Annotated in this window: 49 protein-coding genes (1 of these 49 only partly in view); 20 read left to right on the top strand and 29 right to left on the bottom strand. The window is 57.7% G+C overall.

All coding sequences use genetic code 11. The features are described from left to right. The 3 genes from ABVF61_RS16660 to ABVF61_RS16650 form a co-directional block, all read right to left on the bottom strand. On the bottom strand, positions 1–390 hold the 5' portion of the coding sequence (locus tag ABVF61_RS16660) for a ChbG/HpnK family deacetylase (protein WP_353994658.1). Its footprint begins 408 nt before the window's first position; only the first 390 of its 798 coding nucleotides appear in the window; it begins with the start codon at positions 388–390; its stop codon lies off the left edge, out of view. A gap of 106 nt (positions 391–496) precedes the next feature. After that, positions 497–1,987, bottom strand: coding sequence for an ArnT family glycosyltransferase (locus ABVF61_RS16655; RefSeq protein WP_353994657.1), 1,491 nt, complete (start codon positions 1,985–1,987; stop codon positions 497–499). 19 nt (positions 1,988–2,006) lie between these two features. Then, complete coding sequence (locus ABVF61_RS16650) at positions 2,007–3,167, bottom strand: glycosyltransferase (RefSeq protein WP_502950004.1); 1,161 nt, start codon at positions 3,165–3,167, stop codon at positions 2,007–2,009. Between the two features lie 385 nt (positions 3,168–3,552). Between ABVF61_RS16650 and hisS the strand changes: the two genes are divergently transcribed. Genes hisS through hisG form a run of 3 tightly spaced genes read left to right on the top strand, consistent with a single transcriptional unit; the run spans position 3,553 to position 7,152 of the window. Beyond that, positions 3,553–5,019, top strand: a complete 1,467-nt coding sequence (gene hisS, locus ABVF61_RS16645) for a histidine--tRNA ligase (protein ID WP_353994655.1) — start codon at positions 3,553–3,555, stop codon at positions 5,017–5,019. 3 nt (positions 5,020–5,022) lie between these two features. Beyond that, positions 5,023–6,180 carry an ATP phosphoribosyltransferase regulatory subunit gene (locus ABVF61_RS16640; protein WP_353994654.1) on the top strand — a complete coding sequence of 386 codons (1,158 nt, stop codon included), beginning with the start codon at positions 5,023–5,025 and terminating at the stop codon, positions 6,178–6,180. A 3-nt stretch (positions 6,181–6,183) separates the two neighbouring features. Continuing rightward, positions 6,184–7,152, top strand: coding sequence for an ATP phosphoribosyltransferase (gene hisG, locus ABVF61_RS16635; protein WP_353994653.1), 969 nt, complete (start codon positions 6,184–6,186; stop codon positions 7,150–7,152). Positions 7,153–7,179: 27 nt separating this feature from the next. On the opposite strand, the gene ABVF61_RS16630 is transcribed toward hisG, so the two are convergent. Next, positions 7,180–7,704 (bottom strand): flavodoxin domain-containing protein, encoded by a 525-nt coding sequence (locus ABVF61_RS16630; protein WP_353994652.1) that lies wholly within the window; start codon positions 7,702–7,704, stop codon positions 7,180–7,182. 379 nt (positions 7,705–8,083) lie between these two features. On the opposite strand from ABVF61_RS16630, the gene ABVF61_RS16625 reads away from it, so the two are divergent. After that, positions 8,084–10,105, top strand: coding sequence for a hypothetical protein (locus ABVF61_RS16625; RefSeq protein ID WP_353994651.1), 2,022 nt, complete (start codon positions 8,084–8,086; stop codon positions 10,103–10,105). 64 nt (positions 10,106–10,169) lie between these two features. Here the strand turns inward: ABVF61_RS16625 and ABVF61_RS16620 are convergent, their stop codons facing one another. The 3 genes from ABVF61_RS16620 to ABVF61_RS16610 form a co-directional block, all read right to left on the bottom strand. Next, positions 10,170–10,535: a VOC family protein gene (locus tag ABVF61_RS16620; protein WP_353994650.1), complete on the bottom strand. Its 366-nt coding sequence runs from the start codon at positions 10,533–10,535 to the stop codon at positions 10,170–10,172. A 217-nt stretch (positions 10,536–10,752) separates the two neighbouring features. After that, on the bottom strand, positions 10,753–11,433 hold the full coding sequence (locus tag ABVF61_RS16615; RefSeq protein ID WP_353994649.1) for a DNA-3-methyladenine glycosylase I: 681 nt from the start codon (positions 11,431–11,433) through the stop codon (positions 10,753–10,755). A gap of 146 nt (positions 11,434–11,579) precedes the next feature. After that, positions 11,580–12,332: a protein phosphatase CheZ gene (locus ABVF61_RS16610; protein WP_353994648.1), complete on the bottom strand. Its 753-nt coding sequence runs from the start codon at positions 12,330–12,332 to the stop codon at positions 11,580–11,582. Positions 12,333–12,613: 281 nt separating this feature from the next. Here ABVF61_RS16610 and ABVF61_RS16605 point away from each other — a divergent pair, with 281 nt between their 5' ends. From ABVF61_RS16605 to clcA, 3 genes are all read left to right on the top strand, one after another. Continuing rightward, entirely contained in the window at positions 12,614–13,342 is a 729-nt protein-coding gene (locus ABVF61_RS16605) for a DUF2927 domain-containing protein (protein WP_353994647.1), read from the top strand. Between the two features lie 248 nt (positions 13,343–13,590). Further along, positions 13,591–14,331 carry a L,D-transpeptidase gene (locus ABVF61_RS16600; protein ID WP_502949974.1) on the top strand — a complete coding sequence of 247 codons (741 nt, stop codon included), beginning with the start codon at positions 13,591–13,593 and terminating at the stop codon, positions 14,329–14,331. Between the two features lie 161 nt (positions 14,332–14,492). Then, positions 14,493–15,848, top strand: a complete 1,356-nt coding sequence (clcA, locus tag ABVF61_RS16595) for a H(+)/Cl(-) exchange transporter ClcA (RefSeq protein WP_353994646.1) — start codon at positions 14,493–14,495, stop codon at positions 15,846–15,848. 31 nt (positions 15,849–15,879) lie between these two features. Here the strand turns inward: clcA and glcF are convergent, their stop codons facing one another. The 4 genes from glcF to ABVF61_RS16575 all read right to left on the bottom strand — a co-directional run bounded on the left by glcF (position 15,880) and on the right by ABVF61_RS16575 (position 20,740). Continuing rightward, positions 15,880–17,214 carry a glycolate oxidase subunit GlcF gene (gene glcF / locus ABVF61_RS16590; protein ID WP_353994645.1) on the bottom strand — a complete coding sequence of 445 codons (1,335 nt, stop codon included), beginning with the start codon at positions 17,212–17,214 and terminating at the stop codon, positions 15,880–15,882. A gap of 255 nt (positions 17,215–17,469) precedes the next feature. Further along, positions 17,470–17,829 (bottom strand): DUF4870 family protein, encoded by a 360-nt coding sequence (locus ABVF61_RS16585; RefSeq protein ID WP_353994644.1) that lies wholly within the window; start codon positions 17,827–17,829, stop codon positions 17,470–17,472. A gap of 226 nt (positions 17,830–18,055) precedes the next feature. Then, a complete protein-coding gene (gene glcE, locus ABVF61_RS16580; RefSeq protein ID WP_353994643.1) occupies positions 18,056–19,246 on the bottom strand; it encodes a glycolate oxidase subunit GlcE in 1,191 nt (396 codons plus the stop codon). A 12-nt stretch (positions 19,247–19,258) separates the two neighbouring features. After that, positions 19,259–20,740, bottom strand: a complete 1,482-nt coding sequence (locus ABVF61_RS16575) for an FAD-linked oxidase C-terminal domain-containing protein (RefSeq protein WP_502950003.1) — start codon at positions 20,738–20,740, stop codon at positions 19,259–19,261. A gap of 167 nt (positions 20,741–20,907) precedes the next feature. On the opposite strand from ABVF61_RS16575, the gene ABVF61_RS16570 reads away from it, so the two are divergent. Continuing rightward, positions 20,908–21,852, top strand: a complete 945-nt coding sequence (locus tag ABVF61_RS16570) for a LysR family transcriptional regulator (protein WP_353994641.1) — start codon at positions 20,908–20,910, stop codon at positions 21,850–21,852. A gap of 139 nt (positions 21,853–21,991) precedes the next feature. Next, positions 21,992–22,387 (top strand): c-type cytochrome, encoded by a 396-nt coding sequence (locus ABVF61_RS16565; RefSeq protein ID WP_353994640.1) that lies wholly within the window; start codon positions 21,992–21,994, stop codon positions 22,385–22,387. 50 nt (positions 22,388–22,437) lie between these two features. Here the strand turns inward: ABVF61_RS16565 and ABVF61_RS16560 are convergent, their stop codons facing one another. Beyond that, positions 22,438–23,781, bottom strand: a complete 1,344-nt coding sequence (locus tag ABVF61_RS16560; RefSeq protein WP_353994639.1) for a DUF3422 family protein — start codon at positions 23,779–23,781, stop codon at positions 22,438–22,440. Positions 23,782–23,938: 157 nt separating this feature from the next. On the opposite strand from ABVF61_RS16560, the gene ABVF61_RS16555 reads away from it, so the two are divergent. Continuing rightward, positions 23,939–24,715 carry a FadR/GntR family transcriptional regulator gene (locus tag ABVF61_RS16555; protein ID WP_353994638.1) on the top strand — a complete coding sequence of 259 codons (777 nt, stop codon included), beginning with the start codon at positions 23,939–23,941 and terminating at the stop codon, positions 24,713–24,715. A gap of 19 nt (positions 24,716–24,734) precedes the next feature. Further along, a complete protein-coding gene (locus ABVF61_RS16550; protein ID WP_353994637.1) occupies positions 24,735–25,871 on the top strand; it encodes an alpha-hydroxy acid oxidase in 1,137 nt (378 codons plus the stop codon). A 7-nt stretch (positions 25,872–25,878) separates the two neighbouring features. On the opposite strand, the gene ABVF61_RS16545 is transcribed toward ABVF61_RS16550, so the two are convergent. Further along, complete coding sequence (locus ABVF61_RS16545; protein ID WP_353994636.1) at positions 25,879–26,580, bottom strand: type 1 glutamine amidotransferase; 702 nt, start codon at positions 26,578–26,580, stop codon at positions 25,879–25,881. A 149-nt stretch (positions 26,581–26,729) separates the two neighbouring features. On the opposite strand from ABVF61_RS16545, the gene ABVF61_RS16540 reads away from it, so the two are divergent. After that, positions 26,730–27,647, top strand: a complete 918-nt coding sequence (locus ABVF61_RS16540) for a DMT family transporter (protein ID WP_353994635.1) — start codon at positions 26,730–26,732, stop codon at positions 27,645–27,647. A gap of 12 nt (positions 27,648–27,659) precedes the next feature. Here ABVF61_RS16540 and ABVF61_RS16535 read toward each other — a convergent pair whose 3' ends face one another. Both ABVF61_RS16535 and ABVF61_RS16530 read right to left on the bottom strand, forming a co-directional pair. Next, positions 27,660–28,550, bottom strand: coding sequence for a LysR substrate-binding domain-containing protein (locus ABVF61_RS16535; protein WP_353994634.1), 891 nt, complete (start codon positions 28,548–28,550; stop codon positions 27,660–27,662). A 168-nt stretch (positions 28,551–28,718) separates the two neighbouring features. Next, positions 28,719–29,594 carry a LysR substrate-binding domain-containing protein gene (locus tag ABVF61_RS16530; protein WP_353994633.1) on the bottom strand — a complete coding sequence of 292 codons (876 nt, stop codon included), beginning with the start codon at positions 29,592–29,594 and terminating at the stop codon, positions 28,719–28,721. Between the two features lie 263 nt (positions 29,595–29,857). On the opposite strand from ABVF61_RS16530, the gene ABVF61_RS16525 reads away from it, so the two are divergent. Continuing rightward, the gene (locus ABVF61_RS16525; RefSeq protein ID WP_353994632.1) at positions 29,858–30,178 is read left to right on the top strand and encodes a DUF1127 domain-containing protein; all 321 of its coding nucleotides are present in this window, start codon (positions 29,858–29,860) and stop codon (positions 30,176–30,178) included. Positions 30,179–30,269: 91 nt separating this feature from the next. On the opposite strand, the gene ABVF61_RS16520 is transcribed toward ABVF61_RS16525, so the two are convergent. The 4 genes from ABVF61_RS16520 to ABVF61_RS16505 form a co-directional block, all read right to left on the bottom strand. Next, a complete protein-coding gene (locus ABVF61_RS16520) occupies positions 30,270–31,025 on the bottom strand; it encodes a DUF937 domain-containing protein (protein WP_353994631.1) in 756 nt (251 codons plus the stop codon). Positions 31,026–31,169: 144 nt separating this feature from the next. Next, positions 31,170–32,543 carry a glutamate--cysteine ligase gene (locus ABVF61_RS16515; protein WP_353994630.1) on the bottom strand — a complete coding sequence of 458 codons (1,374 nt, stop codon included), beginning with the start codon at positions 32,541–32,543 and terminating at the stop codon, positions 31,170–31,172. Positions 32,544–32,703: 160 nt separating this feature from the next. After that, positions 32,704–34,470, bottom strand: a complete 1,767-nt coding sequence (locus ABVF61_RS16510; protein ID WP_353994629.1) for an adenylate/guanylate cyclase domain-containing protein — start codon at positions 34,468–34,470, stop codon at positions 32,704–32,706. 4 nt (positions 34,471–34,474) lie between these two features. Then, entirely contained in the window at positions 34,475–35,233 is a 759-nt protein-coding gene (locus tag ABVF61_RS16505) for a 16S rRNA (uracil(1498)-N(3))-methyltransferase (protein ID WP_502950002.1), read from the bottom strand. A gap of 211 nt (positions 35,234–35,444) precedes the next feature. Here ABVF61_RS16505 and ABVF61_RS16500 point away from each other — a divergent pair, with 211 nt between their 5' ends. The 3 genes from ABVF61_RS16500 (at position 35,445) to ABVF61_RS16490 (ending at position 39,535) form a co-directional block, all read left to right on the top strand. Then, positions 35,445–37,145 carry a SulP family inorganic anion transporter gene (locus ABVF61_RS16500; protein WP_353994627.1) on the top strand — a complete coding sequence of 567 codons (1,701 nt, stop codon included), beginning with the start codon at positions 35,445–35,447 and terminating at the stop codon, positions 37,143–37,145. A 50-nt stretch (positions 37,146–37,195) separates the two neighbouring features. After that, complete coding sequence (gene xseA / locus ABVF61_RS16495; RefSeq protein ID WP_353994626.1) at positions 37,196–38,767, top strand: exodeoxyribonuclease VII large subunit; 1,572 nt, start codon at positions 37,196–37,198, stop codon at positions 38,765–38,767. 180 nt (positions 38,768–38,947) lie between these two features. Next, entirely contained in the window at positions 38,948–39,535 is a 588-nt protein-coding gene (locus ABVF61_RS16490) for a DUF805 domain-containing protein (RefSeq protein ID WP_353994625.1), read from the top strand. Between the two features lie 102 nt (positions 39,536–39,637). On the opposite strand, the gene ABVF61_RS16485 is transcribed toward ABVF61_RS16490, so the two are convergent. The 5 genes from ABVF61_RS16485 to ABVF61_RS16465 form a co-directional block, all read right to left on the bottom strand. After that, positions 39,638–41,008 carry a TRAP transporter large permease gene (locus ABVF61_RS16485; RefSeq protein ID WP_353994624.1) on the bottom strand — a complete coding sequence of 457 codons (1,371 nt, stop codon included), beginning with the start codon at positions 41,006–41,008 and terminating at the stop codon, positions 39,638–39,640. Beyond that, entirely contained in the window at positions 41,005–41,649 is a 645-nt protein-coding gene (locus ABVF61_RS16480) for a TRAP transporter small permease subunit (RefSeq protein WP_353994623.1), read from the bottom strand. The genes ABVF61_RS16485 and ABVF61_RS16480 overlap by 4 nt, the downstream gene beginning before the upstream one ends. An 80-nt stretch (positions 41,650–41,729) precedes the next feature. Further along, positions 41,730–42,746, bottom strand: a complete 1,017-nt coding sequence (locus ABVF61_RS16475; protein ID WP_353994622.1) for a C4-dicarboxylate TRAP transporter substrate-binding protein — start codon at positions 42,744–42,746, stop codon at positions 41,730–41,732. Positions 42,747–42,972: 226 nt separating this feature from the next. Next, the gene (locus ABVF61_RS16470) at positions 42,973–44,370 is read right to left on the bottom strand and encodes a sigma-54-dependent transcriptional regulator (RefSeq protein ID WP_353994621.1); all 1,398 of its coding nucleotides are present in this window, start codon (positions 44,368–44,370) and stop codon (positions 42,973–42,975) included. Next, a complete protein-coding gene (locus ABVF61_RS16465; protein WP_353994620.1) occupies positions 44,367–46,169 on the bottom strand; it encodes a sensor histidine kinase in 1,803 nt (600 codons plus the stop codon). The genes ABVF61_RS16470 and ABVF61_RS16465 overlap by 4 nt, the downstream gene beginning before the upstream one ends. 151 nt (positions 46,170–46,320) lie before the next feature. Between ABVF61_RS16465 and ABVF61_RS16460 the strand changes: the two genes are divergently transcribed. The 3 genes from ABVF61_RS16460 to ABVF61_RS16450 all read left to right on the top strand — a co-directional run bounded on the left by ABVF61_RS16460 (position 46,321) and on the right by ABVF61_RS16450 (position 51,615). Continuing rightward, positions 46,321–47,154 carry a universal stress protein gene (locus ABVF61_RS16460; protein ID WP_353994619.1) on the top strand — a complete coding sequence of 278 codons (834 nt, stop codon included), beginning with the start codon at positions 46,321–46,323 and terminating at the stop codon, positions 47,152–47,154. Between the two features lie 118 nt (positions 47,155–47,272). Then, positions 47,273–50,002 (top strand): bifunctional acetate--CoA ligase family protein/GNAT family N-acetyltransferase, encoded by a 2,730-nt coding sequence (locus ABVF61_RS16455; protein ID WP_353994618.1) that lies wholly within the window; start codon positions 47,273–47,275, stop codon positions 50,000–50,002. A gap of 68 nt (positions 50,003–50,070) precedes the next feature. Then, entirely contained in the window at positions 50,071–51,615 is a 1,545-nt protein-coding gene (locus tag ABVF61_RS16450) for an MFS transporter (protein ID WP_353994617.1), read from the top strand. Between the two features lie 12 nt (positions 51,616–51,627). Here the strand turns inward: ABVF61_RS16450 and ABVF61_RS16445 are convergent, their stop codons facing one another. Both ABVF61_RS16445 and ABVF61_RS16440 read right to left on the bottom strand, forming a co-directional pair. Next, positions 51,628–53,292 (bottom strand): thiamine pyrophosphate-binding protein, encoded by a 1,665-nt coding sequence (locus ABVF61_RS16445; protein WP_353994616.1) that lies wholly within the window; start codon positions 53,290–53,292, stop codon positions 51,628–51,630. Positions 53,293–53,552: 260 nt separating this feature from the next. Further along, the gene (locus tag ABVF61_RS16440) at positions 53,553–53,933 is read right to left on the bottom strand and encodes a hypothetical protein (RefSeq protein WP_353994615.1); all 381 of its coding nucleotides are present in this window, start codon (positions 53,931–53,933) and stop codon (positions 53,553–53,555) included. Between the two features lie 125 nt (positions 53,934–54,058). Between ABVF61_RS16440 and ABVF61_RS16435 the strand changes: the two genes are divergently transcribed. Beyond that, entirely contained in the window at positions 54,059–55,597 is a 1,539-nt protein-coding gene (locus tag ABVF61_RS16435) for a bifunctional aminoglycoside phosphotransferase/ATP-binding protein (RefSeq protein ID WP_353994614.1), read from the top strand. Between the two features lie 11 nt (positions 55,598–55,608). Here ABVF61_RS16435 and ABVF61_RS16430 read toward each other — a convergent pair whose 3' ends face one another. The 3 genes from ABVF61_RS16430 to ABVF61_RS16420 all read right to left on the bottom strand — a co-directional run bounded on the left by ABVF61_RS16430 (position 55,609) and on the right by ABVF61_RS16420 (position 57,567). Beyond that, complete coding sequence (locus ABVF61_RS16430) at positions 55,609–55,929, bottom strand: AzlD family protein (RefSeq protein WP_353994613.1); 321 nt, start codon at positions 55,927–55,929, stop codon at positions 55,609–55,611. Continuing rightward, a complete protein-coding gene (locus tag ABVF61_RS16425) occupies positions 55,922–56,623 on the bottom strand; it encodes an AzlC family ABC transporter permease (protein WP_353994612.1) in 702 nt (233 codons plus the stop codon). The genes ABVF61_RS16430 and ABVF61_RS16425 overlap by 8 nt, the downstream gene beginning before the upstream one ends. Positions 56,624–56,739: 116 nt before the next feature. After that, positions 56,740–57,567, bottom strand: coding sequence for a sulfite exporter TauE/SafE family protein (locus tag ABVF61_RS16420; RefSeq protein WP_353994611.1), 828 nt, complete (start codon positions 57,565–57,567; stop codon positions 56,740–56,742). Positions 57,568–57,671 lie beyond the last annotated feature (104 nt).

Here is a 57,671-nt window from a genome sequence, read left to right as displayed (position 1 = left end):
CACGAAATCCGGCGGACGCTGCATCAGCACGCTGTAGCGCGCGAGCTGTGCAAGCGATTCTTCAAACAAAAGCTCATCAGGCAAAAGTCTGAAGAAAGCTCTCCTGTTGATTTGCTCCCGCGTGAGCATGCGCTCACCGTAAATGTCCTGCATGCGCGTGCTGACCGGCGCGACCCTGTCGCCGCTGAACGCCAACGTGATTCCAAAGAGAACCTGCTTGCCGACCGTGTCGGCGACTTCCTGCAAAGGTCTGAACTCGCGCGGCCAGAGCTCGGTCGTCACCAGCGCGCCCACTGCACTCAAACGGCCATGTTCGGCCAGATCGCGCAGAGCGCGGTCAACGCCAAAGGCGAGACCGTAGTCCAGTGCACCGAGTGTAATTCGCTTCATATAATCCGACAGGCAGGCAGGTGAATCAGTCTTCTGCCTTTTCCCTGCGGCATTCGAAGTGGCTTTGCAAGTCTCAAATAGAGCTGTTTGATAGGTAAGCTGACCGTTAGCGGAGCACCAAAGGCTCAAAAACCGGTCCCTTCAGACCGTCAACCTTGTAGACGACCAGCTCTTCCAGAGGCACACCCTTCACCTTGCGCTCCAGCACGGCGAGTTCCTCAACCGTTTCAAATGACTTTTCCAGATCACCCGACTTGTCGCGGCGCTTTTCGGTGATGTAGAGGCCCGGCTGCTGAAAGAGGGTCTCATCCGGATCCGGCATCATGATGTATCGTATGCGTTCGGTCACCTGAATAACGGGCAAGGTATCCTTCATCAGAAAATCGACTTGTCCGTTGAGGCCATAGCTCATGGTCAGGATGTATGCTGCATCTTCCTGTTCAGCCAACTGCTTCACCGAAGCTTTTATCTCTTGCCAACCGCGCAACTGGAAGGTCGGATCCTTGCGCGCAAATTGGCCGGTGAATGTCCAAACGGCATGAGACTGAACCAGGACGGCGACCAAAATTCCAAGGCCAGCACCGGCAACGGCGACTTTCCGCCAGAACTGCTGGTCGGGCCGCAAGGATCCGACAAAGACCGCCGCCATCATGGCAAAGGCGGGGAAGAGCGGCGCGGGCCAGTTGGCCTGAACGCGGGAATGCAGCGAGTGATAGGTCAGATAGAGAAGAAACGGCAGAGTCGTGAGCAATATCAGGGACGCGGCATTTTCTCTCGCGCGGACTGACTTGAAGAGCATTGCGCCTCCCGCGGCGGCCAGTATCGCGATCAAAGGGTTCAACAACCCGACGAGCGCACCCAGAAACTCAAAGATAAATTTGGCCGTGAAACCACCGCTGCCTGCGCGGCCGAATTGCTTGTAGAAACTCGCCCACTCATGCAGGTGGTTCCAGTAGAGAACCGGAGAGAAACAAATGAGCGCGATGATGCCACCCGCCCATAATTGCCAGGTGCCGAACCAGCGGCGGGCTTCCGGCACCCAAACGAGCCAAAAGACAATGCCCGCTCCCAGGAACAGGAGCGAATACTTGGACAAGAGGCCAAGGCCAGCCATCAGTCCGACCAGCAGCCACCAATACGGATTTTTCGAAACGGAGAGTTCGGCAAGCGCCCAAAGGGTCAGGCCCCAGAAGACGACTGAAGGGGCATCCGGAGTGGCAAGAATCCCGCCAACCCCGATCAGGAGGCTGGTGTTGAGGAAAAGAACCGCCCAGCCGGCGATGCGTCGATCGAAGAAGATCGTGGCCGTCCGCCAGAGCGCGAGAGAGCCGACGAGACCGGACGTGACTACCAGCACCCGCAAGGCAAAGACGGTATCGCCGAAGAGCGCCTGTCCCGCGGCAATCCACCAGCCGATCATCGGCGGGTGGTCATAATAGCTCAGCGCCGGAAAAAGACCCCATAGCCTGTAGTACGCCTCGTCCTCAACGATATAGGCGTTGGCGGCTGCAAACAGCTTGATCACCGTCAGAAGCCCGACGATCAGCACCAGCCCTACCGGCCGGAGAAAAAACGGCAGATCTTCTGTTTTTGCCACGCTGTCTACTGCCCGGTTGTCAGGACTTCCGCCATGTGAGCGCAGAGCTCGCGGCATAGTTCCACACAGCCCCCATGACCGCACCAGCCGTGCCGGCCAGCCACCAATAGGCCGGATCTGCATAGATCAGGTTGGCGACGCCGACATTTGCCAGCACGCCCACCGAGCAGACGGCATAGAAGGTCAAGAGGCCGATCAAAGCCCTGAAACCGCGCAAGCGCCGGTCGCGATATGTCAGCTGATTGTTCAGGAAGAAGTTCGAGGTCATCGCAACGAAAGACGCTGCGGTCTGTGCGAGGTTGAATTCCAGTCCCCCGAGAAGGAAAAAACGCAAGGCCAGAAGATGGACGAACAGGCCGCTTGCCCCGACGAGGCCGAACATCAGGAACCGCGTGGAAACGATATCGCCGAAATACTTGGAAAGCAGCAGACCGAAATAGTCCAGCGTCACCAACGTATCCAGTTTGCTCTCCCCGTGTTGGCGTTCGCGGAACGTGAAGGGAAGTTCCTTGATTTTGAGAGTTCCGTTCGCACTGGACACGAGATCGAGCAGGATCTTGAACCCCTGCGGCGACAGCTTGGAAGCCAGTGCCTCAGCCTTGTCCCGGCGCACCATGAAGAAACCGCTCATCGGATCGCTCAAGGTCACGTTCAAAAGTTTCTGGGCCAAACCGTTCGCGATGTTCGAGCCCCAGGCCCGGATCGCCGAAAGCCCTTCACCGACAGTGCCACCAGCGACTTTGCGGCTGGCCACCACAAGGTCTGTTTTATCCGATTTGATGGCCTCAAACATCTTCGGTAGCAGGGTTTCGTCATGCTGCAAGTCGGCATCCATCACGGCGACATAAGGTGCGGAAGACGACAGAATGCCTTCGATGCAAGCCCCTGAAAGCCCGCGCCTGCCGATCCTTCGGATCACGCGGATGCGGGGGTCGGTCCCTGCAATAGAGCGGGCCACTTCAGTGGTTCCATCCGGGGAATTGTCGTCGACGACAATCGCCTCCCAGGCAATACCGGCAAGCGCTTTATCGAGAAGACCTACCAGGATCGGGATATTCTTGGCCTCGTTGAAACTTGGCAAGATGATGCTCAGTTCGGCAGCGCGCGCATCGCGAGGCTGCCGGGCCCCATCCCGGCTCTCGTCTTCAATGCCTTGTGCAATGCTGGCTGCGCTTTCCATATTCCAACCTTTTTCGCCGATTTCGCCCTTGGCGGGCACCAGGCGATATACACCTGCAGAATTGCGCGGACCATAACCTGACATGGGTTAAATACAAGCAAAGACAAACCGCCTGCCTGCTGCCCTTCATCTTTCCACGTCTGTTTTGACCAGATCCTTGTCTTGGTGTGCCCCCTATTGCCTGCAAGTGTGATGCAAACAAGGCAGCGGCAGGTCCATTTCGCGTTCCGGCAAACACGGTCTCCAACCCCGCCCTGTTATGCGCTTTTCTCCAACCTTGCTCTCAACCCCGCTTTCGTCTAGGACAACCGCAACTGTCTGAGTGCCGGTTGCCGCAAAATTGCTGGTGCAATCGGCCAGGAACTCGCCGGGATCTGACGACTTCATGGCCAAAAAACCGAATAAACTGAAGGCCCGCCTGCCGCGGGGCTTTCTTGACCGCTCTGCCGACGACATTCGCGCAACCGACGAGATGATCGGCAGGATCCGCGCTGTCTACGAAAAATACGGGTTTGACCCGGTCGAAACACCGGCCTTTGAATTCACCGATTGCCTCGGAAAATTCCTGCCGGACACCGATCGTCCGAATGCCGGTGTCTTTTCGGTACAGGACGAAGACGACCAGTGGATGAGCCTGCGTTACGACCTGACAGCTCCGCTTGCGCGCCACGTTTCGGAAAACATCAACGAGATCCAGCTGCCTTATCGCACCTACCGTGCCGGGTGGGTGTTCCGGAACGAAAAACCGGGTCCGGGCCGTTTCCGCCAGTTCATGCAGTTCGATGCCGATACAGTTGGCGCTCCGGGCGTCCAGGCAGATGCGGAAATGTGCATGATGTTTGCCGACACTATGGAGGCGCTCGGCATTGCACGCGGTCAGTATGTCATTCGAGTCAACAACCGGAAGGTTCTGGACGGTGTTCTGGAGTCCATCGGGCTCGGCGGAGAAGAAAATGACGAGCGCCGTCTGACGGTACTTCGGGCCATCGACAAGCTCGACAAGTTTGGCATTGAAGGTGTGCGCCTGTTGCTGGGCGAAGGGCGCAAGGACGAGAGCGGTGACTTTACCAAGGGCGCTGGCCTTGATGCATCCGCGATCGAAAAAATCACAGACTTTGTCTCGGGCACCGGTTCTCTTGAAAATGATGGCATCGCTGAATTGAACACGATGGCCGCCATGTTCAAGGCGTGCGGATACGAAGAAGACCGCATCAAGATCGATCCGTCGGTCGTGCGCGGCCTTGAGTATTATACCGGCCCTGTCTACGAAGCCGAATTGCTGTTCGACGTCACCAATGAGAAGGGTGAGGTCGTCCAGTTCGGTTCGGTCGGCGGCGGCGGACGTTATGACGGTCTCGTCAAGCGCTTCACAGGGCGCGACGTTCCGGCAACCGGGTTTTCCATGGGTGTTACGCGGCTGATGACCGCCTTGAAGAACCTCGGGAAGCTGGGGTCTTCGGATGTTGTCGCACCCGTCCTGGTCACGGTGATGGATGGCGATGTCGATGCGCTCGGCCGTTATCAGAAAATGGTTCAGGACCTCAGAAGCGCCGGCATCCGGGCGGAGATGTATCAGGGCAACTGGAAGAAGTTCGGCAACCAGCTGAAATATGCCGACCGGCGCAACTGTCCGATCGCGATCATTCAGGGATCGGACGAACGGGGCGTCGGTGAACTCCAGATCAAGGACCTGATCGAAGGCAAACGGCTTTCGGAAGAAATTACCGACAACATCACGTGGCGCGAAAGCCGTCCGGCGCAGATCACGGTCAAAGAGGCAGACCTTGTTGAAACCGTGCGCGGTCTACTGGACGCTCAGGCGGATGATCGCCGGCGTCAGAGCGAGGGTTGAACCATGGCGGCGGCTCAGAAAAGCGGCTTGGACCCGAAGAAGATCGAAACTGTGCTGGCTCTGTTCAAGGACGCCGGACATGATCTTGTGAACCCGCCGATCCTGCAGCCGGCCGACGTCTTTCTCGATCTGACAGGCGAAGACATCCGCCGCAGACTGTATCTGACCCAGGGAACCGACGGCACAGACCTTTGTCTGCGCCCGGACTTCACTATCCCCGTTGGCCGCCAGCATGTTGCCTCAGGCACGGCGAAACTGCCCGCGGCCTATTGCTACAACGGTCCCGTGTTTCGTCAGAGGCCGGACGGCCTCGGTGAAATCCCACAGCTTGGCGCGGAAAGCCTTGGCAGAACGGATACCGCGGAAGCCGATGCGGATCTGCTTGCTCTTTCAGATCGTGCGCTGGACGCCTTTGGTGCTTCGGGCATGGCCATTCGCATTGGAGATGAGGCGCTGTTTGCGGCCGTCCTTGCGGGGTTGGGTCTTCCGAATGTCTGGCGCCGGCGGTTGCGTGATCTCTTCGGCGAGACGGACAAGCTTGCGTCAGCGATTGATCGCATGGCCGGCGACAATGCCACTGACGACGACAGCCGGGATGTCCGTCTCGGGTTTCTGTCGGCGCTGGAAGGCGCGGATCCGGCAGCGGCCCACGCCGTCGTGGAAGACCTTTTGTCGATCGCTGGCATTTCGGCGGTTGGTGGCCGGACGCCCAGTGAAATCGCCGACCGGTTTCTGGAGCAAGCCGCCCTTGCAAGTGGTGCGCGCGGACACGATCAGGCAGCAAAGACACTTCGCGCGTATCTTGCCCTCAAAACCGATGGCGAAGCGGCCGTGCAAGCGCTCAGGGACTTCAGTGCATCCAACAAACTGGACCTAGACGCACCGATCGCCGCTTTCGAACGCCGATTGTCGGCCTTGACGGCAAAAGGGATTGCGCCATCGCGCCTGACCTTCGCCGCGGAATTCGGCCGCCGGCTTGACTACTATTCCGGCTTCGTCTTCGAAATCCATGCATCTTCCGGCGCCATCGGTGGCCCGCTCGTTGGAGGGGGCCGATACGACAAGCTGCTGACGCTGCTCGGTGCCGGTGAAAACGTTCCGGCCATCGGATTTTCCATGTGGCTGGACCGGATTGCCGCGAGTATCGAGGGCACGAGCTGAACCATGAGCAAGCTGATCATCGCCATTCCTTCAAAGGGCCGCCTGCAGGAAAACACGCACGCGTTTTTCGGGCGCGCCGGTCTGAAGGTTCTTCAGCCGGGTGGCGCACGCAATTACCGCGGCGCGATCAAGGGCCTCGACACCGTCGAGATCGCCTTCCTGTCAGCCTCCGAAATTGCCCGGGCACTTTCTGAAGGCACGGTTCATTTCGGCGTCACCGGTCTCGACCTTGTCGAGGAGAACATTTCCGACCCGTCGGCGACGGTTCACATCGTCACGCCTCTAGGTTTCGGACCAGCCGATGTGGTCGTTGCAGTGCCCAAGGCCTGGATCGATGTAGAGACGATGGCCGACCTCAGCGATGTCGCCTCCGACTTCCGAAGCCGGCACGGGCGGCGCCTGCGTGTTGCCACCAAATATGTCAATCTGACACGTTCCTTTTTTGCCGGGAACGGGATCGCCGACTACCGCATCGTGGAAAGTGCCGGTGCGACGGAAGGAGCGCCCGCGGCTGGTGCTGCTGAACTCATTGTCGATATCACGACAACCGGCTCCACGCTTCACGCAAACAACCTCAAGATCCTGAGCGACGGCGTCATTCTCAAGAGCCAGGCCAATCTCGTCGCGTCTCTTAACGCCGACTGGAATACTTCAGCCCTTTCTGGAGCCCGTGCGATCCTCGACCGCATTGCCGCAGAAGAAGCTGCCAGGAACGTAAAGCTGGTCAAAGCCGTTGTTGATGATCGCACGCAGGCGCTTCGTTCCGTTAGCAACGTCGGCGCAATTCAGCGCTTTTCCGAAAGCGACGATCCACACCGCGTCAACGTTCTGTGCCCTCAGGATGCAGTCGCCGATTGCGCCCAGCTCCTGATCGAGGAAGGTGCTGATACGGTAACGGTCGAGTCACTTGATTACGTATTCTCGCGTGAGAACCCGCTCTTTGCACCGCTGAAAGAGAAAGTGGACAGATGAACACCAGCTTACGCTGAAGCTGCTGTCTTACTTTTTGACAAAATCTGAGACAGTTGTGTCGAGCGCATCCCAGTCGGTGAACTCGCGTGTTTGAGCGAGTTCCTCATTGACATGGCCGGCAAGATCGCCTTCCAGCAAAGCCGATTTTTCAAACCAGTCGTAGTTACCGGGCTTGACTGCACCGGCCACCAATACCGTTTCCGACGGCTGCCAGCTTGCAGACTTCTGGAATGTGTCGATGTATCCCCTGGCTTCATCCCTGGTATCCGGAAAAGCCGCCGCAAGGCTCACACTCGCGAACAAAGTGGGCATCTTGGCGAACTGTTCCCGGTTCGCAAAAACGAATAATTCAAGATCGCCCTGATGCTTTGCCGAATGAACGGACCCGGCGATAATGGCCTTGTCAAAATCCGAAACGGCAAGGCCTCCGGAAACATCCCGCACGTTGTGATAAAGCACAAAGTGATCGTCGGCCGACAGGTTCGCCCCAATATGTTTCGCGACCTTTTCGGTGTGTCCCTCGGTGGATGCGTAGGCAATCAGAATTTTCAAGTCAGCACCTGTCCACTTGCATTCGACATTTCTACGCTAGCGCAAGGCTTGGCCGCCGATGATCCGTATCAACACGTGTTTTGCTTTCAAAATCGCGGCAAATTGTCCGTTCGGCGCTGAAATATGCGGAAAGCGTCGGCTTTGCGAACGTGACGCCTCCCGAAGCGCGTAAGCAAATTACCCAAGCAGTTGGAGCGCTTTGTGGACCCACATTACTCGGGATCGGCATCTGGTTCTACGCGAGCGCGAAGTTTCATCTCTTCACTTTCTGGAAGGGCGCAACCGCTCCTCAGGACCGGCCCTTAGATTGCCACGCGCTTTGAAGTGATGGCAGACTTGCTCCAGCGAGAGAGCGGAGGCTCCGGAGCCATTGGTGCAGATGAACAACATTGCAAATGCCGTCCGGCTGCTTGTGGCCATGGGCGGAATAGCCTCAGCGCCTGGGCTCAAGTCCGGGCTCGGCGTCTATGATGCCATTCGCAAAGTCGCATCGCGCCCGCCGAAGTCGGTTGCGAACATGGCAACTGATCTTACCAGAGCAGCCGAAACCGTGTTCAAAGGCTTTCGCGACGCTCCGCAAGACGCGGATGTGCGGTTTTTGCAAATGGTCGAGATCGGTCTGCTGGATCCGGGTGAGATCACTGCCGCCGGTATGGACCCAGTCGCCTGCGCCGACGCCATGCTCGCAAAAATCACTGACGATACCGACCCGACCGGGGAGCTGCGTCGCGCCGACACACAGGATCTTTTCCTTGCGATTGTCAGTCCGACACTGGCGCCACTGTTGCGCACAAAAGAGCACGCCGCCGACCTGACGCCCGCCTATATGGCGGACATGCTTCAGACAGCACACCGTATGGAAGACAAGATCGACAGCGTCTCCGACCGGCTGAACCACCTGGAAGCTCAAACGCGCGACACGCTCGAAGCCCTGGCGTTGAGGTTCGGTGAGCCCGAACCCGAAGCAATGACGCTTAAGGATCTTCGAGCTTTCCTGATCGGAAAGGCACGCGACTACCGCGCCCTCAAAGCGGAAGTCAAAGCTCTTCGCGGGACCAGCCAGCGGATCGATACCGTACTTTCTGGTGTCGATACCGCAATCACCGATCTGGATCTGGAGGAAGCCGATCGTCTTCTGAGTACGATCCGGGAGGCGACGAACGACGCTTTGCGTAAGCTTCTGGAAGACAACGCCAAAGTGATGGAGGCCCAGGCGCGCGTTGCGTTTCTGCGCGGCGACCCGCAAGAAGCGAAGAATTTACTGGTGACCGCCGCAAACAGCTTCGCAGTGGTGGATGCGGCCGAAAGCCATCGCCGGAAATTCGAGGCGGCAAGGCAAGTCCATGCTCATGGTAGCACCTACGGCGGCAGCGCCATTGAGGACGCGATTGATCTGGCTGAAAGCGCAATTCCAGAAGCCATGGGAGCTCTTCCTATCGGCGAATTGTTCGCGATGAACCATGATTATGCAACCATGCTCGATGCACAGGGGCGCATGCTGGCCGGGCAAGCTGCAACAGATTGTTTTGATCGGGCAGCAGAGGTTTATGGCTTTCTTCTCAAGACGCTTGAGATCGACGGTGGCAACGAGGCGACACGTGCGGCCGTTATTACAAGCCTTGCCAGCGTCCTGACGGAAAGGGCGCTGCGCGAGCCAGGAGGGCCCACCGAAGCGCACCTCAAAGACGCAGAACGCCATCTCGTCGAGGCGATCGAGATACTCGATGTGGAAACGGATCGCGCAAACTGGCTCGCTGCAAAAACTGGTCTTGCATCGACCCTGAGGCACCTCGCCAGCACCGACCCTGAAAAGGAACACACCTATCTGGTCCAGGCTGCGGATGCACTGGAAGACGTCGAAACTTATCTCTCGCGAGAAGACACTCCCGATGAATGGCGGATCAATCGCTACAATCAGGCGAATATTCTGACGCGAGTGGCCGTTTATCTTGAAGGCGCGTCACGGAGGAACCTTCTTCAAACCGCGTTCCGTTATTACACGGAAGCACTCGAACTGCTCTCTCCAGAGGACAATCCCATCGACTGGTCATCAACCCTTTTTGGCCGCGCTCTCTGCCTTTCCTTAATGGGAAATGCGGGCGGAGAAGAAGGATTGAGCGCGATGCGGTCGGCGATCGCTGACCTGCAACAAGTCCTTGAAATCCAGCAGAAGACCGGATCTGCCTACCCGGCGTCACAAACGCTCGTCACGATCGCCGCTGTGTTGGAAAGCATGGCGGACATGGAAAACTGCCCGGAGCCGTTGGCAGAACTCAAAAAAGCCGAGCAGTTCCTGGAGCTGGCGATCAATTCTTTCAAAGACGCGGAAGTCGAAGCGGACCTTGAGGAAGAAAGTCTTGCGTTGGAGAGAGTGAGAAGCAAGCGGGCCGCGCTTGAATAAGCGTTGAACCACTTCTCGACCCAGATCCTGCCGCCAGCTGGTCTAAACGTCGCCGCTGCCTCGTCTAAACACCCATGTGCTGACCGAAACGAATATTGTAACCGTTGAGGTCGACCGCATTGAATTCGCGCATTCCCCAGGGATATGTCTCCGGTTCTCGGGAGATCTCGACTGCATTTTCCCGGGCGCGCTGGTACATGGCATCCAGATCGTCGATGTCGAAGTAAAGCCAGTTTTCGTTCAACTGCGGTGCGCCTTTCCAGAAATGGACACACGCGCCACCGAGCAAAATGGCACCATGGGTTGGCGGGTCGCCCCACAGAAACCTGATCGTGAAACCGAGCTTATCCACGTACCAGTTGCAGGTGTCTTCGATATCCGGCGCCGCAAACGTCGGATATACCGCTGTGCAATTCACCGTTTCAGACATTTGCATGCCTCCATCGCTAAAAGCCCCGACCTGCTTGTGGTTACGGGGCAAAATCAACGCTACAGACTGCCCGGCCATAACCGTATTTATTCGATATGGCGCTTGCGTGCTACTCGGATGCTCGACATTTCAGCGTGTGCGCGCTTTGCGGTTTTAGAATAGTCGATTGTTTGGAGGGTGACACGCGCTTTCGACGACCGACAGTTTTGTCGCTGTTTTACGCGCGTTCAGGCCTGATGAACTCGGCGCGCGCCTTTTCAACCAAATCCCTGCAAAAGCAGCCTTCCAAATGGTCGTTGACCATGCCCATCGACTGCATGAAGGCGTAAACGGTGGTTGGTCCGACGAAGCTCCATCCACGCTTTTTCAGATCTTTGGAAAGTGCTGTGCTCTCCTCGGTCTTGCCGAGCGTTTTTGCCGTTTCGAAATCGATCCTGGCGGGCCGGTTCTCCGGCTTGGGTTCAAAGGACCAGAAATACGCGGCGAGCGAGCCGAATTCATCTTTGAGCTCAAGCGCCCGATTGGCGTTGTTGATCGTCGACTCGATTTTCTTGCGATGGCGCACGATGCCGCTGTCTTCCAGGCACCTGTCAACGTCTTGCTCGGTGAACCTCGCCACTTTCTCAAATTCGAAGTTGGCAAACGCTGCGCGAAACCCCTCCCTTTTGCGCAGGATCGTCAGCCAGGACAGGCCCGACTGGAAGCCTTCAAGACAGATCTTCTCGAAAAGACGGCGGTCGTCATCCACCGGCCATCCCCACTCCGTGTCGTGATAGCGCTGGTAATCCTCCAGTCCGCCGTACCACCAGCACCGATCTTTGCCGTCGTCACCGTGTATGAGACCTGTGATCGGGTCGCGCTCGGGTTTCTTCTGGTTTCCGGTTTCTTGCTCGCTCATGACGACCCCAATATTCACTCTTTGTTCTCATTGGTACTTCCGACAGCGACAAGTTGCAAGCGGCAATATGCCGGCAATTCAACCGGCCAAACAAACACAAAAGCCCGGCGAAATCGCCGGGCAGTGACAATGTATGAAGCTGGCTATCAGGCGAACAGTGCGTCGATATCGTCCTGTGTCGCAACATCCGTGTCGCTTTCGAGCGCCGGTCCGTTGAGCAGGGCAGCGTCGCCTTCCTTTGCTTCGCGTTCGTCGAGTTCGATATCCTTGAAGGTCTCGATACCGCCCCAGATATCCATCATTTGCATGATGCGGTCCTCAACAAAGCGCAGCGTAGAGACCACTTTCGTGATGCGCTGACCCGTGAGATCCTGGAAGTTACAGGCTTCGAAGATCTGGACGACCCTCTCCTGAATGTCATTGGCAAGCTCCGCCTCTTCCCTGCCAACGCGGGCTGAAAGCGTGTTCGCCGTTTCGTCAATGAACTCGGCGGATGCCAGAATGGTTTCCGTCGCACCTTCGGTGCCATCGACAACGGCATCAAGTTCGTTGGTGACCCGGGTCATCTCCTCGCCCTTCGAACCAGTCGTGTGGTGAAGGGTGGCGATTTCCTTCTTGGTCTGTGCGATCGCCTCGTAGATCGCGTCAAGTTCGACCTTGAGCTTGGCGGCTTCAGACATTTCCTTCCGGAATTCGGACATGAACTTTTGGCTCATTTCCTCCGGATCGAGCGTATTTTCCTGCCCTTTAACGCCTTGCGTCACCATGGATTTCAGACTGGCAATTTCTGAAAGCACTTCCTGGTGCCGGCGCTCGTCGGCAAAGGCGGGGTCCGTATCGGCCCCGGAATTCATATGTATCAAGCTTTCCGCTCGAAAGGATCTCTTCAGCGCGGCCATGCCATCTCCCGTCCCTTGCCCCTGCAGGCGCATTTCAATAGCGATTGGTCAATTGGTAGCAGGGGAAGTTTAAGGAATTGTTTTTCCTTGATTTGCCGCATGCGACAAAGGTGGCCTTCAACTTAGTGCGACAAACATTGTTTTTTCTCTCAAACGGTTTGGTTATCTTTTTCGAGGAAGTTTTAGGCAACCGGCCGTTTGGCCTCCGCAGGAATACCAAGGGACCGGGATGCTGGAACAATATTGTGGCTGCAAGAGGCGTTCTGACATATATGAAAAGCATGCGTTTTCTTCGTTCGCCCGACTTTCTTTTCAGTGTTTTTCTTATCACGCTGATGTGCGTCACACCGGTACGCGCCGCAAACGATTCTTTTTCGACTGAAGAACTGCTCAAGGGTTTCGAAAAGACAGTATTCGGACTTGAGTATCGCAGCTGGAGTTGGCGGCCCTACCTGGTCAAGAAGTTCACGCAGCCGGTGACCTTCTATGTACACAACCTGTCGCGCCGCGACCGCACCCGCGTGGTGCACCGTTTCGTGCGCGAGATCGACCGTCGCATTGGCGGCCTCAAGACGGGCATCACAAACGACCCCTCAGCGGCCAATTTCGAAGTCTATGTGGTCGATCGAGCGCAATATGTTTCGGTGGTCCAAAGAGACATATACAAAAACGAGCGGGCCAAGGTTCCCGGCCGTTGCCTTGTACGCGTGGTCTCCGGGCGTGAAGGTATCAAGCGTTCCTCTGCAGTGATCGTTTCAGATGAAGGCGAGTTCCTGTTCAAACGCTGCCTGGTTGAAGAGATCCTGCAAGGCCTCGGCCCCATGAACGACAATCAGGATCTGACGCACTCAGTCTTTAACGATGCGTCCCGTCACAGCCGGTTTACCGTCTTCGATCAGATCATTTTGAACATGCTCTACGATCCCCGGATCCGTCCGGGCATGTCGAAGAAACAGACAGAACCGCTGCTGCCCCTCGTGGCGCGAGATGCCCGGCGGCGCGTGCGTTAACCAAAGAACGCTGGAAAGCGCAAAGAATTCAAACCCTCCAATCAGAGTATTTCCGGGCGCTTTCTGGCTGAAGGAATTTGTTAATCGTGTTCTTCAAGACTCGGCTAACCATAAGAAACATTTACTGAAATTCTCAGTACCCGATTCATTATTGGCTGAACTTGCGCAACTATTATCGTTGCCAGTTCGTTAACCGGCAGCCTTAAATTGCCGGTGAATATGGTCGATGTTGAGTAAAGAGTACTGCCATGTTCTTTCCAAAGAAGCGTTCCTTGAATGCACTGATTTTTGCCGGAGCAGCCATGCTCACCGGCGCTCTGTGGTCGGAGCCGGCAACAGCCGGTCAGGTTGCCCCGCCACCGCTTGTGCTTAGTCCCAACCTGACTGAACCGTGGATGCTGCAGCTGCAGCCTGGAGCGGCCCGCCGCGCGGTTGCCCCTGCCCAACGGCGCCAGGTTCAACAACCTCAGGTACGGCGCGCCAATTGGTGGTCCCGCCGCATGGAGCCGGCGCGACAGCAGCCGAAACGGCAAACACGCCAGATCGCGCCGCAATTCCTGCCGACAATCGTCGATTACAACGGTCCCTACTCACCGGGTACAATCGTCATCGACACCAATACCCGCTTCCTCTATCTGGTGCAGAGCGATGGAACGGCCCGCCGCTATGGTGTTGGTGTCGGAAAGCCTGGTTTTGAATGGGCTGGAACCCACAAGGTAACGCGCAAGGCGGAATGGCCGGACTGGCGTCCGCCCGCCGCAATGCGCAAGCGCCGCCCTGACCTGCCGGTTTTCATGGCAGGCGGACCGCAAAACCCGATGGGTGCTCGTGCGCTTTATCTTGGCTCGACCCTCTACCGTATCCACGGCTCCAACGAACCCTGGACTATTGGCCACGCGGTTTCCTCCGGCTGCATCCGCATGCGCAACGAGGATGTCATGGATCTTTACGAACGGGTCGGCGTTGGCACCAAGGTTCATGTCATATAGACCTGTCGCAAGGTACTGAGTACTGACGAAACGCGCGGCCTTGCCGTGCGTTTTTGTTTGCAGGGAAAGCATCGCTTGCACGCAAATCGGTTTCTTTGCAGTTTGTATTTCTGAAAGAACGAATCCCCGTTCTCAAGTCCGGTTTAAAACCAACGCTTGGTATGGCCCGAGGCACTGATCTTTTCTCCGCCGGTTCTGACACGGCCTATTTTGTGAAAGCTGCGATTGTCGGCCTGCTTGTCGGTGGACTTGCAACGGGCTTTCACGCAGGGCTGGAGTTCCTGTTTGCTCAATATGCCGCTTTACGAAACACGCTTGGCACAGGCCTCCTGCCCTACGTCGTATCGGTGGCGATTTCGTCCCTTTGTGTCGTCGGCGCATATCTGCTTGTTCAACGCGTCGCACCGGAAGCGGCCGGCAGCGGTATCCAGGAAATCGAGGGGGCGATGGAAGACAAACGGCCGGTGCACTGGCCGCAGGTCCTGATCGCCAAGTTTTTCGGAGGCTTGCTTGCCCTCGGTTCCGGTCTGGTTCTCGGCCGGGAGGGTCCCACAATCCACATGGGCGCCATGACCGCAGAAGCGCTGGCACGGTCTCACGACATATCAGCTGCTGACCACAAGGGGCTCCTGGCGGCAGGGGCAGCCGCCGGGCTTGCCGCAGCTTTCAATGCACCACTTGCAGCAATCCTTTTCATTGTAGAAGAGACACGGCGCCAGTTTCCCTTCGGCTACCGCACCTATATGGCCGTCATTATCGCTTCGATCCTGAGCGCGGCCGTGACGGAGCAGCTCACGCAAACCGGACCGCTTCTTGTGGTCGATGTTCAGTACCTGCCGGTCTGGAGCTATGTTCTCCTGGCGGTGCTTGGTGTTCTTCTGGGCGCTCTCGGAGTGTTCTTCAACTGGACCCTCATCGCCGTCATGGATCTCTTCGTCCGGATTCCCAAGGCGTTGCGCTGGCTTCCGGCGCTCGCAATCGGTGCTGTTACCGGAATATTGCTGAATGCCTTCCCCGATGCGACCGGCGGTGGCGAAGACCTGGTCCATGATCTCATCACCAGCAACTATGGTGTTCTGGCTCTCTTGCTGCTGACATTTTTACGTTTCGGCGGCGTCTTGTTTTCCTACGCGTCCGGCGTTCCAGGCGGCATTTTTGCTCCGATGCTGTCCATCGCGACCTGCGCAGGTCTGGCCTTCGGCGTGCTCGCCGTACAGACGCTTCCGGTAGAAGACAATTTCCGGGCTGCCTGTGCAGTTGCCGCGATGGGCGGTTTTTTTGCCGCATCCGTGCGGGCACCGCTGGTGGGTGTTGTGCTGGTGATGGAATTGACAGGCGCTTATGCCCTGATCATGCCGGTCCTTGTCACCTGCACCACGGCTTCACTGACAGCCCACCATCTCGGCGGACGCCCGATCTACGAACAGTTGCTGGACCGCACGCTCCGGCTTTCCGGACAGTCTCCGGACAGCGAACCCGACAAGACACCAGTGCAACTCGGCACGCGAAACAGCTGAAGGCGCATTCCCGGTTGGGGTGCAATATCTGTTATTCGGCAGCGTCCGGGTGTTGCCACGCCGCAAGGCCATCCGGCTGTGGGCCGCCATAGACCCAGTCGAGCAGCTCTGCAGTATGAAGTATGGGAATGTCCGTGCCGAGGCCGATCTGCGTCATGCAGCCGATATTGCCGGTCGCGATGAGATCCGGTGTGGTTTTCTCGATATTCGCGATTTTGCGGTCGCGAAGCTTGCGGGCTATCTCTGGCTGCAGAATGTTGTAGGTGCCGGCCGAACCACAACAGAGATGCCCCTCCGGGACATCCTTGACGTTAAATCCAGCTGCCTTCAAAAGCTCTTTGGGCTGTTTTGTTATCTTTTGGCCATGCTGCATCGAGCACGCGGAGTGATAGGCAACGGTCAGCCCTGGCTGGAGAACCGGCGTCCCCAGATCAATCTCTGAAAGGAACTCGGTGATGTCCTTGGTAAGTGCCGAGACTTTGGCGGCTTTTTCCGCGTAGGCGGGATCATCCCGCAACATGAAGCCGTAATCCTTGATCGTCGTACCACAGCCCGACGCGGTAATCAGAACGGCGTCCAGTCCCTCACCGTACGCCTCCGCCATCCAGACATCGACGTTGCGCCGCGCATTTTCGAGCGATGCTTCCTCCTTGCCCATGTGGTGAACCAGGGCACCGCAGCACACTTCTCCCTTCGGCAATACGACCTCGTAACCGGCCCTCCTAAGAAGCCGTATCGTCGCGTCATTGATGGCCGGGTTCAACACCGGCTGCGCACATCCGCTCAAGAGTGCGACGCGGCCCTTCTTCTTCTGGTTTTCGGGCGGGAAAAGACCCGGGCCCTCAAGCTGGCCACGGACTGGCGCTCTGGGTGGGGCAAGTTCCAGCATCGCACCAACCTTCGCCATCGGACCGCCCAATGCCTTTAGAACTCCCGCGAACGGGCGACCGAAAAACGCCCCGATCAAAGCAAGACGAAAGCGGCCCGGATAGGGAAGGACAAACGCCAGAATGGATCGCATGATCCGATCCGCCAGCGGCCTCTTGTAGGTCTTTTCGATATGCGCACGCGCGTGATCAACGAGGTGCATGTAATGCACGCCTGACGGACAGGTGGTCATGCACGCCAGGCAGGAAAGACACCGGTCGATGTGCTTGACGATCTTGTCGTCAGCCGGCCTGTCGTTCTCCAGCATGTCCTTGATCAGGTAAATGCGGCCGCGCGGACTGTCGAGTTCATCTCCCAGAAGGGTGAAAGTCGGACATGTGGCTGTGCAGAACCCGCAATGCACGCACTTGCGCAGAATTTTCTCCGACTCAGCAACGTGACTGTCTTTCAGCTGTTCAGCGGTGAAATTCGTCTGCATCGCCCTCGGCGTCCCTTATGTTCTCACAAACTTTGCGCAGATCGTAGGGGTTGGCCAAAGGCGGCACAAGACGCGTTTATGGCATAAGGGTTTTGCCATAACGAACGCAGTCTTAACCGAGCTGGTTCGCTCAGACGCGCCAACTTTGTGAACGGGTCCCGAAAAAGCACACAGATCAAGACCACTTGACTGCAGGGAAATGGCCAAAGTCGAGAATGTCACCCCAGTCCGCCAGACCCTTGCCTGCGTGCCAGCCTAGAACAACCAGGTGCGGGGATTTGGGATTTCTTCACTCCGCGCGGCCAGCTGCAGTCCCTTGATGCAGCGGATAATAGCCCAGACAAGTGTTGCGAGCAGAACGAATATTCCGATGAAAACGAACATCAGCACAATGCCGATGATACTGAAGAGGAAACCGATCCAGAACGTACGGATCTGATAGATGTAATGCGAGTCGACCCATTCGGCGGCCTTGCCTTTGTTCAGGTAGGCAAAGATGACGCCGATGATTGACGTGATGCCGACTATGATACTGACAAGATATAATATGTAGATGAGAGTAACGTTTTTGCCGCCCGGCTCCATGTAACCTGCAACATCAGTTTGATCGTTCATCACCGCACTCCGCTCAATGTTCAGCCCCGACAATAATTGAATGCATCTGCGAAAAAGCGCAGACGCTGATCCGACCACCCTAGGCCAAGGACCACCAATTGCAATAGGATTGAGCCCGGAGAGCGCTCGTCATGTCCCGCCCGCGACCGACCACCTGCGCTGCAAGGTCCGCCGAATTCGAAAACCTTTGAGCCGTTATTTACGGTGTTTGGGCAAACCGGTTGGCCTAAACACCTGAAACCATGCGCCCGGGATTGAGAATGCCACTCGGGTCGAACTGAGTTTTGAGGCGTTGCGTGAGTTTTGCCAAGGGCGTCGGTTGAGGCTGAAACACGTCAACGTTCGTGCGTTCAGACAGCCCGGCCCTGACGAGCGTCGCGTGTCCGCCGCCTGCTGCTTCCAGCGTCTCGCGGATTTCCGTTTCATGAACGAGCCCATCTGCGACGGTGAGCCAGACGAGACCACCGCTCCAGTCATAAAAGGCCTGAACTTTAATCTGCCTGCGAAGCATTTCAATGAAGCCCGGTCCATTGGTCGGTGCGAGCGAAACACGCCAGACCGGGGTTGTTGTACCGGCAAACGGCGTCACGTCCCGAATGGTCTGCCAAAGGGATCTGGACCCGGCTTCGTCAAGACGGTTCGGACGGCCGTATTGCCTCAGAAGATCCAGAAGCGAGTTGAAACGGTAGTCGACCGATGTCTCAAACCCCTCCAGGCGGAGCACTGTCTGGCTTTCATCGCCGCCCACACCCGCGGGGAGGTGGGCCGCTCCGGAGACTTCAGCGGAAGATCCCATCGCCTTGCAAAGCGCCGCAACGGCCGTTTTGTCCGCAAGCCCTGTCAGAATGAAACTCGCTGATGTTTCGGGTTTGGGATTCACCTTCAGCGTCACTGTTGCCGCGACCGCCAACGTACCGAACGAGCCGCATAGAGCCCGAGGCAGATCATAGCCGGTGACATTCTTGACCACCTTACCGCCCGAGTTGAAGATTTCACCGCGGCCGGACACGGCCTCCATACCGAGAATATGGTCCCGCGCAGCACCTGCCTTGAGCCGCCGCGGCCCGGACAGGTTGGCTGCAATTACACCGCCGATCGTACCCATGCCGGGTTCACTGCCCTGCAAAGGCCCATAATCCATGGGTTCGAAGGAAAGCTCCTGACCGTTTTCGTCAACGAGGCGCTCTATCTCGGCAATCGGGGTGCCCGCTTTCACTGTTAGAACCAGCTCTGCGGGTTCATAGTCTTCGACCCCGCTGACGTCGGACAGGTCGAGGACGTGTGCGGCCTGAACCGGGCGGCCGAGACCGCGTTTCGATCCTTGACCGATGATCTCAAGCGGCTGCTCTTCCGCAGCTGCCCACTTGACGGCGTTTTCTATCTCACGCGCGTCACGCGGCTTTAGTACTCCATCCATTGGCAATGGCCCTCAGAACCGGGGGATATCGGGGAACGGCAACTGCCCCTTGTGAACATGCATCTTGCCCAACTCGGCACACCGATGGAGCACTGGAAAAACCTTTCCCGGATTGAGAAGCTGCTTTTCATCGAACGCGCATTTGACACGCTGCTGCTGCTTCAGGTCCGCATCGGTGAACATGTCCGTCATCAGATCGCGTTTTTCGATACCGACACCGTGTTCGCCCGTCAGAACACCTCCGACTTCAACACACAGGCGCAAAATATCAGCTCCGAACGCCTCGGCGGCATCCAGTTCGCCCGGTTTGTTGGCATCGTAAAGTATCAGTGGATGCAGATTGCCATCGCCCGCATGAAACACGTTCGCCACTCCCAGACCGTGTTTTTCGGAGAGTTCGCGCATTCGCGCCAGGACCTTCGGCAATTCGCGGCGGGGAATTGTGCCATCCATGCAAAGGTAGTCCGGGGAAATCCGGCCGACCGCGGGGAAAGCAGCTTTCCGGCCCGCCCAGAAAGTCATTCGTTCTTCCTCGGACTGCGAGATCCGCACATGACTTGCCTGGTTTGCCCGGGCGATCTCTTCGACACGCCCGATTAAAAAATCGACTTCTTTTTCGGGCCCGTCGAGCTCAACGATCAGAAGCGCCTCGACGTCACGCGGATAGCCGGCGTTGACAAAGTCTTCGGCCGCGTGAATGGCAGGCTTGTCCATCATTTCCATTCCGCCGGGAATGATGCCCGCGGCAATGATATCGGCGACGCAGCGTCCGCCATCCTCACTCGTCGGGAAACCAATCAGCAGCGCGCGCGCTGTCTCCGGTTTCTGAAGAATACGGACGGTCACCTCTGTTACAACGCCGAGCAGGCCCTCCGATCCGGTCATCAGGGCAAGAAAATCGTAGCCTTCGCTGTCAAGATGCTTGCCGCCAAGCCGGATGACCTCTCCCGTGATCAGCACCATTTCAAGGCCAAGCACATTGTTGGTGGTCAAACCGTATTTCAGGCAGTGAACGCCGCCGGAATTCTCCGCGATGTTTCCTCCGATTGAACAGGCGATCTGGGAAGATGGATCGGGCGCGTAGTAGAAGCCTTCGTCCTCAACGGCCCGGGTGATCCCGAGGTTTGTAACGCCCGGTTGAACAACCACAGCCCGGTTGTCGAAATCAATGTCCAGCACCTGGTTGAACTTCATCATTGACAGGAGAACACCGTCCGCCAGCGGCAGCGCGCCCCCGGACAGGGACGTGCCCGCCCCGCGGGGAACAACCTTGACGTTGTTCTCATGGCAATACTTCAAAACCCTCGCAACCTGGTCAACCGTTTCCGGTAGCACAACAATCAAGGGTAACTGGCGATACGCGGTTAGCGCATCGGTTTCGTACGCCCGCATTTCTCGCTCTTCGTGGATGACCCCCTCACCCGGAACGATGGATTTCAATGCTTTGAGAATGTCCTGTCGGCGAGACAGAACATCTTCATCCGGCGCAGGCATTGCGATCGCTGTCACAGGGAACTCCTTCCGGTTTCCTCAAAATGATCTAGTTGGCTTGTCCTGTCGTAACACAGATCGGTAGTTCAACGGCTTTTCTAAATTGTGACACGTCCTGTCGCGTTGAGAAGTCCCCATAGGACGATAATTGTCTTTCTGAGAGATTGAAAATGAGCAATCTGACGGACATGGAAATTTTCGCCCGGGTGGTCAGCTCGGGCAGTATGTCGGCCGCCGGACGCGAAATGAGCCTGTCACCTGCTGTTGTATCGAAACGTATCCGCAGGCTGGAAGAGAAACTCGGCACCCGCCTCTTGCAGAGAACCACGCGACAGATCGCCATGACGGAAGCGGGTCAAGGCTTTTACGAGCGCGTAGTCGCCATCCTGGCGTCGGTGGAGGAAGCGGAGTCGTTTGTATCACGGGGGTCCGCCAAAGCGCGCGGTAACCTCAGGGTCGCGGTTCCAACTTCATTCGGGCGCCTTCACATCGCCCCTCATCTCGGACGGTTCCTGTCGGAGAACCCGGATCTCTCGGTCAATCTCGATCTCTCCGACGACTTTGTCGACATCGTTGGTGATGGTTATGATCTTGCGGTGCGCATTGCCGAGCTTTCCGATTCCAGTCTTGTCGCACGCCGCCTTGCGCCGGTTCATCGCATTCTTTGCGCAAGCCCCGAATACCTGGATCGGTATGGAGTGCCTGAGAGCATCGAAGACCTTGCAGCAAATCACGTCACCATAGCGGCAACCAGCCAGGATCCCTGGAGGCTCGCGGGCCCGAACGGCATCGAGACGGTGCGCACGCAGGCACCTCTCAAAACGAATTCGAACGAGGTCGTCCGAGAATGTTTGCTGGCCGGTGTCGGTATCGCATTGCGATCGACATGGGATATCGGACCCGAGCTGCATGAAGGCAAGTTGCAGATATTGCTTCCGCAATACAGGGCCTCAAAGGACGTTGGCCTTTATGCGGTCTATCCGAGCCGCCAGTTCCTGCCGGCAAAGGTTCGGGTCTTTATCGACTATCTTGCAGCGCTTTATGGATCTTCGCCTTACTGGGATGCGGGGCTGGACGACTGGCTCCGGCTGCCAAGCCGCGCACAGGCAGGGTGATCACCGCGTTGTGACGCTTTCGAAGAATGGATCCGCACTAGGGTGTACTTTGGTGCGACCGTGCGTCACTTGCTTCGGTGACCGTGTTGATGTTTTTCTATTGTGGGTATTCAACGCACCCAAACTGAGGGAGAGTTATATGCAGCGTCTGCTGATGATTGCCGGAAGCGTGCTTTTGGCCATGACCGCTCAGGCTAGCGCCGAGGGCGACCCGACCAAGGGTGAGAAAGTTTTCAGAAAATGCGGCGCGTGCCATGCAGTGGGCGAGAACGCGAAAAACAAAGTCGGTCCGCAATTGAATGGTATCGTCGGGGCTCCCTGGGGCCGCATCGAAGGCTACAAATATTCCAATAATCTTGTCGAGCTGAGCGACGGCAAGGTTTGGGACGAAGAGACACTCGCCATTTACCTGACCAAGCCGAAAGATCTCATCCCGAAAGGGAAGATGGCTTTCGCCGGGCTTAGGAAAGAAGAAGAGCGTGCCGACGTGATCGCCTACCTTGCGCAGTTCAAGGATGACGGCACCACCGAATAAAACCGGCCTATGCCGCAATTGAACAAAGGCCGGTACATCCGGCCTTTGTTTTATTCATCCGTCTGTTTTTCACCGCTGTGCCTGCGGATGCGCCGGACTGTCCACCAGATTAGAAGCACCACTACGGGCACCGACAGACCTGTGGTTATGTTTGCATTCGCGACAGGCAGGCCAGCGTCCTTGGCGGCTTTTGCCAGATAAGAAATCAATCCGACAACATAGTAGCTGACAGCAGCCACAGACAGGCCTTCAACAGTTTGCTGCAGCCGGAGTTGCAGGCGCGCCCGCCGGTCCATCGACTGCAGCAGACTGCGGTTCTGCTGTTCCAGTTCGACGTCCACGCGCGTGCGCAGAAGTGTCGTTGCACGGGCAAGCTTGCGCGAGAGCATCGCCTGTCTGTCTTCCATTGATTGGCAGGTTCTCATTGCGGGTGCCAGGCGTCTCGACAGGAACGACGCCATCGACAATTCGCCTGGCGCGGCTTCCTCCTTGAGCGTGGCAAAACGCGCCTTTACGATCTGGTCATAAGCGCGGCTCGCCCCGAAACGAAACGTGCTTGCCGTGGCTCCCGCCTCCAGTGCCGCGGCCAAAGCTGTCAGCTTGTCGAGCAGATCCTGGTTCGCACCGAGAGCCGCCGCCTCCCTCATCTGACCGGTCAATTCCGCAAGCTCAATTTCATACCGTCTGATATCGGGCTGCAGATTACCTGCCTCGAACAGCCCAAGCATGGCGAGTGTCCGGTAGGTTTCCACTTCCAAAAGACGCTGGATCACCGCGCCCGACTGGACATCGCTCAGGGAACGGTTGAAGACGAGAATGCGCGTCAGGCCATCTCCATCCTGCCGGAAGTCTGTCGCAACACACGCCGCCTCGTCCTCCAGATTGGACACTGTCAGGCTGCTCTCATCAAAATGAGCACGCCATGCGTCGTCATTCACCGGGTCGCGCAATTCGAGGCGAACGGCAACCAGAAGATCTCCCGGCGCGCGAAAGGCTGCGCCAAAAGGATGTGTTGCGGGTGGCGGTCCAAAGATCCGGTCCGCGTTCGCCGAGCCGTCCCAAGTGTAGGTCGTGAATTCCGCGTGCTGTTCCCAGCTCAAGGTGCCACCGCCGAATGCAACGGTGTGATGGCGATTGCCCGGCGCCGAGCCATGGGTTCCGCGCGAAATGCAGAATTCCGACAGCCAAGCCTGGTCTTGCGCGGCTTCGTCCGCATTCGTCAGGAACGCGTAGTGCAGAACAATTCGCGGGCTCTTCAGCGGCCGAAACGGGCGGGCGTGCACCTCTCCCAAAACCCGCTCGCGTAACGCAGACGTTCGAAACGACGGAAGCGAAGATCCGTTTTCTGATCCCTGACCCAAATTCCCGTCCCCATCTTCTAATGCAGCAGCCACTTTACTTTGCCCACAAGGCCAACCTTAGACCAAGGTCTAATATTGTCACAGGGAACGCTCACCGTTCCAAATTCAAGACGCTTTCAAATTGGATAAAAAAATTGACCAATTCTTCTTTTCCACCTAATGTGCGCGGCAACGAGAAGGTACGCCAACCATGTTTCAACCCGTCGACCACCAGAAAACGGCAAATGCCGCTGTCGAACAGATAGAAAACCTGATCCTGAAAGGCGTCTTGCATTCTGGCGACAGACTTCCCGCTGAAAGAGACCTTGCCGAAAAAATGAAGGTGTCGCGGCCGGTGCTGCGGGACGCGCTCAAAATCCTGGAAGAGCGCAAGTTGGTTGAAGCACGGCGTGGCGGCGGCACATTCGTTTGCGACCTGATCGGCTCCATCTTCTCCGACGCTGTTGTTGAGCTGATTGCCCGCCACCCGTCCGCAATCGACGACTATTTCGAGTTCCGCCGGGGGATCGAAGGACAGGCTGCGGCTCAGGCCGCGGAACGCGCGGCACCGTCCGACCTCCAAAGGCTGCAGGACATTGTGGCTCAAATGCACACCGCGCATGAGGCGCAGGACCTTACCGAGGAGGCCCTGCTCGACGTGGAGTTTCACCATGCGGTTGGCGAAGCGGCACACAACGTGGTCATGCTGCACACGCTGCGTTCCTGCTACCGGCTGCTGGAAAACGGTGTCTTCTACAATCGCGGCCGTCTCTATCATCATCCGACCGCCCGCAACGAATTGCTGCAACAGCATCTTGCGATTGCAAACGCAATCAAGGACGGCGATCCGGTGCGCGCAAGGCGCGCCTCCGAAGCCCATATCGACTACGTGCGCGGCACACTTGCCGATGCAGAAAAGCTTGATTTGCGCGAACAACTTGCCGGCCTGCGCCGCACCAAACCCCTAAAACAAGCTGCCAGATCCTGACTCTCAGGGAGGATACACAATGACGACCGTAACCGATGTTGCTGACATGCAGGCCCTTGCAAAGCGCCGCGTGCCGAAAATGTTCTACGACTACGCAGACACCGGATCATGGACGCAAAGCACCTATCGCGAAAATGAAGCCGCGCTGCAGCGCCAAAAGCTGCGCCAAAGGGTTGCCCGGAATATCGACAACCGGTCAGTCAAAACGACCATGATCGGCCAGGATGTTTCGATGCCGGTCGGATTGGCGCCAGTCGGGCTGACCGGCATGCAGCACGCCGACGGTGAAATTCTCGCCGCACAGGCCGCGGAGGAGTTCGGTGTTCCGTTTACGCTCTCAACAATGAGCGTTTGTTCGATCGAGGACGTCGCAGAACACACGAAAAACCCGTTCTGGTTCCAGCTTTATGTGATGCGGGACAGAGGCTTTTCAGAAAGCCTGATGCAAAGAGCCAAGGCGGCTGGCTGCTCCGCACTTGTTCTCACCCTGGATCTTCAGGTCCTGGGGCAACGCCACCAGGACATCAAGAACGGCCTCAGCACGCCCCCCAAACCGAAGCCGGGCGTCCTGATCGATCTTGCCTTCAAGCCCCGTTGGTGCTGGAACATGCTGCAGACAAAACGCCGCGAATTCGGGAATATCCACGGTCACGTGTCAGGCGTCGAGGACATGTCGTCGCTGGCGGAATGGACAGCCAGCCAATTCGATCCGACCCTGGACTGGTCTTCCGTCGAATGGGTCAAAAAGCACTGGGACAGAAAACTGATCCTGAAAGGCATCAACGACGCCGAAGACGCAAAGGTTGCCGCGGAGCTTGGTGCAGACGCAATCGTCGTTTCCAACCACGGCGGCCGGCAGCTGGACGGGGCCCTTGCCTCATATGACGTTCTCGGCGACATCGTCGATGCAGTCGGTGACAAGATCGAAGTTCACTTCGACGGCGGGATCCGTTCAGGACAGGATGTTTTCAGGGCCGTTGCCATGGGCGCCCACAGCACTTACATCGGCCGCGCCTTTATCTATGGCCTTGGCGCCATGGGCAAACCGGGTGTAACCAAAGTTCTGGAAATGATCCGCAAGGAGCTCGATGTAACGATGGGATTGTGTGGAGAAACCGACATCAAGAACGTCGGTCGGCATAATCTGGTTCTCTGAAAGCATCTTAACTGACTAAATCCAGCCAGGCTTTGGCGAGCGCGGCTCCTAGCTCGTCAGCCTTTGCGGCATGACGGGCAGCGTCTGTGTCGAGACGCTCCGACCAGTCCGGCGTGTGCGGCAGGATCTCGTCGGCAAAGGTCTCCGACCAGTCCCGCACATCCTCCAGCGCGGCTTCAAAATGAAACTGGATGGCATAAGTTGCCCGTCCGACGCGAAAAGCCTGGACAGGTGTCATCTTGCTGGTCGCGAGATGTTCAGCGCCATCCGGCATCGACACTGTGTCCGTATGCCAGTGAAACAGCGGGCCACCCTCACCGAGTGCTCCCAGAACGGGATCCGCTAACCCTGCGGGTGTCGGCGTGACCTCATGCCAGCCAAATTCAATCGGCTGGTTCAGGATATTCCGCCCGCCAAAGGTTCTGGCGATCAATTGGCACCCTAGGCAGATCCCGAGCACTGGCCGATTGGTTTCATGAAACCGGCGGATCAGCGAACAGACAGCCGCAAGATGCGGATAAGCCTCGTCATCCAGCGCGCTTTGCGCACCACCCAATACGACAAGTCCAACATAGCCATTTATCTCATCAGGGAGCGGTTCGCCTGCATAGGCCCTGATCACGCGCGCAGGCAGCCCTTCTGCGGAGGCATATCTGCCTAATGCCGCCATTCCGGCTTTTGGATAGTTCTCAATCACGAGCAGAGTCATTTTGCCTCCGGTGCAAAACTGCGCGTTCATCTCGTCCAAGGCGTAAAGCTATTCATCTAGTTGCGTGATGGAAACATCAAAAACAATCATTTGCGTTGAAGCGAACCACGGACCAGATTCGTGTAAGACTTTCCAAGACAGGTGATTTCATGAGCGTCGCGACCTTCGCCATCCGCAACGGATCCAGCGGCTTTTCCGCAACGGACTACGGTCTCTATGCCGCCACGGTGCTTGCCTGGGGCTTCAGCTGGATTGCCATGAAAAGCCAGGTGGCAAGTGTTTCGCCTGAAGTTTCCGTTTTCTGGCGCTTTGTTCTGGCGGCCGCAATCATGATGACCTGGGCAAAGTTCCGCGGGTACACCCTCTCTTTCGGCGCCACGGAACACATGCGCTTTGCCGGGCTCGGCGCTTTTCTGTTCTCGACCAACTTCACGCTCTTTTACTACGGTGCTATCCAGATACCATCCGGCCTGCTCGCGGTGATTTTCTCCACCGCGTCGATCTTCAATCTGTTCCTTGCGCTTATTTTGTTCGGGCAACGCCCCAACCCGCTGGCGCTCGTCGCCGGCATGCTTGGTTTCGCGGGAATTGCCCTGATGTTCTGGCCAAAGCTTGCGGGTGCTGAATTCAATACCGAAGCTGCAGTCGGCCTGGGTCTGTGTATTGCAGGGACGCTTTCGTTCTGCTGCGGGAACATGCTTTCAGCCGATACGCAGCAACGCGGCATCCCCGTGGTACCGGCGGCTGCGTGGGGGATGGTCTACGGCGCTGTCCTGCTTGGAGTATTTTCGTTGCTTCGCGGGCAGAGTTTCGCCGTTGAATGGTCGTTCACTTATTTCAGCGGCCTTGTTTATCTGGCCGTCGTTGCCTCGGTGATCGCCTTTGCGTCTTACCTCACACTGCTGGGAAGAATCGGTTCGGCCCGGGCCGGATACGCGACCGTTATGTTTCCTGTGGTCGCGCTGACGCTTTCAACGATCTTCGAAGGATACCAGTGGACATTCCTTGCCGCGATTGGTCTTGTTTGCGTGCTTGGCGGCAACGTTTTGATGCTGCGGGCCCGCTAAGGCCGTCAAACGCTACTCCGCGGCCACCTGGCCGCTAACGCTGCCAACATTTCCAATCGCCGCAATGAGGTGATTGCAAAGCGTGTCGTGCATCGCCTCGCGCGCACTGTCGGAGCGCAAAAGCGCGATATCGCAGGACGGCAGCACGGGAAATCCATCCCGTTCGTCCAGAATGCGCATGCCGTCACGGATTGCGCTTTCAGGAAAAACCGTAATCGCAAGTCCCGCCTGAACGGCCCCGACGAGCGCGGTCGCACTTGAACTGGTGTAGGATACCCGGTAACGACGCCCAGCCCGGTCGAGCGCGTCCATCGACAGGCGACGCCATCCGCAGGACGAAGGACCCAGCGCCAGCCGGATAACGTCTTGTGTATGCGCGGAGTGCTGCATCGCGGTTACCCAGTACAACGGTTCACGGCGGATGATTTCACCACGTATGTCCATGGTGTCGCTTGATGTGGTGATCGCCACATCCAGAGTTCCCTCACGGATCGCTTCTGTCAGCTTGCTGCTTCCGGAACATTCGACTTCCACTTCAATGGAAGGGTTCAGACGGTTGAAGGCGGCAAGAACCTGCGGCAGCAACCGGTCCGCATAGTCGTCCGGCACACCAAGCTTCACATGACCCACTTCCTTTTGACCGTTGAAGGCCGAAAGCGTCTCATCGTTCAAGAGAATCATGCGGCGGGCATATTCAACAAGACGCTGTCCGTCTTCCGTCAAACGCGATTGCCGCCCGTCCTTGATGAAAATCTGCTGCCCGACACGCTCTTCAAGCCGGCGCATCTGCATGGAAACCGCAGACTGCGTCTTGTGAACAGCTTCACCCGCTTTCGTAAAGCTGCCCAGCTCCGCAATAGCTAAAAACGTGCGAAGCTGATCAATGTCCAACGCGTGATTCATCTGAATACCCCGCGACTCAACCACATATCAGGCGGAAGATTTGAGTTTCGAATTAATTTGGGGAAGATACATCACAAACTCTTACATTACAAACACAAATTCAACCATTCCGGCTACTTTCAACGGATGCAAGCAATTGGATTCAAAGCAACTTTTTGAAGCGCCCGATTATTGAGCCGCCTGAGGAACCGACAGGTTGTCCAGCGACGAGACAATGTGTTCAACGAGCGCATCCGTCACGCGCGAACTGTTATGCCATGATCGCATGATGCCGATTTCACAGTCCGGCAGCCTTGGAAATCCGTCAGCTTCCGTCAGCACCCGCATCCCGGAACGCAGCGCGGATTCCGGTAAAACCGAGATTGCCAGTCCCGCAAGGACGGCTGCGCCGACCGCCGTTGAATTCCAGCTGGAATAAAGGAGGCGGTGTTCGCGCATCTGGTCTCCGAGCGCGTTGATCGCTGCCTTGCGCCAGTCGCATGATGCCCTCCCGAGCGCCAGGGGAAGGGGCGATTCATTTTCGACGGCGTGCCGTGCCGAAACGACCCAGAGCAGCGGTTCGCGCCGAACGAGGTCAACATGCTTGCGCCCCTTCTTCTGGACATGCGTGATAATCGCGACGTCCAACTCCCCTTCGGAAATCATGTCGGCAAGATTCGGCGTGGGTGCGCAAACCACGCTGACTTCTGCCTTGGGATTGGATCTTGAAAACCTTGCCAGGATTTCCGGGAGAAAGCGGTCCGCATAGTCGTCCGGCGTTCCAAGACGCACGAGCCCGGCAAGCTCGGTATCATCAAAGGCAGCGAGGGTCTCATCGTTCAGCTGAACCAGCCGCCTCGCATAGTGGAGCAAGCGCTCTCCGTGTTCGGTGAGGCGCGACTGCCGTCCAACGCGGACGAACAGTGGTTTGCCGATACGTTCCTCAAGGCGCCGCATCTGCATCGACACGGCCGACTGAGTTTTGTGAACATTGTCCGCCGCCTTCGTGAAACTGCCGCTTTCTGCGATTGCAACAAAGGTTCGGAGCTGATCAAGGTCGAGCATCGTCGCTCCAATCATTAGATTTAATCATGTTTAGCACAGCACTCATTTGTGCGGGAAATATTTCGTGAGACGGCCATCTCCAACGAGAAATGGGGAGGGTCGAAGATTAACATCACACATTCTGATCTATTCCATCACAAACATTCGTTGGAATTATATATCTGAAACATGCATATTGAAATCGTTCCTCAAACAGAGACCGCCAATCCGGCGCGGAACAGGCTGCCGAAACTCCCTTCGGCTGCTCACAGGAGACTATTGCCATGACACACATCACAAGCATCCCTTTCGTCGCTCTCTTCGGGCAGATGACTGCCCGTGCATGGCGTGTGTTTAACAACCGCCGCCATGTCACCGAGCTCAAATTTTGGTCCGATGAGCAATTGAAGGACATCGGCCTGACCCGGAGCGACGTTCGACGTGCGTTGGCCCTCCCCTTCTACCGCGATCCGACATCTCTTCTAGGCAGCACGCCAGATAACAGCCAGCCGGCATCTTGGCGCGCAGCGAACACTATTCAGGAAAAGCCAACCCTCGTTGTGGTTGACGGTCAAGGAACCAAGGCCGGCCAGATCGCCGCCTGAGCTTTTCCGCCCCCTTTTGCAGCCCCTGTCGGCAGACCTTGCTGACGTCTACTGACCCGCCTTCCGGCGGGTCTTTTTTTGTCAGGCAGGTTTAGCCTTTGCCGAAATCCTTCGAAGCCTTTTCAAAAAAACTGTCAAAAGCCCTGAACTGGTTCGATTGAAAATCGCGTCCTGCCGACATCCAGTTCGACACCATTTCGTCAAACTCGGAGGTCTCTTCTGCAGGCGCTTCCTCTTCAGCGAGCTCTTCTTCTTCCGGTTCCCGCTCTTCAACGGTTTCCGGTGCACTGGACACAACGCTTGCGGGTTGAAGAAAAGCGCCCCAAAACGCGGTCATCGCGTCAGCGTATCCTTGCATGTAATCGACCGGGGTTGGCTGTGGCTTGGGCCGGCCGCGCGCGAAGCCTCTCAGATAAGCATCCAACAGATTGCGCGCTTCCCCATGCACAAACGGCCGGGCCACCTGCCCCATCGCCAACGTGGCGGCGACCGGCATCATTTCCTGAATGGCATCGCTTTGCAGTCCGGTTAATCCCGAGATTTGCGCTGCAAGCGCCTGCTGCACGGCCTCGGGCCCGAAAAACGGCGTCAGTGCAGCCTGTGACGGGTTTTGAAACAATGCCGCAAAAGGTGTCGAGGCAGAAAGGTCCGGGGTCATAGGGACACCCGGGAAGTCGGAGAAACCGGGCACCGCGCTACCAAAATACCGAAACCCGTTCAGGGCCGCCGGAAGCAGCTGTTCCATTACGCTGCTGAGGTCATCATTCGACCAGCCAAATCGCTGCCGAACATCTTCCGCCAAGGAAAAGACGTCAAATGGAGGCATACCCATTTCGCTGCCTGTCATAGCACTGCTCCGGTCGACTTCCTGCAAGGCCTTGAGAAACAAGGCCAACCAGTGCCAGAGTGACTGTTTGAGAGGCTAAGGTCAATTCACGCTATGGATTAGAGCGGGTACGGGCGCGCAACTGTCCTGGAGCGGGACCACGCTTTAATAGGCGTATTCCCGGAATACCTGCGTAATGTCCTTCTCCCAGGAGCCATTGTAACGCTGGAGCAGAATATCGGCAGGACACATGCCCGCAGCAAGCCCTTCCTCGAGCGGAGCGAGATGAACACGCTCGTCCAGATCTCCGTCGCTCAGCCGGTTTCGTCTTTTCAGGCCCTCTTGTGCCAGTGAGAGAACTTCCTTTGCGACGTCTAGCACCGTCCCGCTTCGGAAAGGGGTTTGAAGCGCAGTTTTCGGTACGCCGGAACGCAGCGCCGCGCGTTCTTCCTGGGTCCAGTCGCGGACCAGTTCCCAAGCCTGATCCAGAACGCCGGTGTCGTAAAGCAGCCCGACCCAAAGCGCTGGTAGAGCGCAAATGCGGCGCCAAGGCCCCCCGTCTGCACCGCGCATCTCGATGTATTTCTTGAGGCGGACATCCGGGAACAGGGTCGAGAGATGATTGTTCCAGTCACCAAGGCTTGGTGTTGCGTCGGGGATCCTGCCCTCGAGCGCGCCATTCATGAACTGGCGGAATGTGGTGTCCGTCACGTCATAGTAGGTGGTGCCGCGCTTGACAAAATACATCGGCACATCAAGTGCCCACTCAACATACCGTTCGAAACCAAAGCCGTCTTTAAAGGCGAACGGCATGTCGCCCGTCCTGTCCCGGTCGGTGTCGGTCCAGATCTGCGCACGGAACGACTTGAACCCGTTCGGCTTGCCTTCGGTGAACGGAGAGTTTGCAAACATCGCGGTTGCAATCGGCTGCAACGCCAGGCCGATCCGCATCTTCCGGATCATGTCGGCCTCGGACGAGAAATCGAGGTTCACCTGGATCGTTGATGTCCGGTACATCATGTCCAGCCCTAGAGATCCCACTTTCGGCATGTAATTGGTCATGATGTCGTAGCGGGACTTCGGCATACGCGGAACGTCGGCGCGCGACCAGGTCGGGGTCATGCCGATCCCGAGAAAGCCGACGCCCATCGGTTCTGCGATCTGCCGCACATGTGCAAGGTGTTGGTTGGCTTCCCGGCACGTCTGGTGCAGATTTTCCAATGGTGCGCCGGAAAGCTCGAACTGTCCGCCCGGTTCAATCGAGATCGCGCCGCCGCCGTCATTGTCGGCGAGACCGATGATCTTGCCCGCATCTTCGATGCGCTCCCATCCCAGGAGCTTTTCCATGCCTTCCAGAACAGCTTCGACACCGTTCGGTCCTTCATAGGGAATCGGCGAAAGCTGCTTCAGGCAGAACCCGAACTTTTCATGCTCGGTTCCGATCCGAAACCGGTCTTCAGGTTTACAGCCGGCCTCGAGTGTTGCGGCCAGATCCGCAACAGTTTCAATCGGTGTGGAATCGACCGTATCGCGGGCCATGAAACTGTCCTAAATGTCTGTTCGAGGCTTCAGAAAAGACGTATTGACCGATCTGAAAACCACATTGATCCGGCGCGTTTGAAGTAAAACGCTCTTGAGCCTGCGTGATTTAGGAGCCTTCAAAGAAGAATGCAAGCAAGGAAACCGCTAAGCTGGGCGCTCACGCAATTCTGAACACGCCAAGTGGTTCCTCCCTGCCGCGCAACTGCACCTGGCCAAGGCTCGTGCAGCTGAAGCCTTCCGGCATCTGGGCGATGGTCTGAGCGCTGGCAAGTGCAATGACCGTTGCATCGGGGTCTATGTGCTTGCCGTATTCCTGCAATCTGGCGGCAACATTCACCGCGTCTCCAATAACGGTGTAATTCATGCGCGACGGTGTGCCGATATCCCCGACAACAACTTTGCCCGTATGGACGCCGATCCTGACCCGCATGTCGCGCTTGCCGGATCGCTCGAGACGCTCTGCCAAAGACCTGACCGCCGCGATCGCCATGGCCGCATGGTCGGGCTGGTCGGATGGAGCCCCCCAAAAGGCCATGACCCCGTCTCCAAGGAACTTGTCGATCGTTCCCTCGCTCTCGGCAATCGCATCCGATACCGTCTCGAAATAGGCGTTGAGATAGGACGCCGTTTCCTCAGCCGTCAGATGTGACGCTTTTCCGGTGAACCCTGCCAGATCCGTGAAGACGATCGTCATCTCGCGCAGCTCAATATTACGCGAATGCGTCATGCCTTCTTCAATCAGGCGCGACACCAATTGGCGGGGCACGTATTTGGCAAAGGCATTCAACGCACCGACGGACCCGTTAAAGGCCTGGTTGACATCGTCCATTTCCGCGAGGCGCGAGCGGGGCAGACGTTCGGCAGCTTCGAAGTTCAGTTTGCGCAGTTCTGCAGCGGACATCGCGAGACGTGACAATGGCCTGCCAAGCATCCGGCCCACCAGAAATGAAAGGATCGCGCCAAACACAAGAGCGGCAAGCGCCACGTACAATACCGCCCAGGTCTGGTCCAGTACCGCCCCGAATTCAGCCGCTCTATAGAGTGTCCCCACGATCCAGCCCTGAGCAGGTCCGCCGCTGATTTCGGTATATATGGCCGTATACATGCGTCCGCCTGCGGGAAACAAACGTCCCTCAACACTTCCGCCCATGACATGTCCGGTGTCCGTTTCCTGCCAGAGCAGATGAAGCGGCGTTCCCGTAAGCCCGGCGAGCCGCGGCAGAGGGTCGGCGTGCGTGGCCACGAAACGGCTTTCGGGCACGCCATCGACGGCAATCGCCGTGTCCCGGTTTTTCAGCAGAAAATTGCGTTGCCGGTCATCCCAGGCCATATCCCGCACGAGCCTGGAAAAAACGGTTTGCGGGAAGTAACCAATCAATTGCTGGCCGTTTCCAAGGTTGATCTCAAGCGCGGCAACGGCGGTTGAAAACCCTTCCTTGAACGCGAACGGAGACCAGGTGGCTGTCGGCAGTGTATTGCCCGCTTCACCATTGGGTGCCGCACGGCGGAGTTCGAGCTTCACTTCCTTTGGAAGGACACGATCATACGATGCCAGATCCTGGCTGGTCAGGTTCCGGTCCATTATCGACGCATGACCGGCGAACGACAGGAAAAGCTGTTCCTGTCGCTTGAAGAACCCATGCAGAACCGTTTCGTTGCTTTTGAGTACCGCACGAGACTGTTCGTCAAGCAATCGCATGGCGATACGGCGATCAGAGGAAGCGAGATAGGCAATGATGCTGCCGCAGATGATCACCAGAAGCAGTGAAAACACGAGACCGAGCGCAACCCCGACCGGCAGGCGGATCTGTCCTGGCCCGTGCGGCCGTTTCGGATCCGCCTCGGGCGTCAGAACTTGCGGCTTCGGCGGGTTGCTGGCGCGTTTCTTCGGTTCGCTCCCTTGCGGGAGGATATCCTGCGCCATCCAACTATCTCCAATCGCCGACCGTTGCCTGGATGACCGTCAAAGCAGCCACCGCTGCAGTATCCGCTCTCAAGATGCGTGGGCCAAGCGGAATTGCAGTAACAAACTCCAAGTCCCGAAGTTCCTGTCTTTCCTCGTTGGAAAAACCACCTTCGGGGCCGACAATCACGGCCAGGGGCTGCGGGCCGGCCTCCTTCATCTGTGCCAGCGTCAGCAACGGATTATGGGTCCCTTCGGCTTCATCGCAAAACAGCAATCGCCGGCCCGGATGCATTTGCGGCCACTCCGCGAGCACCTCTTTCAAAGACTGAGGCCCGATCACCTCCGGTATTGAAAGAACGCCGCATTGTTCTGCTGCTTCGATAACATTCGCCTCCATGCGCTCCAGATTGATGCGGGTCGACTGCGTATGCTGGGTCATCACCGGCTGAAGGCTGCCGACACCCATCTCGACCGCCTTTTGGACCATATAGTCCAGGCGGGCATGTTTGAGCGGTGCAAAGAGATAGATCAGGTCATTATGCTCGGTCTGTTCCCGGGTGCATTCCATGACCTGAAACGCACATTCCCGGCGGCCACTGCTGGCAATCTTTGCCAGCCATTCACCGTCATTGCCGTTGAAAACGAGAATATAGTCCCCGTCCTTCATTCGCAGGACGTTTAGGAGGTAGTTCGCCTGGCCCCGATCGGCTTCGATCCGTGCACCTTCGGCGAGAATATGCCGCAAGAATAGTCGCTGCATCTTGAACTCGTATTTTCCCATCTGAGGACCGTAGGCGCTCGATTGTGTGTGTTTCAAGGCGCACCGGGCGGGCTTTCGGAAACTTCACACAATTCGATAATCCGAGTCGCATTGAACGCATATTCTTTTCTGCACCACCTTGACCGGCGCGCGTCCAGACGCCCTACTCTGCCGGCGCATGCGGACAGTGAACAACGGATCCAAGCCGCTGGACTCACGGGATTTAGGTGAGATGGGTTTGAAACTGAGCGACGTCGCCTTGGCTGGACTTCTGCCGTTGAAGAGATCCCGCGTTCTGCCGGAGGTGCTGGCAGGGTTGACGCTGGCGGCAATCGCTATCCCTGAAGTGATGGGATACACGAAAATTGCCGGAACACCCGTCATTACCGGGCTGTATACCCTGCTGGTGCCGATGGCACTCTTTTCGCTTTTGTGTTCATCGCGCCATCTGGTTGTTGGCGCTGATTCCGCCACGGCAGCCATACTGGCGACAGCCCTTGCCGGGCTGGCCACGACAGGGTCGACGCACTACGTCGCACTAGCGGGTCTGATAGCGCTGATGGTGGGCTTTTTGCTGCTTGCGGCGAGCGTCGCGCGTATCGGGTTCATGGCCGACTTTCTGTCGCGAACGGTTCTGACCGGTTTCCTGACCGGCGTCGGAATTCAGGTCGCCCTGCACGGCTTGACGGGAATGGGCGAAATCAAGCTACCCCACGGAACGGGATTGCAAGCTCTTGCGCAATATCCGCAAGCGGTTTCTTCGCTCAATGAGTTGGCACTTGCCGTTTCGGTGGGCGTCCTCGTCGTGGTTTTTGGTTTGAGACTGATCGCGAAATCCATCCCCGGTCCAATCGTTGCGCTCGGTCTCGCAATTTTTGCAAGCTGGTACTTCGATCTGAAATCGCGTCTTGACGTTGTCGGCAATGTCCCGGGCGGACTGCCGGAATTTGAACTGCCGGCAATCGACTGGTCGGTGGCGCTTGTCTGGCAACTCGGACCGACCGCGCTTGCCATGGTGGTTGTCATCCTGGCGCAGAGTGCCGCCACCGCGCGTGCCTATGCCGCCAAATACCAAGAGCAGCTGGACGAAAGCGCAGATATCCGGGCCCTCGGTCTTGGAAATCTCGGCGCCGGACTGTCCGGAACTTTTGTCGTCAACGGCAGCCCGACGAAAAGCCAAATGGTGGAGAGCGCCGGGGGCCGGTCGCAACTTGCGATGCTGACCACTGTGTTGGTCGTTCTGCTTGTTCTTCTGTTCTTCACCGGCCTGCTCACCAACCTCCCCCAGGCCGCACTTTCCGCTATCGTCTTCAAGATCGGCCTGGATCTCATCGACCTGAAAGGATTGCGCCGGATATATAAAGAGCGACGACCTGAATTCTGGGTGAGCCTTGCGACGATCCTTGTTGTCGTCTTTGCCGGTGTCGGTCCCGGCATCGTGCTTGCGATCGTCCTCTCGCTGATCCTGCACACCCGTCACGGATATCATCCGGTAAATGTTCTCCTTACCGAGGAAACCTCAAGGGATTGGCGCGCGTGCCCGCTCAAATCGAAGGTTCAGGCAGCACCGGGGCTGATGATCTATCGATTCACGCACAGTATGTATTACGCGAATGCCGAGCAGCTTTCGCACGAAATCAGATGGCTGACGGCCTCCGGACCGACTGATCTGAAAGACTTCTGCATCGATTTTTCCTGTGTCGACGACATCGACTTTACGGCCCTGGAGACCCTCAAGGCACTGCAATCGGATCTCGGAGAGAGACGCATTGAACTTCTGTTCGCGCACATGCTCGACGACCCGGCATCGCGTAGCCGACGCCAACTGATCGATGCCTTTGGATCCAGCGCGGTGTTCGGCACGATCGACGAGCTGCTGGATCACGTGAAAGCATCCCCAGGCAGTGCACCTAAGGCTTCACCAACGTCTTGACCCCACCCCGGCAAGCGGCCACTTTCGAATAAAGAAGAGGAATCACCCGCTTGAGCGAGACACAGTCCAACGTCGCCGAATTCTCCGTTTCCGAGATCTCGTTTTCCATCAAGCGCACGATGGAAGACACATTCGGCTACGTGAGGGTACGCGGCGAGCTCGGGCGCATATCCAGACCCGGCTCGGGTCATATCTATCTGGACCTGAAAGACGACAGGGCGGTTCTGTCCGGCGTGATCTGGCGCGGTGTCGCCTCGAAACTGAAGATCCAGCCGGAGCAAGGCCTGGAAGTGATTGCCACGGGCAAGATCACGACCTTTCCGGGCCAATCGAAATATCAGATGGTCATCGACGCGCTCGAGCCGGCCGGCGCCGGAGCTTTGATGGCACTCCTGGAAGAACGCAAGAAGAAGCTCGCAGCGGAAGGTCTTTTTGCCGAAGAGCGCAAGAAACCGCTGCCGCCCATGCCGGCCGTCATCGGTGTCGTTACCTCGCCGACCGGCGCCGTCATTCGGGATATCCTGCACCGTATCGCCGACAGGTTCCCGCTGCATGTCCTGGTTTGGCCCGTGCGCGTGCAAGGGGAAACATCCGGCGCAGAAGTCGCCAACGGTATCCGTGGCTTCAACGCACTTGAGCCCGGCGGGCATATTCCACGGCCAGACCTCGTGATCGTTGCGCGCGGCGGTGGCAGCATCGAGGATCTTTGGGGCTTTAACGACGAAGCGGTCGTGCGGGCCGCTGCCGACAGCCGGATCCCGATTATCTCCGCGGTTGGCCACGAAACCGACTGGACACTGATCGATCTTGCCGCTGACGTACGCGCCCCGACACCAACGGGAGCGGCGGAGATCGCCGTGCCCGTAAAGGCCGAAATGATGGCCTTCGTCGATGATCGCTCGCGGCGGCTCAATTCCGGACTTGTCCGGTTCGTGACCGGCAGACGGACGGAATTGAGAGCGGCCAGCGCCGCGTTGCCCGCACCGCAGGATCTCCTCGCATTGCCACGGCAGAAATTCGACACGCTTGCCAACGGACTGGAACGCGCGCTGATCGTCAGCACAAAAGGTCATCGCAGTGATTTCCAAAGCCTTTCGGGGCGCCTTTCGCCGCTGCTGCTGACACGTCTGAGTTCAAAGGCGAGACAGGACCTCGTCCAACTTGGTGATCGGCAGCAACGTGCGCTCAGCGTTGCCATTTCGCAGAAGCGTCAGGCTTACAGCGCCATCTCTGTGCGACTTACGCCTCAACGCCTTATGCAGCAGACGACGCTTGGAAAAGAGCGCATGAGCGGTCTTTCCGAACGGCTCGACCGTGCCTTTCTCGCACGGATCACACAGGAAAAAAGCAGGCTGGACGGTTTGCAGAAGCTGCTCAAGTCCCTGTCCTACAAAGATGTGCTAGCACGCGGCTATGCTCTTGTGCGCGATGAAACCGGCAAACCGGTGAGATCGGCAGCAGCTGTCGCTTCCGGGACGGCCCTTGCCATTGAACTGGCCGATGGCACACTTGACGCGGTTGCCACAAGCACTTCGGCGGCGGCGCCCCCCCAGCGCAAAAGCAAACCTAAAAAGTCCAATCCGGCAAAGCCAACTGTAGAAGATCAGGGTAATCTTTTCTAATGCGACTACTTGCGTAATTTCACTGATACGCAAGATAATTCATATACAAATAAATAATGCCCCAGACTTTCTACATTCGAATTAGGACAGATTTAACCAGTTCCCTTACCCCTATCTTAAGTTGTCTCCCCTAACGTCAGGGCTGAATTTGTTGAAAGCTTGTAGACGGGGCAGTCAGATATGCAACGCAAACAATTCGGAAAACGCGGTCTTCACCAATCCGTACCCCAATTTGGCGACAGAAACACGAACTACGCTGCTGCGGGCATTCCTGCCTACGCCGGCGCCGGAGCGCCGAGCTTCGACAACGACGACAGCTTTTCAATCGGCAAAATGCTGGGACACGTGTTCGGCATGCTCTTCAGTTTCCAGGGCCGCCTCGGCCGAATGGAGTACTGGATGATCGGTTTGATCCGTTTCGTTCTGCTGATCACGGTCGTGATCGCGTTTGTCTTCGCTGCCGGGCCGCAAATGCAAGGCCTGTCGGAAGAGCAAGCAAACGTTGCACTCGTTCAGTTTGCGTTCGGTACTGTGCAGGGCGGGTTCTTGACGTTCCTGTTTCTGGCCTTGTGTTTGTGCCAGTGGTCGCTGGAGGCCAGGCGTTGCCACGATCGGGACGCGTCCGCTCTTTTTCTGCTCATCATGTTCGTTCCGATCATCGGCAGCTTCTATGCCATCTGGATCTTCATCGCGAACGGCTTCTTTCCCGGCACCGAGGGCCCGAACCGGTTTGACACCGCCCGGAGCCAGGCACAGGTCTTCGACTGAGATCACAGACTAACATCGATCTGATCGTTAAAAACGCCGCCGGAGAAAAAGCTCCGGCGGCGTTTTGCGTTTCCTGTAAACTTGCCCAGTGGCGGCTCGCCGCTATCCCATCAGGGACGGCAGGATCGTAATGATCGATGGGAAGGCCAAAAGCCCCGCAATGGTCAGGACATCCGCCACAAAGAACGGCACACAGCCACGGAAAACCTCCTGCACCGGGATGTCCGGCCGCACGCCTGAGACAACGAAGCAGTTCAACCCTATGGGCGGTGTAATCAGACAAAGCTCTGCCATCTTGACCACGAGGATCCCGAACCAGATGGCGCAGGCTTCACCGGACATACCAAACGCGCTTTCCGCTGCCGTGACATCCTCGCCGCCGTTGAGCGCGATGACCGCCGGATAGACGACCGGCAATGTCAGGATCAGCATGCCGATCGCATCCATAAACATGCCGAGCACCGCATAGGCCAGAAGGATGCAGATCATGACGATCCAGGGTGAAAATTCCAGCGCGACGATGAAATCCCGGAACGCATCCGGCAGTCCGGCGAAGCCCAGAAAACGCACATAGACCAGAACACCCCAGATCAGCGTGAAGATCATCACGGTAAGTTTGGCGGTCTCGTGCAGCGCTTGCCCCAGTTGCTTGAGTTTCATGCCCTTTGCGAACGCGACCGCAAGAACCACGAAGGCCCCTAAAGATCCGGCTTCGGTCGGCGTCGCCAGCCCGAAGAAGAACGAACAGAAAATAATTCCGACCACGAACACGATGGGCAATGTGCCCGGCACACTTTCCAGACGCTCTGCCCATGTGAAGCCCTTCACTGCCGGCGCATCACCTCTCCAGGCAGAAACCGCCACGATAATCCCGACATAGACGAACGCGGAAAAGACCCCCGGCAGGAAACCGGCGATCAGCAGCTTCCCGACGGATTGTTCCACCAGGATCGCGTAGATCACGAGGATTGCCGATGGCGGGATCAGTGAGGCAAGTGTTCCTCCGGCTGCGACAACCGCCGCCGACAGACGCTTTGAGTAACCGGCCGAAAGCATTTCGGGAATAGCAACGCGGGCAAAGACCGCGGCTGTTGCAACCGATGCCCCCGAGACGGCGGCAAAGCCGGCCGTTGAAAACACCGTGCCGACGGCCATGCCGCCCGGAAGCCAGCCGAGCCAGCGTTTTGCGGCTTCGAACAGCTGTTTGGTGAACCCGGCATAGAATGCCAGGAAACCGATCAGAATGAAGGTCGGCAGCACCGACAGCGCGTAGGTAACGGATTTGGAATGCGGGATTGTTCCCGCCATCTTGAGGGCGACGAAAAAGCCGCGTTCGAATCCCATTTTCATCGAAAAGTGGATGATGAGCCCCACCAGGCCGGTGAACGCGGCGGCAAAGGCCACCCGCACGCCGAATATAACCATGACCAGAAGCACACCGGTCATCAGGAGGCCGACTTCAAACGGTGTCATTTGGACGCCTCCTTGTCTGTCTCTTCCCCAAAAGCTTCCTCGATTTCATGCTGGGCGACATCCTCGACCCGCTCGATCAAGGGAACCTCGACCGGCTGGTGCGCCGGATTGGCGACCAGGCGAGCGTAACCGTAAATCTGCAGCAGCAGGCGAAGCAGGAGCAGGCTGAGCGCGACCGGCACAACGAGTTTCGACGGCCAGGTGGGCAGACGAATGTCCATGGTGCTATCGCCGATATTCCAGGAGCGGTCGAAGTGGAACCAGGATCCCCAGATCAGCAGCGCGACCGTAAAGGCGATTAAGATGACGCCGAGCATCTCACAGATATAAAGCGCGCGGCCCCTGAGTTGACCCAGAACGATTTCCATCCGGATGTGGCCGCCGACACGCTGGCAATAGGCAACACCGGCAAAGGCGAAAATTGCCATGGCCTGTTCGGTTATGTCGATGAAGCCCGGTATCGGCGTATTGAACAAGAGACGCCCCAGAACCTGCGCGACGGCGAGCAGGATCAGCGCAAGGATGGAGAAGGCGGCAATGAGATTGAATCCGTTTTCGACATGGGCCAGCAGACCGCTGAAACGGATGTAGGTGGTCGGTCGCTCCTCGCCGGAACGTCCAGAAGGATCGATTGTCATCATAGGTGTCAGCCCCGGGCAGGGCTTCCCGGCGTTCTAGGCGGAACGCCGGGAAGCAAGTAGGTCAAGCCAGCTGAGCGGGCTTATTCGGCGATTGTTTTCTTGACCATGTCGAGCAGTTCCTGAGCGGGAAGACCGGCAGCCGTTTGCTCTTCGATCCAGGCATCGTGGATCGGTCCTGCCTTCTCGGCGAAGGCGCTCAGTTCTTCATCGCTGAACTCGACTTCAACGATGCCGCGTTCTTTCAGCTCAGGCCACCATTTGTCGTAGACCTTGGCGTAGGTTGCGAGGTAGTGATCGAGCGCCGGATCGACGGAAGCATCAAGTGCCGCCTTGAAATCATCCGGCAATGCCTCATAGGCCTCGACATTGACGACGACCGGGCAGTGAACTGTGCCGGGATTGAGGTTCTTGGTCCACCAGTCTGCAACTTCAACCACCTTGAACGAAAGGTGTGCGTGTGGCGCGAAGCCTGCTGCCTGAACCGTTCCGGAATCGATTGCCTGGTAGGTTTCAGAAGCGGTAACCGACGTCGGCACGGCACCGGCAGCTTCCATCAGCTTGCCCAACCCGCCAAGCGCGCGCACGCGCATACCGTCAAAGTCAGCAACCGAGGCAGGCACTTCGCCCTTGCCCGCAAAGTTGTACTGCGGCATCGGCGAAGGCATCAGCAGCTTTGCATTCCAGCGGCCGAGATCCTGCTGAACCGCAGGATGGTCATAAAGGGCCTTGGAGACCTTCACTTCCGTTTCCAGATCGTTGACGCCCAGGAACGGGAGTTCAAGCACGGTCAGCGTCGGATTTTTGTCGGCGTGATAAGACGCGCAGAACTGGGCCATCTCAAAAGCGCCGAAGGAAATGCCGTCCAGGTTCTCGCGAGACTTGGACAGGGCCCCACCATAATGCAGCTTGATCTGGAACTTGCCGTCCGTTTTTGCCGCAACTTCTTCGGCAAGCTTCTCGACATGTTCCGTAAACGCCCGCCGCTTGCCCCATAGCGATACGTTCCACTCCAGATCGGCGGCGAACGTCTCGGTAGCAAAGATGGCAGTAAGTGCGACTGCAGACACAGCGGTCGCGGACTTCAGAGAAAAGAGCATGAAATCCTCCCAGACAAAGTGCTCATTTTCTTGGACGCTCGCTCAACAGGCTTTTCACCGTGCAGAACCGGCCCAAGTCACTGGACCTTAAGCATGCTGCGTGCCAGTCGCGCGGTAAAGACAAAATCGTAAGGTTTCGCTCACCTATTTGTCGAAGAGACAAGGCATGAGCACGCACTTTCGGCAAGATCTTGCCTATCGGGCCGTGGGATCGGCGAGATTCCGCCTAGGTCTCGGATGTTTCTGTCGGGCCGGCTTGTTCTCTCGTCAGTCCGTGGCGCGCCATCTTTTCATTCAGGGTCCGGCGCGGGAGATTGAGCTCGCGCAGTACATCCGCCACGCGCCCCTTGTGACGCCGCAGGGCATTTTCAATCAGAGAGCGTTCGTATTCGTCCATAAGATCCTTCAACCCGGTGGATCTTGTCGGATCTGAGGGTTCACGCTGGCCTGTCACAAGTGCTTCCAGCGGCTGCGGATTGACTTCTGCATTGAGAACAAACCGTTCCGCTGCATTTCGCAATTCCCGAACGTTGCCCGGCCAGGGATATGTCTGCAAAAAGGCCTCGTCGCGAACGGATAAGCCGGGGGCGCCAATCCCGTATTGGACTGCCAGCCTGTTTGAGAACGTATCGAACAACAGCAGACAATCACGACCGCGTTCACGCAGCGGAGGTACGTGGAGCTCGATAGTGTTCAGTCGGAAGAGCAGATCCTCGCGCAGGCGACCGGAGCGCACCGCTTCGCCCGGATGAAGGTTGGAGGCGCTGACAAGGCGAGTGTTCACGTCGATCGACTTCGTGCCGCCAATCCGGTCGACCTTGCTTTCCTGCAGCACCCTGAGAAGTTTCGGTTGGAGGACGAGCGGCATAGATACGATTTCATCAAGGAAGAGTACGCCGTTATGGGCTGCTTCAATCCGGCCGATATGCCGCCGGTCCGCGCCGGTAAACGCACCGGCCTCATGCCCAAAGAGCTCGGCTTCCACCATGGCCTCGGGCAAGGCGGCGGCATTGATGGCGACAAACGGTCCGTCGGAACGCAGGCTGAAGTCGTGAAGCGCCTGCGCGATCACCTCCTTGCCGGTACCGGTTTCCCCGGTAATCAGCACCGCGGCATCGGTCTTGGCAAAATGAAGGATCTGCTGGCGCAGAGTTTCCATGGCCGGGCTGTTCCCGATCAACCGGCTTTCCAGACCAGCGCCTTCCTCAAGCTGTTTCTTCAGCGCCCGGTTTTCCATGACGAGCGCGCGCTTGTCCGCCGCACGCCGGACCACTTCCGCGATGTGATCCGGGTCAAACGGTTTTTCGATAAAGTCATATGCGCCTGCCCGCATTGCCTCCACGGCCATGGGGACATCGCCATGTCCGGTGATGAGGACGACTGGCAAATCGGTGTCGCGGCTTGCGATACGACGCAGGAGCTCAAGACCGTCGTCGCCTTCCAGCTTGACATCGGAGACGACACAACCGTCGAAATCCGGCGAGAGCCGGGACATGGCTTCATCCGCGCCTGCAACTTCAACCGTCGCAAAGCCTGCCAGACGGATCCACTGGCGCAGCGCCGCGCGCATCGACGGATCGTCATCGACAATGAGAACGGTACGGTCGTCTGCGTTTTCCGTCATTCTGCGGCTTCATTTTCCATAGAATGACGTGCTCCGGTCCGGGCCAGTTCGCCGTCAAAAGCGGGAAGCGTCAGCTCAAACAATGCGCCTTTTGGCGAATTTGCTCGGACCGACAGGTTTCCTCCGAGGTCCTCGGCAAGGCGCATGGAAATGGCCAGACCCAGACCCATGCCGCCTGAGCTGGTCTTTGTGGAGAAGAAGGGGTCGAATATGCGGTCCCGAAGGTCTTCCGGTATGCCCGGTCCGTTGTCGGAAATCTGCAATCTGATCTCACGACCCGTGCCGAACGCCTTCAAGAGAACCTGTCCATCTCCTTCCGCAGCGGCGGCGTCAGCGCCATTTCGAAGCAGGTTCACCAGGATCTGTTCGACCCTCAAAGGAGCCGTTTCGACTTCGAGCTCATTTTCTGGCAAATCAAGTTCGAGCCGGACACCCGTTTCCTCAAGGCGTGGACGGACGATTTTTTCCGCGGCCCGAATGCTCTCCGTCAGATCGATTTTTTCAATGCGGTTTTCCCCCGGGCGCGCGAACCGCTTCAGTTCCTGCGTGAGGCTTGCCATGCGAAGTTGCAGGGAGTCAATTTCCTCAAGGTTTTCGACGGCAGTGCGCGTGTCGCCCTTGTCGAGGAACTTCCGCGTTCCGGCAACAAACATTCTGAGCGCAGAGAGAGGCTGGCTCAACTCGTGCACTACGGCGGCCGACATTTCGCCGACAGCTGCCAGCCTGTTCGAACGCGCAAGGCCCCGTTGCGCTTCCAGCAATTCGCGCTCGACCCGGCGCCGTTCCTGTATCTCGCCAACCAGACGTGTATTTAGCTCCTTCAGATCGGCGGATTCCTGGCGCAGCAGGACCGATGCCTTGCGAAGACGCCGTCCGCGCAGTACCAGCAGGATGATCGCATAGACCAGACAAAGCGCCACTGTTGCTGCCCAGATCGGCAACACGCTTTTGCGGGTTTCCTCGACCGGAACCAGAAAATGGAGTGTCCAACCGAGCAGCCCCACCTGTGAGGCATTGTGACGGAAGACGCTGCCGTCGATCGTCAGCAGGTCGCCGGAAGTGACGGTTTGCCCGGGGCCCGATTGCCCACTGACCGGTTGCAAACCCTGAGAAGCATACTGGCGCGTAGACTGGATCGTCCTGCGCACACCCGGCGGCAGCTCGGCAAGCGTGCGGTAACGCCACTCAGGCCGGCTCGACAGGAAGATCACGCCGTTTTCATCGGAGGCAAATACGGTTTCACCACCTTCAGCCCATGCAGCTTCCAATGGACGCATGTCGACCTTGACGACGGCGACACCAATCGGCTTTCCCGTAACGGGTGACGGTCTGGCCAGAAAGAGGCCGGGTTCACCCAGCGTTGCACCTATCGCAAAAAACTGACCCTCATCGCCTTCGATCGCCGATTTGAAATAAGGACGGAAACCATAATTGCGGCCGACCAGCGAAAGATCGTCACGCCAGTTACTGGCGGCCAGTGTCGTGCCATCCTCGTTCATGACGTAGAGCAGGTCGGCACCGGAGTTTTCGGCCATCTCCTCCAGAAAGCGGTTGGCGCTTTCTACCGGCCGTCCGAAGGTCAGTGCGGATGTGGCGCGCGGATCGCGAGCGATCATGTAGGGAAGATAACGGTACTTCTGGTATTCGCCCAAAATGGTCTGCCGGTAGAGCGTCAGCCGCTCGGCGGCCTTGCGGTCGACGCTGTCCTCATCCAGGTCCAGGACAAGCTGAACAAGGACGAACGCAGTCACCACAAGAAACAAAGGCGGTATTGCCAGAAAGAGCCAACGGTTGGTCATGCCCTGTTATCGCGCATTTTTTTGACCTGTGCCAGAAATCTGAATTTAAATGACAAAATCAATTGATACGCGTCAAGGACCAGCGTCACGGCCGTTCTGTAGATTCCATGTCGCTGGCTCAGCACCCTGTTCCCGGTCCAAGGAGGGATAAATGCCCATCAAAGATGTTTTGACCATTCTCGATCTCGCAGGCGACCAGCTCGCGGCAAAATATGCTTTGGAGTTCGGGCGCATTCACGATGCGCATGTGACCGGACTGGCGGTTTCCTTCGAACCGGTTGTTCCCGCTTTCGCCGCTGCTCCCATGCCTGTCGACTACATGCAGGCTGCTCATGAGCAGGCCATTGCCGCAGCAAACGAAGCCAAAAAGGACTTTGACGAACTGGCGCGCCTTGCGGCAACCAGAAGCGAGAGCCGGATCGCCGAGATCCTGACCGGCGGCCCGCTGGAAAACGTGCTCGTTCATTGCCGTCCGACGGACCTTGTCGTGATCGGGCAATCCAATCCGGATAAGCCGGAACCAATGCGCGAACTCCTTATCGAAACGGTTCTTTTTGAAAGCGGCGTTCCGGTGATGCTGGTTCCCTATATCGGAAGCACGGCGTTCCAACCGAAAAACGTTCTTGTCGGCTGGGACGGCAGTTCCACGGCAACCCGCGCGATCCACGCCGCGCTGCCCGTACTCGAAAAAGCCGAAAAGATCACGGTGCTCGTGATCGAGAAGCGCGCGTCGAGAGATGAGGGCCAACCCGGCGCTGACGTTGCCAACTACCTCGCCCGCCACAACATGAACGTTACGGTGGACGTGGTCATCAATCCGCAGGCAAGCGTCGCCGATACGGTCCTCAACCATGTATCCGACAATGGCAATGATCTCGTCGTGATGGGCGGATACGGCCACAGCCGTATGCGGGAATTTCTGTTTGGTGGCGCAACGCGTGAAATCCTGGAGGCCATGACCGTTCCGGTCCTGATGGCGCACTAGGGTCAAATCAGATGCAATTTCCCGCGCCCGCTATGGAAAACGGTGCGCGGGAATTTTTTTGTCTCAAATCTCCGCTAGGCTGGCGACATAACCGGACGTGTGGAAGGGATAGACCTGCGTGACCATCCGAAACCTTGAGGGCTTTTTTGCTCCGAACTCCGTGGCCGTCATGGGGCCATGCCGCCATCCGGGCGTGCTTACGACCAAGCTTATTGAATGCCTTCATGACCTTGAAGCCGAACATCAGGTCTCACTCATCGGGATAGAAGAGGAGATCCCATTCAGCGGGGCAAAATACGGATCGTTGGACGATCTGGACAAGATACCGGACCTTGTCGTCTATCTTGCAAAGCCCGAAACGCTTCCGCAGACAATCGAAAAGCTTGGCAGAGGCGGCACCCGCGCTGTGCTGATCCCTTCATCCGGTTACGAAAGCTGGCCGGAAGAGCTTATGCAAAGCTGCAGGGAAGCTGCCCGCAAGACCAACCTCAGGCTCATCGGGCCCGGCAGTCTTGGCATTGCGGTTCCGGCGAGCAAACTGAATGCACTGTTAAGCGCCGAGCCGCCTGTGCGCGGCGATATCGCATTCTTCTCAAGGTCCGGTGCCGTTTTGAACGCGACGCTGTCCTGGGCCAAAACCCACAACACCGGATTTTCAGCCGTTGTTTCGCTTGGCGCACGCATTGATGTCGACCTTGGCGACCTGATCGACTATTTCGCGCAGGACTACAGGACACGCTCGATCGTGTTGCACCTGGAAGGTATCGCAGTACCGCAAAAATTCATTTCCGCGGCACGCGCGGCTGCGCGCACCAAACCGGTCATCGTGATCCGTTCCGGCAAAAGCCGCGATACAGGCGGGACCGGGCGAACCCATGCCGGACGCCTTGCCAAAACCGATCTCGTCTATGAAACGGTTTTCAGGCGAACAGGGCTGCTGCGCGTCTTTGATCTCGACGAGATGTTCGAAGCCCTGGAAACCCTTTCGCACATTCGCGTTCCGCGCCTCAACGAAGTTGCAGTTATCGCCAACGGCCGCAGCCTGGCCAGTCTTGCTGTCGATAGGCTGCAGGATCTGGATGGGCGCTTCGCGACGCTGAGTGCGGACACGAGGCGAGAGCTTGAAGCCGTAAGCCGTGAAACATCCGACCTCGAAGCAACGCCGGCCGCAAGCGGGTCGGTAATTCTGCGTGAAAACGTTACGCCGGAGGACATTACCTCGGCAATCACCACAGTCCTGAAAGACCCGTCAGTCGATGGGGCCGTCGTGCTTCAAGCGGCGAGCGCCTTTCAGCCGCTCCGAACCATCGCCAAATCGGTCATCGATGCTGCTCGAACGGACCGGCGCCGAACCGGCCGGAAAAAGGCGCTTGTTGCGGGACTGATCGGGAGCGACGGCACAATTCGTGCAGAACTTTCCGCTGCCAAGGTTCCCAACTATGCCAGCCCTGCAGAGGCGGCCCGCAGCCTGATGCACCTTGCGCGCGACGCACAGGCGCGCGAGTTCCTCATGGCAGTTCCCCCGAGCCTGGCGACGAGTTTCACACCCGACACAATGCGCGCCAGAAGTATCGTCGAAAATGCTTTGTCGGAAGGCCGTACCTGGCTGGATCCGCGCGAGGTCTGCGACGTCCTCGAAGCCTACGATCTCCCTGTCATGCAGACACTGATGGCGAAAACCCCGCGCGAAGCGGCGGAGCTTTCCGGCACACTGTTTCAGTCGTCGCGGCATTGCGTTGCGAAACTCATCTCACCGGATCTGCCGTTCAAGTCACGGATCGACGGGGTCAGACTGGGCCTTGAAAGCCCGGAGGCCGTTCGAGCGGCCGCAGAAGAACTGATGGCCAATACGCGCCGGGACTATCCGGATGCGGTTATTGCAGGCATTTCTCTTCATCCGATGCTGGAGGACCGGCACGGCATGGAACTTTACATGGGGCTTGCGGAAACGCCCGAGTTCGGTCCCGTCCTTGTCTTCGGTCATGGCGGCACCTCGATTGAGGAAAGCGAAGACATCGCCCTGGAACTGCCGCCGCTCGATCTCAATCTTGCCAAGGCCCAAATCGGCAGGACACAGATTTCGCGCCTTCTGGATGGTGGCCCGTCCCGCCCGGCACTTGACACACCGGCCCTGGCCGAGGCGCTGGTCAAACTGTCGCAAATCACGATCGATCTTCCGCAAATCCTGGAACTCGATATCAATCCGCTGGTTGCCTTGCCCTCCGGTCTCATCGGACTGGATGCGCGCATGACGCTTTGCAATCCTGAAAACCGGCCCGGACGAACAGGACGCTCACGCCTTGCCATAACGCCCTATCCCCAGGAGTGGGAGCAGACCTTGTCGCTAAAGGGCGACCGGGAGGTTTTCGTGCGCCCGGTGCGGCCGGAAGACGAAGAGCTTTTCAGAACCTTTTTCGAATCAATCACACCCGAAGACCTGCGCCTGCGTTTCTTCGCGCCTGTGCGTGATTTCAGCCACCGGTTTCTTTCAAGGCTTACCCAACTCGACTACGCAAGGGCAATCGCGTTTGCGGCGATAGATCCGCAAGACGGCACTCTTTTGGGCGTGGTTCGCCTGCATGCCGACCCCGATCATCAAAGCGGTGAATATGCAGTGATGGTGCGATCGGACCTTAAAGGGATCGGACTTGGCTGGGCCCTGATGAAACTCATCATCCGGTATGCCAGGGCTGACGGCATCCAGACGATCAAAGGCGAGGTCCTGAAGGAAAACACGTCGATGATTTCCATGTGCCAGGCTCTCGGATTTACGGTCGGCACCTCTCCGGATGATCCCGGGATTGCACTCGTCACCTTGAGCGTTTCGGACGTTCCGGACGAAAATTGACGCTACTCCTCGCTTTCCTGCGCTCTTCCGGCGTAGGCTATCGGCATCTAGCTTAGCGGGAGGGGCTCGTGGACGCGAAGGCCAAGCGGATACTAGGTGCGGTATCGGTTCCGTCCTTCATGATCGGTACCGACTTTACCGGAGCAATGCTTCTGGTGACGCCGATCGAGCAGGAATATTCCGTCGATATCACAACCACTCAATGGGTTCTGAATGCCTACGCTCTGACGCTGTCGATGGGTCTTGTCGCGGGTGGCCGGCTCGGCGACCTGCTCGGGCACCGGCGCTATGTCCTGATCGGCCTCGGCATTTTTTTCGTCGCCTCCATCGGCTGCATTCTCGCCCCGACTGTCTCCACCCTCATTTTTGCAAGAGCGGCACAGGGTGTCGGCTCTGCGCTGGTCTGGCCCTGTATCCTGGCTCTTGCTGCAACATCTGTCGAAGAAGACGAGCGCGGCCCGGCTATGGGCATCCTGATGGGGTCGGTCGCGGCGGGAAACGTTCTTGCCCCCTTTATCGCCGGGTCGCTGTCGGCTTTGGGAGACTGGCGGAGTTTCTTTATTTTCAACGCGGTTTTTGCGGTGCTCTCCGCTGTCCTGATCTTTCGTTTCATCGAACGCGAAAAGGAGCATGCGACCAACGAAGCAGTCGACATTTCCGGGATGGCGGTGCTCGCCGTCGGGGTCTTCTGCCTTCTGTTCGGGCTCGATATCGGAGCCGACAATGGCTGGTTCCATGCGGGAACGCTCGCGCTGTTCGCAGGTGCGCTGGTGTTTTTTGCGCTGTTTCCAATGGTGGAAAGCCGCGTCAAGGATCCAATGATCCCGCTCACGATGATGCGAAATCACCAGTTTGTCCGAACCCTTGCGCTCAACGGACTGCCGGCGGTGGTCCTGTTTCTGTGCCTTCTCTATCTGCCTCAATACATGCAGAAAGTCCTCGGCTGGTCGATTTTCTGGAGTTCAATGGGAATGCTGCCGCTTGCCGTTGTATTGGCGGCAATGAACCTCGCCGTCGGAAACTACTACAACGCCATCGGACCGAGAAAACTGATGGCCGCGGGACATGCGTCTCTCATTCTGGGATGCGTCCTGATGCTCTTTTTGCAAACGTCCTGGGGCTACGTAGCGCTTGTCCCTGTAATGCTGGTCGTTGGCCTGGGCGGCGGCCTGGTATTCGGACCGGCGGGAACAGCAGCCGTCAATGCCCTCGGTGCCAAAGGTGCCGGGCTCGCAGGCGGCCTCTCCTTCATGTTCCACCTCGGCCTTGGGGCAATCGGCATCGCCTGCGCGACGGCCATGATGTTCGGGGCAGCGATCGGGAAAGTCGAGGCGGTCACGGCGTCTGCGAATGTTACCTTGCCAACCGGTGACCTACGTGTGCTCGCGGCCGGAACGCTCAAGGATCCGGCTGTCATGTCAATCACCGAGCGGTATTCGGGCCAGGAAGCAGAAGCGGTCATGAATGCAGTGCGCGACTCATTTGCGACAGGCCTTCATGCCGCCTTCTGGTTCGGATTGGCCGTCGCCGTGATCGGTCTGATCATTTCTCTCAGCCTCAACGAGAGCAAACTGCGCACAGAGACGCCGGAAGAAGACACCGCAACAAACTGATCGAAGATCCTGTCACTTCTCTTGCGCAGCAATGCGGATCTGACTCAAGGACGCTGCAGGCGTGATGGCTTCAGGGTCCAGCTTCAGGTGCAGGATCGCGGGTTTGCCGGATGCGCGCGCCGCCTCATAGGCCGGGCCGAAGTCTTCCGTCGTTTCGACCGTTGCCCCGAACGCGCCGTAGGATTGCGCCAGGGCAGCAAAATCCGGGTTCACCAGTTTTGTCGCGGAAGGTCTGCCGGGATAGGTGCGTTCCTGATGCATGCGGATTGTTCCGTACATGCCGTTGTCGATGACCAAAACGATAATGTTGGCACCGTCCTGACAGGCGGTGCCGAACTCCTGCATGGTCATCTGCAGGCAGCCGTCTCCAGCGAAGCACACCACCTCCTGCTGCGGACGAACGAGCTTGGCGGCAACGGCCGCGGGCAGGCCATAGCCCATCGATCCCGAGGTTGGCGCGGCCTGCGTGCCGAAGCGGCGAAAGCGATGGAAGCGGTGCAGCCAGGTCGCATAATTTCCTGCCCCGTTCGTGCAGATCACGTCTTCCGGCCAGTTCTGTTCCAACCACTCCATCACCATGGACATCTGCAGCTTGCCGGGTATTTCCGGTCTCGCGCCCGACCAGTCGAGATAGTCCTGATGCGCCTGTTCCGCTTCGCCCGAGGCCTTGATCTCGTTCGGTGGCTGCAACCCTTCCGCAGCCTTGCAAAAGGCGGTTGGGCTGGCATTGATTGAAAGAGCGGGGCGGTAGACCCGCCCGAGCTCTTCCGGGTCAGGATGGACATGAACCAGTTGCTGGCCAGGCGCCGGGATATCCAGAAGGGAGTAGGACTGGCTCGGCATCTCGGAAAGCCGTCCGCCCACAAGAAGGATAAGGTCAGACGATTTCACGCGCGCAAGCAGCTTCGGGTTTATCCCGATACCGACATCGCCCGCATAGTTCGGATGCAGGTTGTCGAACAGCATCTGACGGCGGAAAGAGCAGGCAACCGGCAAGTTGAACCGTTCGGAAAACCGTGTGAAGGCGGCAACAGCATCTTCCGACCAGCGGCTTCCACCAAGAATGGCAATCGGCCGCTCAGCGGCCCAAAGCCGCTTCTGCAGGTCCGCCATTTGCGTCAGGCCCGGATGGGTTTCGACCTGTTGCCAGGCAGGCGGTTGCGGCGCCACCGCGCGTTCGACAAGCATGTCTTCCGGCAGCGCGAGTACGACCGGTCCCGGACGCCCGGACGTTGCCACGTGAAAGGCACGGGAAATGAACTCAGGCACGCGGTCGGCGTGGTCGATTTCGGCAACCCATTTGGCGATCCCGCCGAACATCTGCCGGTAGTCGACCTCTTGAAATGCCTCGCGCTCGCGCATGCCCCGTTCGATCTGTCCGATGAAGAGGATCATCGGCGTGGAATCCTGCGCAGCCACATGTACACCTGCCGAGGCGTTGGTTGCGCCGGGTCCGCGAGTCACCATGCAGATGCCGGGTTTGCCGGTAAGCTTGCCATGCGCGTCGGCCATCATTGCCGCGCCGCCTTCCTGACGGCACACCGTTACAGGTATGGAGGCGTCATGAAGGGCATCAAGAACCGCCAGATAACTTTCACCGGGAACACAGTAGACACGTTCAGCCCCATGCCGCTCCAAGGCCTCAACCAACAATTCACCGCCGGTCTTCTGGTCCATTTTCAGCGTCCCGCTCTTCAAGATTTCAGTCATTCATTCTATAGCGTAAGAAAGACTGCGCTGTCAGAACCTGAAATCAGATTTATTTGCAATGAGATCATTCCAAAATGGACTGAAGCTTATTTGGACAGATAGCCGGTCGCCTGAAGGCGTATTATCGTGGAACCGGAACGCATGCAGTGTTTCGCGCCGCAGCCATCACCGCCCGATGAGACGGTTGGTGGCGCGAAAAGTGCGCTTTGGCTCTCTTGCAGGATCTGTCAAACCGGCAGGACGGTCACGACCTGAAACGTGTGCATGTCCCCGTCTTCATCCTTGATCGACACGTATTCGCCGGGGTTGAAGGCATGGGCGCCGAACCGGTAACCGGCCTCGTCATCATCGTCCCCGTCAATATCGTAGTGGAACGCCCAGGATCCGCCGGGTCGATGAATCAAATGGCCGATCTCTTCCAACTCGCTGCCCCAGAAGCGGCGGACGCGGCAATGGTCGCGCTCCTTCTTCCAAAGTGCCGCGTCTATGTGACCCGTATCATCGAGCGGTGCAGTGAACTCGTAGCCGTGACGAGCGGAGCCTTGCGGGTATTCCTTCGTCCGGGCCAGGTTCAACCTGATCTTTTTCAGTGCCGGATAGTCGCTCATGAGATCCTCCTGTAAAGACAGAGCCCGTTATTTGTGCCACACCCTCGTCCGGTCACATTGAGAAGAATCAAACAGCTCACTCAACACATCGGGCAAAATCATCCAGCGTCATCACGGGACTGAACATGGACCAATCACAGGCGAGCGTTGTTGAATTCTTTCGGGCGATGACACCGGACGATCCGAGCCGTCCGGACGTTCAGCAGATCAGCACACATGCCAATGTGATCTTTCTTGTGGGCAGCCTCGCCTACAAGATAAAGCGCGATGTCAAATATCCATTCCTGGACTATTCAAGTCTCGCTCTGCGGGAGCAGGCCTGCAAGGCGGAGATAACATTCAACCGGCCGAATGCACCCCAGATCTATCGCGAAGCTCTTCCCGTAACGCGCGAAGGGGATGGAACCCTTGTGTTGAACGGCGCCGGAGAACCGGTGGAATGGGCCGTTGTCATGAACCGGTTCGAGCATCGTGACGAGCTGGATGTGATGGCGAACGTCGCTCCGCTTCCCGATACGCTGTCGGACAAGCTCGCCAGCATGATGGTTGTCGCGCATGCCGTGGCCCCTGTGCGTGACGGGATCGGTTTTTTTGAAGAGCTGGCGTCCTATGTCGAGCAGAATGATGCAGCGTTTCACGAACATCCCGATCTTTTCGCCGCCGAGGACGTGCGCCACCTGACGGAGCAGTCGCGCACCGTATTGGCATCCCTTCGGGAACTGATCCTGAAGCGCGGGGAACTCGGGCTGATCCGCCGCTGTCATGGCGATGCGCATTTGCGCAACATCGTATTGATCGACGACCAGCCCGTTCTTTTCGATGCTGTCGAGTTTTCAGATGCAATCGCCACGGGCGATGTGCTTTATGATCTCGCGTTTCTGCTGATGGACCTCTGGGAGCGCGGGCAACCCGGAGCGGCCAACAGGGTATTCAATCGCTATCTCGATCTGAACCGCCTTGACAACCATCCTGAAGGACTTGCAGCGCTTCCGTTTTATCTGATGATGCGCGCAGCCATCCGGTCAAAGATCGCGGCAAGTTCGGCGCTTGCGCAGACCGATCCTGCGCAAAAACAAATGCAGCGGGATCAGGCAAGAACCTATTTCAACTTTGCACTGGCCTTCCTGGAGCCTGCGCAGCCTGAGCTTGTCGCCATCGGCGGTTTCTCAGGCACGGGCAAAACCACCCTTGCCTATGAGCTTGCGCCGGATATCGGTAGGGCTCCAGGAGCGCGTGTTCTGAGAACGGATGTGGCACGCAAACGCTTGCTCGGCATTTCCGAGAGCGAAAAAGCCCCGGCGGAGGCTTATACGCTCGAGGCTTCAAATCGCGTCTACAACGCGATCGACGACATGATGCAGTGTGTGCTGGCCGCCGGACACTCGGCCATTTTCGATGCGGTGTTTGCATCTGAAAGCGAACGCGAAAAGATTGAACGCATCGCGCAAAACGTTGAAGCCCGCTTTGCCGGCCTTTGGCTCAATGCCCCGTCCGGCACGCTGAAGGAACGTGTTGCCGGGCGCGCCGGAGACGCCTCGGACGCAACGCCGGAGATCGTCGAAAAGCAACTCACCTACCAGATCGGAAACCTGAACTGGCCCGAGATTGACGCGAGTGGCAGCCGGGAGAAAACCGCTGAACGGGCTCGTGAAGAGTTGCTTTGAGCGAACCGCGCTCAAAGTCCGGCAGCGCGCAGACCGGCAGCAGCGACGGCCGCGCAGAAGACTGCGACATATTCCTTCTTGATCTTGAACTGCACAATGACGGCGACGATCAGGCACAGCCCGACCGCTAGCCCCCCTTGCAGGATGATGGGCAACACGGTCGAGACAATGATCGCACCAGGCAAGGCTTCCAGTCCGCGCCGCATTCTCGGCGTGATCGTAAGGCGTCCCATCACCCAGTACCCGCCGGCCCTCAGGGCATAGGTGATCGAAGCCATGCCAAAGACGGCAATCAGGAACATATTGTCCGCGCTGAGAGCCCCTTCACTCATCGAGATAGGCTCCCGCAAGAGCACCGGCAATCGCGCCGGTGAAGATGCTCCAATAGCCGCCAAAAAGTGCCCAGGTTGCCCAGGCCACAATACCGGCAACGAGCCAACTGACCGTCTGCCGCTTTCCCTTCCAAAGCGGGACCAGAAGCGCCACGAAAAAGGCAGGTAGGACCAGATCGAGCCCAAACGCCTTGGAATCGGTTATCAGGCTTCCTGCAAAATATCCCGGGATCACGGACAACGACCAGACCGCCCATACGATCAGACCGCTGCCGAGGTAAATCCCCCAGTCCCGGTCGCCCTTGTCATACCGCGCCACGGCCAAAAGCCAGTTCAGGTCGGTCAGAAGGAACAGCGCGGGATATGTCTGGTAACCCGGAACCTGACCCAGCCACGGCCTCAGGCTTGCGCCAATCAGCAGCATGCGCATGTTCACCGCAGCCGTTACGCCGACCATCGTGATCAATGTCGCCCAGTTGAGAGGATCCCCGTAGACTTCCATCGCAACAAACTGGCTCGCTCCGGCGAAGACGATCGAGTTCATGAGGATTGTTTCGACAAAGGTCAGCCCCTTTTGGGCCGCAACTGTTCCAAAGACCGCACTCAGCGCAATGATGCCAGGAAAGACAGGTACGCACATCAGCGCGCCCTGCACGCAGCCCTTGAAGCTGAGAGTGACGTTTTTTTCAAGCATGTGCGACCAAGAGGCTTGGGTCCAGGACCCTGTTGGAAGGCGTCACTATCATGGCAATCTTGATTCAAGACCAATGAAACCTTTTGATCCAACCATCACGGGTGGTTGTTTTCCGATCAAAAAAAGACGTCGTAGATCATGCGCAGTCCCGTGAAGCCGAGAAAAAGCGCAAAGACGAGCTTAAGTTTGGACGGGTCGATCGCGTGCGCGATTTTCGCGCCGAGTGGAGCGGTCAGTGTCGACGCTGGGATGATAAGCAAAAAGCCGATCAGGTTGACGTAGCCCAGAGACAGCGGCGGCCTGCCATCCAGGTCAAAGCCGAAATAGATTGACAGAAGCGTGCCGGGGACCGCGATAATGAGGCCGATTGCTGCAGCTGTGCCGACGGCCTTGCGGATCGGGTAGTTGAAGAGCGTCAGCGTCGGCACGCCGAGTGTTCCCCCGCCGATCCCCATCATCACCGAAACTCCGCCAATCAGAAAACCGAGGACTTCCTTGATCGGTGATCCGGGCAATTTGTCTGCGATATGAGATCCGTCCTTCCGGAACATCATGTTTGCTGAAACGGCAAGTGCGACAATGCCAAAAACCAGAGTGAGTGCTCCGCCGGAGATGTTTCCCGCAAGCGTTGCGCCGGCCAGCACACCGAGCGCGATCGCCCACCACCAGCGCTTCAGGAGATCCATGTCAACGCTACCGCGATTATAGTGCGCGCGCGCGGACGATGCTCCTGTTGCCAGGATTGTTGCCAGTGAGGTACCGACAGCCACATGCATCAGGACCGCTGGATCGATCTTGAGGGCTGTGAACATGTAGTAGAGCACGGGCACGATTACGATCCCGCCGCCGACGCCCAACAAACCTGCAATAATCCCGGCGACAACGCCCGTTGCAAGAAGAGACAGCGCAAGAAGGCTGAGAGAAAACAGGCTGAGATCGTCCAAGCTGGTATCCTTTCGGGCCGGTTTTTGATCTTCTTCCGGCAAATCTTCCTGCTTTTAAAACGAAGACGATTCGTTTTTCCACCCATCACACGCAACAATCTGTT

Source organism: Roseibium sp. HPY-6 (assembly GCF_040530035.1).
GTDB lineage: Bacteria > Pseudomonadota > Alphaproteobacteria > Rhizobiales > Stappiaceae > Roseibium.
Note: the sequence above shows the minus strand (reverse complement) of the source record. Positions and strands in the feature narration are given on the sequence as shown.

Bases quoted from the DNA above. Each gene is read 5' to 3' on its own strand.
- ABVF61_RS16465 (WP_353994620.1), bottom strand. From the start codon at position 46,169: ATGACCAACCGTTGGCTCTTTCTGGCAATACCGCCTTTGTTTCTTGTG.
- ABVF61_RS16565 (WP_353994640.1), top strand. From the start codon at position 21,992: ATGCAGCGTCTGCTGATGATTGCCGGAAGCGTGCTTTTGGCCATGACC.
- ABVF61_RS16550 (WP_353994637.1), top strand. From the start codon at position 24,735: ATGACGACCGTAACCGATGTTGCTGACATGCAGGCCCTTGCAAAGCGC.
- glcF (WP_353994645.1), bottom strand. From the start codon at position 17,214: ATGCAGACGAATTTCACCGCTGAACAGCTGAAAGACAGTCACGTTGCT.
- ABVF61_RS16620 (WP_353994650.1), bottom strand. From the start codon at position 10,535: ATGTCTGAAACGGTGAATTGCACAGCGGTATATCCGACGTTTGCGGCG.
- ABVF61_RS16440 (WP_353994615.1), bottom strand. From the start codon at position 53,933: ATGAGCGACTATCCGGCACTGAAAAAGATCAGGTTGAACCTGGCCCGG.
- ABVF61_RS16425 (WP_353994612.1), bottom strand. From the start codon at position 56,623: ATGCTTGAAAAAAACGTCACTCTCAGCTTCAAGGGCTGCGTGCAGGGC.
- ABVF61_RS16605 (WP_353994647.1), top strand. From the start codon at position 12,614: ATGCGTTTTCTTCGTTCGCCCGACTTTCTTTTCAGTGTTTTTCTTATC.
- ABVF61_RS16650 (WP_502950004.1), bottom strand. From the start codon at position 3,167: ATGGAAAGCGCAGCCAGCATTGCACAAGGCATTGAAGACGAGAGCCGG.
- ABVF61_RS16435 (WP_353994614.1), top strand. From the start codon at position 54,059: ATGGACCAATCACAGGCGAGCGTTGTTGAATTCTTTCGGGCGATGACA.
- ABVF61_RS16585 (WP_353994644.1), bottom strand. From the start codon at position 17,829: ATGAACGATCAAACTGATGTTGCAGGTTACATGGAGCCGGGCGGCAAA.
- ABVF61_RS16460 (WP_353994619.1), top strand. From the start codon at position 46,321: ATGCCCATCAAAGATGTTTTGACCATTCTCGATCTCGCAGGCGACCAG.
- ABVF61_RS16500 (WP_353994627.1), top strand. From the start codon at position 35,445: ATGGGTTTGAAACTGAGCGACGTCGCCTTGGCTGGACTTCTGCCGTTG.
- ABVF61_RS16570 (WP_353994641.1), top strand. From the start codon at position 20,908: ATGAGCAATCTGACGGACATGGAAATTTTCGCCCGGGTGGTCAGCTCG.
- clcA (WP_353994646.1), top strand. From the start codon at position 14,493: ATGGCCCGAGGCACTGATCTTTTCTCCGCCGGTTCTGACACGGCCTAT.
- ABVF61_RS16490 (WP_353994625.1), top strand. From the start codon at position 38,948: ATGCAACGCAAACAATTCGGAAAACGCGGTCTTCACCAATCCGTACCC.
- ABVF61_RS16475 (WP_353994622.1), bottom strand. From the start codon at position 42,746: ATGCTCTTTTCTCTGAAGTCCGCGACCGCTGTGTCTGCAGTCGCACTT.
- ABVF61_RS16545 (WP_353994636.1), bottom strand. From the start codon at position 26,580: ATGACTCTGCTCGTGATTGAGAACTATCCAAAAGCCGGAATGGCGGCA.
- ABVF61_RS16615 (WP_353994649.1), bottom strand. From the start codon at position 11,433: ATGAGCGAGCAAGAAACCGGAAACCAGAAGAAACCCGAGCGCGACCCG.
- ABVF61_RS16485 (WP_353994624.1), bottom strand. From the start codon at position 41,008: ATGACACCGTTTGAAGTCGGCCTCCTGATGACCGGTGTGCTTCTGGTC.
- ABVF61_RS16470 (WP_353994621.1), bottom strand. From the start codon at position 44,370: ATGACGGAAAACGCAGACGACCGTACCGTTCTCATTGTCGATGACGAT.
- ABVF61_RS16640 (WP_353994654.1), top strand. From the start codon at position 5,023: ATGGCGGCGGCTCAGAAAAGCGGCTTGGACCCGAAGAAGATCGAAACT.
- ABVF61_RS16515 (WP_353994630.1), bottom strand. From the start codon at position 32,543: ATGGCCCGCGATACGGTCGATTCCACACCGATTGAAACTGTTGCGGAT.
- ABVF61_RS16535 (WP_353994634.1), bottom strand. From the start codon at position 28,550: ATGAATCACGCGTTGGACATTGATCAGCTTCGCACGTTTTTAGCTATT.
- ABVF61_RS16555 (WP_353994638.1), top strand. From the start codon at position 23,939: ATGTTTCAACCCGTCGACCACCAGAAAACGGCAAATGCCGCTGTCGAA.
- ABVF61_RS16625 (WP_353994651.1), top strand. From the start codon at position 8,084: ATGAACAACATTGCAAATGCCGTCCGGCTGCTTGTGGCCATGGGCGGA.
- hisG (WP_353994653.1), top strand. From the start codon at position 6,184: ATGAGCAAGCTGATCATCGCCATTCCTTCAAAGGGCCGCCTGCAGGAA.
- ABVF61_RS16445 (WP_353994616.1), bottom strand. From the start codon at position 53,292: ATGGACCAGAAGACCGGCGGTGAATTGTTGGTTGAGGCCTTGGAGCGG.
- ABVF61_RS16480 (WP_353994623.1), bottom strand. From the start codon at position 41,649: ATGATGACAATCGATCCTTCTGGACGTTCCGGCGAGGAGCGACCGACC.
- glcE (WP_353994643.1), bottom strand. From the start codon at position 19,246: ATGGATGGAGTACTAAAGCCGCGTGACGCGCGTGAGATAGAAAACGCC.
- hisS (WP_353994655.1), top strand. From the start codon at position 3,553: ATGGCCAAAAAACCGAATAAACTGAAGGCCCGCCTGCCGCGGGGCTTT.
- ABVF61_RS16430 (WP_353994613.1), bottom strand. From the start codon at position 55,929: ATGAGTGAAGGGGCTCTCAGCGCGGACAATATGTTCCTGATTGCCGTC.
- ABVF61_RS16575 (WP_502950003.1), bottom strand. From the start codon at position 20,740: ATGCCTGCGCCGGATGAAGATGTTCTGTCTCGCCGACAGGACATTCTC.
- ABVF61_RS16600 (WP_502949974.1), top strand. From the start codon at position 13,591: ATGTTCTTTCCAAAGAAGCGTTCCTTGAATGCACTGATTTTTGCCGGA.
- ABVF61_RS16525 (WP_353994632.1), top strand. From the start codon at position 29,858: ATGACACACATCACAAGCATCCCTTTCGTCGCTCTCTTCGGGCAGATG.
- ABVF61_RS16530 (WP_353994633.1), bottom strand. From the start codon at position 29,594: ATGCTCGACCTTGATCAGCTCCGAACCTTTGTTGCAATCGCAGAAAGC.
- ABVF61_RS16510 (WP_353994629.1), bottom strand. From the start codon at position 34,470: ATGGCGCAGGATATCCTCCCGCAAGGGAGCGAACCGAAGAAACGCGCC.
- ABVF61_RS16520 (WP_353994631.1), bottom strand. From the start codon at position 31,025: ATGACAGGCAGCGAAATGGGTATGCCTCCATTTGACGTCTTTTCCTTG.
- ABVF61_RS16610 (WP_353994648.1), bottom strand. From the start codon at position 12,332: ATGGCCGCGCTGAAGAGATCCTTTCGAGCGGAAAGCTTGATACATATG.
- ABVF61_RS16505 (WP_502950002.1), bottom strand. From the start codon at position 35,233: ATGGGAAAATACGAGTTCAAGATGCAGCGACTATTCTTGCGGCATATT.
- ABVF61_RS16540 (WP_353994635.1), top strand. From the start codon at position 26,730: ATGAGCGTCGCGACCTTCGCCATCCGCAACGGATCCAGCGGCTTTTCC.